The following is a 57,391-nucleotide window of genomic DNA, read 5'->3' as shown; positions in this document are numbered from 1 at the left end:
TCTTCGTGACGCTGTCGTTGACGTTGATGGCGCGGAACAGGAGCGTGCCCTTCTGGGACATCTCCTGGAGGCGGTGCACGCCCGTGGTCGTCTCTTCCGTGACGCCCATGATCTTGGCGCTCTTGCGGGAGTACCAGGTCGCGTCCTCGGCGAGCTTGGCCTTGATGGAGGCGTACAGCTCGCGCTCCTCCTCGCTCTGGGGGTTGGCGATGACGGACAGGTCCTTCTCCGCGCGCTTGCCCAGGTGCATGAGCAGCGTGGCGTCACCGCCGTCGTCGAGGATCATGTTCGGACCCTCGTGGTCGCTGCCGGCGGGGCCGAAGTCGAAGATGCGGTGGGTGAAGTCCCAGTACTCCTTGAGGGACTCGCCCTTGTGGGCGAACACCGGGGTGCCGGCCTCCACCAGCGCGGCGGCGGCGTGGTCCTGGGTGGAGAAGATGTTGCACGAGGCCCAGCGCACCTGCGCGCCCAGCGCCTGGAGCGTCTCCACCAGCACGGCCGTCTGGATGGTCATGTGCAGGGAGCCCGTGACGCGCGCGCCCTTGAGCGGCTGCTGCTTCGCGTACTCGTCGCGGATCGCCATGAGCGCGGGCATCTCGCTCTCGGCGATGCGGATCTCCTTGCGGCCCCAGCTGGCGAGCTTGAGGTCGGCGATGGCGTAGTCGTGATTCTGCTGCTTGGTAACCGCGGTCATGGTGTGGCTCCGGATCCAGGTGGCGCGCCGTGCTGGCAAGGAAGAGGCCGGGCCTGGACAGCAAGGCCGGCTCACCCTCGCAAGAAACGCGTACAGGTGAGCGCCGTTGGGTCATTCGGCTTCGAGCCTGGGGCCGGGAGGGCCTCGCAACGCTCCTCGAAGTCGCGGGGGAAACTACGGGAAGGCGCCCCGAATTTCAAAGGGAGATTGGCCTGCCCGGGAGGCACCGGGGTCGCACCGGGAGGTGCCCTGCCGGACAGACAGGGGAACGTGTCCCACGAGGTCCTGGGAATGCAGGCGGGCAGCCCTGACGCTTCGCGTTCCTCAACTCAGGAGCCACGATGTCCACCTTGCACCGTCCGCTGTGGGCGTTGGCCGCACTCGCCCTGCTTCCCTCCGCCTGCGCCCACCAGACTCCCACGCCGTCGTCCCAGCCGAAGGACATCGACTGGGACGTGCAGGAGTTCTACCGGCCGCCCTCTCCCCTGCCTTCACAGACGCCCGGCTACGTCATCGAGCATGAGCCGCTGGAAGGGCCCGCCGCGCTTGAGGAGGGCATCAACGAGCGCGTGCTCTACGTGTCGAACAGCGGCGGGCCCGGAGAGCCCCCCATCGCGGTGTCGGGCATCATCGCGCTGCCCAAGACGCCCCCCATCGACGGCGGCTGGCCCGTCGTCACCTGGGCGCACGGGACGCTGGGCATCGCGGACCAGTGCGCGCCTTCGCGGGACGTGCTGGGCGCCTCCGCGCACTGGTTCAACCAGGCCCCGCACCGGCTGCTCAACCAGTTCCTGAAGAAGGGCTGGGCCGTCGTCATGACGGACTACGAGGGCCTGGGGACGCCGGGGCGGCACCCGTACATGCTGGGCAAGTCCCAGGCTTACGGCGTGCTGGACATCGTGCGCGCCGCGCATGCGCTGCACGGCGCGAAGCTGTCGAAGAAGTTCGCCATCACCGGGCACTCGCAGGGGGGACAGGGCGCGCTGTTCGCCGCCGCGCAGGCCCCCCACCGGCTGAAGGTGGAGGAGGGACTGGAGCTGAAGGGGGTGATTGCCTACGCGCCGGCCTCCGCCATGCTGCCGTTGTTCTACGCGGCCACGGCGATTCCGAACAAGACGCCCGACTCCGCGTTCATGCCCCTGTTCCTGACCGGCGCCGTCGCGGGCAATCCCACGGACGTGGTGCTGGGGAACATCCTCCAGGCGGACACCCTGGCGCTGTACAACCGGGACATCGACACGCGCTGCCGCATCGAGCTGAGCCAGGAGGATTCCTGGGGCGGGCTGGTTCCCCTGGGCCATGTGCTGAAGCTCGTGCCCGCGACGGCGGGGTTGAACGTCCAGCTGGCCGCGATGGACCCCAGCACGCTGACCCTCGAGGTTCCCGTGCGGCTCGTCCAGGGCGCCCAGGACACGCGCGTCAGTCCAGTCCAGACGTGGCGGGTGAAGGGGGAGCTCGAGGGCAAGGGGGCCCGGGTGGACTACTTCGGGTGCCCGGTGGCGGATCACTTCGGCGTGCTGGGCGACGACATCCCCGGCAGCCTGGACTGGCTGGAGCAGCAGTTCACCGGCGCGCCTGGGGGCACCGTGATGAGCTCCTGCCAGCGCCTCCTCACCGAGCCTCCCGACCAGACGCCCTGAGGGCGCGACGAATAAACAAAGGCATGCGCGTAACAAAGACAGCCGTCCCCGCGCTGGGACGGCTCTCCAGCGCCCCCCATGGGCTGACGGAGGAGGCGGCCCGGGAGCGGCTCGCGCGCCACGGTCCCAACGTGCTGGAGCGCTCGCGGCCGGACAGCGGGTGGAGGCTCTGGTGGCGGCAGATCGACAGCCATCCCAGTGGCGCCCACCAAGTCAGCCAATCCATCAAAAAAACCAATTCACTCAAGTCTAGAAAAACACAAGTACAGATGGCATACCTCCTGATGCCCAGGTGGTTCGGCTTCGGGGGGTGCTTGTGCGATTGGTGGGAGCTGTCGCGTTATTGTTTTTTGTGGGAGGTTGTGCGACCACTCGCGTTGTCCACGTTGATGTTGGAGACGGTAGGCAGGTGGTTCACGAGTCCCTGGATGTGGATCCGGTCCAGGTGAATGAGGACGAGTTCAAGGCGACCCTCACGCAGCTCATCTTGGACATTCGAATGGACGTTGCCTTCCGCGAGACGGATGCGGCCGACCAGCAAGGGTGGGTGCGGTCCAGGGCCCTGCTCGCGTCAGCAAAGGGACTCGCGGCCCCTGGCTCGGGCAGCTCACCTGAATCGCTGTACGCGCGCATCTGCCCTGATGGGGACGACTGCTTGACCCTGGTGGGCGGGACGGGACTGACGTTCTCGCGCAAGGACCGGACGGTGATGGCGCTCTCGTTCGCTCTCGACACGGTGTGGGAGAGCGTCGAGGTCGAGGTCGGCAAGGTGCTGAATCCGGTCGCGCTCAAGGCCATGGTGACCTCGGCCGCCCTGACCGTGCTCCTCACGATGACACTGCCCGAGCCCGTCACCAAGGTGATCGCAGTCGCGTTGACGGCGGCGATGGTGGCCTACCTGGGCATCGTGCCGGTCTGGGATATTGGCCGGGGTTTCGTGCGACTGTGGGACGAAGCGGAAACAGCAACGAGCGTCATCGAGTTGCAGGACATCGGCCATCGCTTCGGCAAGGTGCTCGGAACAAACGGGACGCGTGTCCTGGTGTTGCTCGTCACTACGGCCTTGGGTGGAAAGAGTGCGATGGCGGCCCAGGGGCCCAGGCTCCCGGGCTTCTCCCAGGCTGCGTTCCGAGGACAAGCCGAGGCGGGATTCCAGCTCGGGGCGGCACTGAATGGCGGCGTGACTTCAATCGCGATGCCTGCTGCTGGAGTGCTGAATGTGGCATTGGCTCCGGGAGCGACCGCTGCCGTCGCGCTGTACTCGAACGGTATTCCGGGCGACGCAGAGGGGCCCGTTCATCACATCTGCACGAACAAGAATTCAATTTCCGCCGCGACCGGCCGTCCTTGGACGCCACGGTGCGAGGACGTCTTCAGGAAGGCAGGGATGACCCTCGAAGACGCTGCAAACAAGGTTCGGCTCGACGGACACGAAGGACCACATCCTGGCCAATATCACGAGAAGGTGGTGCTTCGATTAGAGCGAGCGGTGTCTCGATGCAGGTCCACGGAGTCATGCCGGTCCAGTTTGATGACGGAACTGGCCAAGATTGCCAACGAACTACTGACGCAGGGCTCTGATTTGCGCGGTCTTATCGTGAAGTAGGAGGGGTGGCATGGGGCGACACTTTTATTGGGTCGGCATCGCGGACGTGCCGCAATGGGTGATTAGAACGCCAGGACCGGCAATGGGAGGCACCTTCGATGAGCCCTGGATGTTCGGAGACGGTCGCATTCTTCCAAATCTTGGACCCATCAAGGCCGACGTTGCGCACCAGGGCAAGAAGCGCGCGTTCGTGCTTTCTGGGATTGAGCAAGCCCCCATTGCCAGTGAGCTTGTCGCGAATGTCTTCAGGACACTGGCTCCCGGTGACGTCCAGCTTCTTCCTGTATCGGTAGAGGGAGAGCCTGAACGGTACTTCGTCGTCAATGCGACCAAGGTGGTTGATTGCATCGACGAGGCACGGTGCCGGGAGGTGCAGCACTATGACGAGGACAACCCCTCCCCTGAATATGAAGGCGAGTACCGCTGGATCTACGGACTGCGAATCGACCCCGCGAAGACCGAGGGCGCGCATGTCTTTCGGCTGAAGAAGTTCAAGATGGCGTTCATCGTCTCGGAAGACATCAAGAACGCGCTCGAAGAAGCCGGAAACCTGGGTGTGTCGTTCGAGCGCGTGACGGGCCCCAGTACAGGACAGGCTGACCAGCGCACGTGACCACCGCACAGCTGCTCGCCTCCCGCTGACGGGCAGCCCTGTCCGTGGCCAGCTTCCCCAGGGGAGGCACGCCATGCAGGAGCCGTCACAGCCGAGGAAGCAGGCAGGGCTTCGCGCCCACGACGTGCCTTCCGTGCCCTGGCATGCGCTGCCCCCGGAGGCCGTGCTGGAGCGGCTCTCCAGCGACGCGCAGGGGCTGACGGAGGAGGCGGCCCGGGAACGGCTCGCGCGCCACGGCCCCAACGTGCTGGAGCGCTCGCGGCCGGACAGCGCGTGGAAGCTCCTGTGGCGGCAGATCGACAGCCCGCTCATCTGGGTCCTCATCGCTTCCGCGGGACTGGCCATCCTGCTGGGCAAGGTGACGGATGGGCTGGTGGTCGCCGCCGTCGTGGTCCTCAACACCTTCATCGGCTTCGTGCAGGAGTACCGCGCGGGCCGGGCCATCGAGGCCCTCAACCAGATGGTAGCGGAGACCGCGCACGTGCTTCGCGACGGGCACCCCGTGGCGAGGCCCGCCGCGGAGCTGGTTCCCGGCGACGTCGTGCAGCTTGCGTCAGGCGACCGCGTGCCCGCGGACCTGCGCCTCCTGCGCTCCCGCAACTTCCAGGTGGAGGAGGCCGCGCTCACTGGCGAATCCGTCCCCTCCAGCAAGCACGTCGCGGCCGTCGCGGAGGACGCGGAGCTGGGAGACCGGGCGAGCCTCGCCTTCGGCGGCACGCTGGTGACCTCCGGCACCACCACCGCGGTGGTGGTGGCCACGGGCAGCGCCACGGAGCTGGGCCGCATCTCCCATCTGATGGAGCAGACCACGGACCTGAGCACGCCCCTCACGCGGGAGCTGGCCCGGCTGGGCCGCGTCATCTCCGCCGGCATCGTCGTGCTGTCCGCCGTGCTGCTGGGGGTGGGCGTGTTCCGGGGCTATGCCTTCAGCGACGCCGTGCTGGTGGCCATCACCCTGGCGGTGGCCGCCATCCCGGAGGGCCTGCCCGCCATCGTCACCATCGCCCTGGCCATTGGCGTGCAACGCATGGCGGCCCGCCGCGCCGTCATCCGCAAGCTGCCCGCCGTGGAGACGCTGGGCAGCACCACCGTCATCTGCACCGACAAGACCGGAACCCTCACCCGCAACGAGATGACCGTGCAGGCGCTGTGGACCGGGCGCGGGCACTACGCGCTCACCGGCGTGGGCCACTCTCCCCTGGGCGAGCTGCTGCGGGAGGGGCGCCCCCTGGAAGTACCGCCCGACGACGTGCGCGCGCTGCTCGTCGCGGGCGTGCTCTGCAACGAGGCAGACCTCCAGCCCCGCGAGGGCCGCTGGGGGATGACCGGAGACCCCACGGAGGGTGCCCTGCTGTTCGCCGCGAAGAAGGCGGACCTGGGCGTGATGGAGGTGCGCGAGCGCCAGCCGCGCCTGGACGCCATCCCCTTCGAATCCGAGCACCAGTACATGGCCACGCTCCACGCGGGCGGCACGGAGGGGCGCGAGCTGCTCCTGAAGGGCGCCCCGGAAGTCGTCCTCCGCCGCTGCGGACCGGAGACGGACCGGGACGCCGTGCTGGCGCAGGTGGAGCGCATGGCGCGGCAGGGGCTGCGCGTGCTCGCCTTCGCGCGCAAGGGCATGCCCCTGGCCGAGTCGCTGCGGCCACAGGACGTGGAGGACGGCTTCAGGCTGCTGGGCTTGCAGGGGATGATCGACCCGCCCCGCGAGGAGGCCATGGCCTCCGTGAAGGCCTGCCACGCCGCCGGCATCCGCGTGAAGATGATGACCGGCGACCACCTGGGCACGGCGGAGGCCATTGGCCTTCAGCTGGGCATCCACTCCCCGGCACACCCCGGCATCACCGGCGCGCGGCTGGCCAGCCTGGGCGACGCGGAGCTGGCCCAGGCGGTGAAGGACACGAACGTGTTCGCGCGCCTGGCCCCCGAACACAAGCTGCGGCTGGTGCGCGCGCTCCAGACGCAGGGACACGTGGTGGCCATGACGGGCGACGGCGTCAACGACGCGCCCTCGCTCAAGCAGGCGGACATCGGCGTGGCCATGGGCATCACCGGCACGGCGGTGTCCCGCGAGGCCGCGGACCTGGTGCTGACGGACGACAACTTCGCCACCATCGTCGCCGCCGTCGAAGAGGGCCGCCGCGTCTACGACAACCTCGTCAAGTCGCTCGCCTTCGTGCTGCCCACCAACCTGGGGCTCGCCCTCATCCTCATGCTGGGCGTGACCTTCTTCCCCCTGCAGGAGTCCGGCGGCGTGCGCGAACCGCTGCTGGCCATGCGCCCCACGCAGCTGTTGTGGATCAACCTGGTGGCCACCGTCACGCTGGCGCTGCCCCTGGCCTTCGAGGCGAAGGAGCGCCACGTCATGCGCCGTAAGCCCCGCGCGCCGGACACGCCCGTCCTGAGCCGCTTCGTGGTGATGCGCACGGGGCTCGTCGCGGTGCTGATGGCGGCGGGCGCCATTGGCCTGTTCCTCTGGGAGTTCGAGCGCCAGGGCGGCACCCGCGCGGACCCCAGCGGGTGGGCCCTGGCCGAGGCGCGCACCATGGCCGTCAACACCGTGGTCAGCTTTCAAATCTTCTACCTGTGGCTGTGCCGCACGCTGACCGGCTCCACGCGCGAGGTGGGCTTCACCAGCAACCGCACCGTGTTCGTGGGCATCGCGGCGCTGGTGCTCCTGCAGGCGGCCTTCATGTACGTGCCCTTCTTCCAGCGCCTCTTCGGCTCCGCGCCGCTGTCGTTGGGGGACATCGCGCGTTCGGTGCTGGTGGGCGCCTGCGTGCTGCCCGTCGTGGGCCTGGAGAAGTGGCTGCGCTCGCGGCGGCAGGAGGCGGGCCGGAGCGTGGGCGCCACCTGAAGGCCGGACCTCCCCGCCGTGGGGCTCGCCGGGGACCGCTTGGCCCCGGAGCTGGGACCCGCGCTTCCTGTCACGCTTCAGGGGCGTGCGCGCACGTCCAGCTCCCGCAGCAGGGACGCGAAGTCGGAGAGGTGGCGGGCGGCGGTGAAGCGCGTGCGCACGTGCTCGTGGGCCTGGGCGCCCAGGCGGGCCGACAGCAGCGGGTCGTCCAGGAGCCTGCGCACCGCGGCGGCGAACTCCGGCAGGTCCGAGGGGTCCCGCACGAGCAGGCCATCCACCTCGTGCCGCACCTGGTCCTGGAGGCCGCCCACCGCGCTCGCCACCACGGGCCGCGCCTTCCACATGGCCTCCGTGACGGTGAGGCCGAAGCCCTCCTGCAGGCTCTTCTGCACCACCACCGCCGCCTGCCGCTGGAGCGCGTTGACGATGGCGGCGTTCTCCTCCGGGTCCACCATGGGCAGACACGCCAGGTGGACGCGCTGGCGCAAGAGGCGCGGCTGCTCGCGCCACTCCGCGATGACGGACTCGAACGTGGCCGCCCCTTCCGGATCATCCGCGACGGACGTCACCGAGGGGCCGGCGAGGACCAGCTCCGCGCGCAGGCCGGGCGACTCCCTCAGCAGCAGCGCGAAGCCCCGCAGCACGCCCACCGGATCCTTCAGCGAATCCCACCGCGACACCTGCACCACCAGCGGCACGTCCGGCGCGGGCGCGGAGCCCAGCCGCACGATGTCCGCCCCGCGCGACACCCGGGCCGGCACCCCGTCCATCCGGGTGAAGACGGGCGCGGGCAGCTCCGGCACCGGCCCCACGAGCCCGGTGTGGCCCAGGATGGCCCGGGCGACCTCCGGCGCCATGGGCTGGTTCTTCACCGCGAAGATGTCGATGGATGGCGGGATGACGACCGAGCGGTCCGCGAGCAGCGGCGGCACGTAGGCGGCCCGGGAGAAGACCGCGAGCCGCGCGGCGGCCAGCCCCGGCGCGAGGAAGGCCCACGCCCGCTCCACCTCCGCGTTGGGCGAGTCACGCCCGATGTGGCAACGCCAGGCCACCCGGGCCCCCACCGCGGCGAGCGCCGGGGCCAGCCCCGCGGTCTGCGGATCGTGCAGCAGGACCACGTCGCCCGGGCGCACCAGGACGAGCAGCTCCTCCGCGTTGTCGCGAAGCACCTCGTCGTAGCAGGCGCGCTCCGCGGACCCCAGCGGCGAGCCGTCCCCCCGCGAGCCATGCAGCGCGTGGTGCAGCCGCTTGGTGATGCGGAAGAAGTCGGGCGTGCCCTCCACCACCATCCAGCGCGTGTCCACGCCCGCCCCGCGCGCATAGGCGAGCAGCCGGGGCAGCATCTCCGCCACCCCGCCCCCCCGGGCCGTGGAGTTCACGTTCCAGAACGTGCGGCCCCCCATGCGGTCCCGGGCCTGCTCCGCGTGGGCCTGGAGCGACTCCCAATCCGCCGCCGTGAGCTCCGGTTGGAAGCACGACAGCGAGCCGGCCTGCACGTGGACCTCGAAGGGCTTCAGCATGGAGGCCATCACGGCAGCGCGGGGTGCTTGACCACCAGCACCGGACGGCGGCTCCGGGCCACCACCTCCTGGGCCACGGAGCCGAGCACCGCGCGGAACACGCCCGTCCGTCCATGGGAGCCCATGCAGATGATGTCCGCCGCGTGCCGCTCCGCCGCCTGGCAGAGCGCCTGCGCGGCCTGGACCCCTGACAGCACCTCCACCCGGACGGTGATGCCCCGCTGGGCCGCGTCGCGGGGAACCAGGGACTCGAGCTGGCGGCGCAGCCCGGCCTCGTCCCCCGCGTCGCCCAGGGTCACCGCGGGCCAGAAGTCCGCGTAGACGACCGGGAGGGGGGATTCGATGACGTGCGCCAGGATGAGCTCCCCGCCCCGGGGCAGGAGCGACAGGGCGTGGGGGATGGCCAGGTTCGCCAGCGGCGAGAAGTCCGTCGAGACGAGGACGCGCTGGATGGACGGGATGTCCGAGGGCACCGCGGCCTCCAGGGGGCCTTCGACCGGCACGCACGCGACCGCCGCCACCGGCGCGAGCTGGAGCGAGGGGAGCGAGACCGAACCGTGCCGCATGCGCTTGAACCCCCGGCGCTGGTGGGTGCCCAGGAGCAGCAGGTCCGCCTTCGCCTCCTCCGCGAGCGCGACGAGCGACTCCACCACGCTCCCATCGCCCATGGACAGCCGGAGCTCCGCCCAGGGCTCCCCGATGCGCGCGAGGCGCTCGCGCAGGTCCCGCTCCAGGAGGGCCTCGACGCCCGACGGCCCCTGGTTCGCGCGGTACAGCCCGAGCCGCCCGTACTCCGTGGCGGGGTTGTAGACGTGGGCGACCGTCAACTCGACGGGCCCCGCCCGGCGCAGCTCCGGCAGCCAGCGCAACGCGACCTCCGCGCTGTGGGAGAAGTCATCCCCCAAGGTGACCCGCAGGGGGCGCCGGCCTTCGCACCATTCCAGAAAGGGCCCGGCCAGGCGGACCATCAGGTAGGGGCAGTGCGCGGCCTGCGCGACGCGCGCCGGAACGCTGCCCAGCCGCCAGCGCTTCTCAGACCGCCAGCCCAGGGCCGACGTGATGATCATCCGCGCGTGGAGCTGCTCGGCGTGCGCGACGAGCGCCTCATCCGGCATGCCCAGCAGCACCCGCGGCTCCACGATCAAGCCCTCGCGGCGCAACGTGGCGGCTTCGTGTTCGAGCCGCGCTTCGAGGTCCGTGATGGCCCCTCCGTGCTGCTCGGCCGGCCAGTCCCGCCGGAGCATGCCGGGCTCCGCGGCGTGCACCAGCACCAGCGGCATGCCCATCTTCCTCGCGAGGGCGGCCGCGACGCGGACGGCTTCCCGGGCGTGCTCGGAGAAATCGGTTCCGACGATGATGGACATGGCATCCCCCCTGCGGGGCCTTGCACGCCGAGCTTCGCGAGGAGGGGCCCCTGTGCGGAAGGTTTGGGCGGGCCCTCGCGGGTGCAAGGGCCCTGGGGGAGGGGCAGGCGGGAGCTCCCCGAGCACAGGACCTCGCGCGAGCCCTCAGCCGGGCGTGGGAACCGCCTGGGCGGGCCCGTCTCCGGGGACTCCGGACACCGAGGGGAAGAGGAGCTCCAGGTGATACACGCCGTCCTCGCGGCGGGTGCGCACGGGCAGGCCGCTTTCGTGGAAGACGTCCAGCATGGCGGCGTTCGTCACCAGCACGTCCGCCTGGAAGCCGGGAACGCCCCGGGCCATGGCGGCCTCGCGGATGCGCCGCATCAGCACCGTGCCCACGCCCCGGCCCTGCCAGTCGTCGCGGACCACGAAGGCCACGTCCCCCAGGCGCGTGGTGGGGTCCACGAGGTAGTGCACCTCGCCCACCACCTCGTCCGTGCCCGGCGGGCACGCGACCAGGGCCATGGCCTGCTCGGAGTCCAGGTCCACCAGCCGTTGGATCTCCTCGTGCGGAAACGCCTTCCTGAAGCCCATGAAGCGCCGGTAGCAGCTCTCGTTCGACAGGCCGTACAGCAGGTCCTGCAGGGCGCGCTCGTCGGTGATGCGCGCCGGGCGGACGACCAGCGCGTCGCGGGACAGCGTGTGCTCCAGCCGCTCCTCCGCCCAGGGATAGCGCGCGCGGGGCACCACCTGATCCGGCAGCACCCAGCGGCGTCCCTTGGCCGCGGCCAGCAGCTCCCCGCGGAAGTCCGGGTGGGCGATGGCCACGAGCGCGAGCGCGCGCTCGCGGATGCTCTTGCCCCAGAGGTCCGCGACGCCGAACTCCGTCACCACGTGGTGGACGTCCCCCCGGCTCGTCACGACGCCGGTGTCGGGCGCCAGCGCCATCTGGATGCGGCTCACCGTGCCGCCCTTCGCGGTGGAGGGCAGCGCGATGATGGCCCGCCCGCCGGGGCTCTGGCTGGCCCCCCGGATGAAGTCCACCTGCCCGCCGATGCCGGAGTAGAAGCAGCCATCCAGCGTGTCCGCGGCCACCTGGCCGGTGAGGTCCACCGCCAGCGCCGCGTTGATGGCGACCATCCGCGCGTTGCGCGCCACCACCGCGGGGGCATTGGTCTCGTCGCTCGGGCGCATCTCGATGGCGGGGTGCTCATGCGCCCACGCGTAGAGCCGCTGGCTGCCCATGATGAACGACGTGACCAGCTTGCCCGCCATCAGGGTCTTCCTCCGGCCCGTGATGACGCCCGCCTCCACCAGCTTCATGACGCCGTCGGAGAGCATCTCCGTGTGGAGGCCCAGGTCGTGGTGGCTTCCCAGCTCCGCCAGCACCGCGTCCGGGATCCGCCCGATGCCGGACTGCACCGTGGCGCCGTCCGGAATGAGCCGGGCGATGTGCGCGCCAATCCGCCGGGAGGTCTCGTCCAGGGGCTCGGGGTGGAGCTCCAGCAGGGGCGCGTCCACCGGCACCAGGTGATGGATGCTGCGCACGTCCAGGAACGAGTCCCCGTGCGTGCGCGGCATGTTCGGGTTGACCTCCGCGATGATGAGCGAGGCCGCGTCCACCGCGGCGCGCACGATGTCCACGGACACGCCCAGGCTGACGTAGCCGTGGGCATCCGGCGGGCTCACCTGGATGAGCGCCACGTCGATGCGGATCCGCCGGCTCCGGATGAGCTCCGGGATTTCCGACAGGAACACCGGGATGAAGTCCGCCCGGCCCTCCTGCACGGCCTGCCGCACGTTGGGCCCGATGAAGAAGGCGACGTGGCGGAAGCGCCCGGCCTGCCCGGGCTCCGCGTACGGCGCGGGCCCCAGCGTCAGCAGGTGCACCACCTCGTTGTCCGCCAGGGAGGGCCCGCGCTCCACCAGGGCCCGCACCAGCGTCACCGGCTCCGCCGCCCCCGAACCGATGAGGATGCGCCTTCCTGGAAGGACGCCGCGCAAGGCCTCCTCGGCGGTCCTCACCCGGTCCGCGTAGCGCTGGCACCAGTCCTGTCGCGCGTGCATACCCCTCCTGGATAAGCACGGGGCGCACCGTGCGCGCGCCGCGAGCAGTAGAAGCGCCGGGCGCCGGGACCGTCGTCAGGATGCCTCGGGTGTCCCGGCGACATGCGTGCACGCGCGGGCCCGCCTCCCGCCAGTGGCGGCCTGCGCCCCGGACGCGCCGGGCCCAGCTTCAGGGGAGCGCGGATGCACAGGCCCGCTGGCGCCCCGCGGGACAAGGCCCCCCTTCCCTTCCGCGCCAGGAGCCTCGACCATGGACCCGTCCCTCGACACGGAGCCGCTTCCCACGGAGCCGGAGCCCCAGCGGACCCCGCTCTCCTCCATCCTCTGGTTCGACGCGCTGTCCCGGCAGGACGTGGCCCAGGCCGGCGGCAAGGGCGCCAACCTGGGCGAGCTGACCCGCGCCGGACTGCCCGTGCCCCACGGCTTCGTCATCACCGCCGCCGCCTTCCATTCCGCGATGGAGCCCGTGCGCGACCGGCTGCAAGCGCTGTGGAGCCGCGTGGATCCGGACGACCCCCGGTCGCTCGCCAGCCTCACGCAGGACCTGCGCGGCGTGGTGCTCCGGGCCCCGCTGCCGGACTGGCTGCGCATCGCCGTGCTCGCCGCGTACCACCAGTTGGAGGAGTGCCCCGCGGTGGCCGTGCGCTCGTCCGCCACCGCCGAGGACACCGCCACCACGTCCTTCGCGGGGATGCACGAGTCGTTCACCAACGTGGTGGGCGACGACGCGCTGCTCGACCGGCTGCGCGCGTGCTGGGCGTCCGCCTATGGCGAGCGCGTGGTGGCCTACCGCAAGGCGCAGGGGCTCACGGAGGAGCCGGAGATCGCCGTGGTGGTGCAGTCCATGGTGGACTCCGCGCGCTCGGGCGTCATGTTCACCGTGGACCCCGCCAGCGGCAACGCCCAACACCTCGTCATCGAAGGCGCCTTCGGCCTGGGAGAGGTCGTCGTGGGCGGCCAGGTGGAGCCCGACACCTACGTCGTGGACCGGATGGGGCCTCGCCTGCTGGAGACGCGCGTGGGCGTGAAGGCCTTCCAGCTGGTGCGCGACGGCGAGGGCCGCGAGAAGCGCGAGGTCCTCCCTCCGGAGCGCGCCCGGGCCCGGGTCCTCACGGACGCGGAGGTGCTGGAGCTGGCGCGGCTGGGGCTGCGCGTGGAGCGGCTCTACGGCGCGCCCCAGGACATCGAGTGGGCGGAGCAGGACGGGCGGTTCTACCTGGTCCAGTCGCGCCCGGTGACGACCGGGGGCGCGGCCCCCAGCGAGCCCGGCCCCGCGGCCTCCCGGGGACGGACGCTCGTGTCCGGGCTGGGCGCGTCCCCCGGCACCGTGTCCGGCCGCGTGCGCGTGTTGCGCGACGCCCGGGAGGGCTCGCGGCTGGAGGCCGGGGAAATCCTCGTGGCGCCCATGACGTCCCCGGACTGGGTGCCCACGCTGCGGCGCGCGGCGGCGGTCATCACCGACAGCGGCGGCATGACGTGCCACGCGGCCATCGTCAGCCGCGAGCTGCGCAAGCCCTGCGTGGTGGGCACGCGCACCGCCACGAAGGTCCTGCGCGACGGAGAGGAGATTACGGTGGATGGCGCCACCGGCACCGTGCTCGAGGGCCGCGCCCCAGGGGCCGTGTCCGGCGCCGCGCTGGGGTCGCGCGCAGGGGAAGGGGCCCCGCTCCAGCGCGAAGCCGCCGCGCCAGAGGCGTTGGGCACGCGGCTCTACGTGAACCTGGCCCTGCCGGGTCAGGCCGAGGAGGCGGCGGCGCTCCCGGTGGACGGCGTGGGATTGCTGAGGGCGGAGTTCATGCTCACCGAGGCCCTGGGCGGCGTGCACCCGCGAAAGCTCATCGCCGACGGCAGGAGCCGCGAGTTCGTCGAGCGCATGTCCGGCGCGCTGCTGTCCATCACCCGCGCCTTCCGGGGCCGCCCGGTGGTGTACCGGACCACGGACTTCCGCACGAACGAGTTCCGGGGGCTGGAGGGCGGAAGCGACTTCGAGGCCACCGAGGCCAACCCCATGATTGGCTTCCGGGGCTGCTACCGCTACCTGCGCGAGCCCGAGGTGTTCCGGCTGGAGCTGGAGGCGCTCGCCCGCGTGCGCGAGGAGACGCCCAACCTCCACCTGATGATTCCCTTCGTCCGGACGAAGTGGGAGCTGGAGGCGTGCCTGGAGGCCGTGGACGCAAGCCCGTTGGGACACCAGCGCGGGATGGAGCGCTGGGTGATGGCCGAGGTGCCCTCGGTCGTCTACCGCATCCCCGAGTACGCGCGGATGGGCATCACCGGCGTCTCCATCGGCTCCAATGACTTGACGCAGCTGATGCTCGGCGTGGACCGGGACTCGGAGCTGTGCGCGGAGCTCTTCGACGAGGAGGACGCGGCGGTGCTGGACGCCATCGTCCACATCATCCGGGCCTGCCACACGGCGGGCATCACGTCCTCCCTGTGCGGCCAGGCGCCCTCCAACCGCCCCGCCTTCGCGGAGCACCTGGTCCGCGCGGGCATCACCTCCGTGTCCGTGGACCCCGCGGCCGCCAGCGCCACCCGGAGGGCCGTCGCGGCGGCGGAGCGGCGGATGCTGCTGGGGGCCGCCCTGCGGGGGTAGGCGCGCGTCAGGCGTGCGCCCCGGCATGGGCCTCGGCGGCCCACTCCGACGGCAGCGTGAAGGAGAACGTGCTGCCCTCGCCGGGCGTGCTCTCCACGTGGACCTGTCCGCCGTGGGCCTCCACCAGCCCCTTCACGATGGCGAGCCCCAGCCCCGCGCCCTCCTTGCGCTTCGGCCCGGCCTGCCAGAAGCGCTCGAAGATTCGCGGCAGGTCCGCCGCCGCGATGCCGGGGCCCGTGTCCCGCACCTGGAAGCGGACCTGCCCCGCCTCCGGCTGGACGCTCAGGGTGATGCACCCGCCCTCGGGCGTGAACTTGAGCGCGTTGCCCAGGAGGTTGGAGAGGATCTGCGGCACCCGCTCCCGGTCCGCGAGCACGCGGGGCAGGCCTTGCGGCACGTGCGCCACGAGCCGCAGGGACCTGGACTCGGCGAGCGCGCGGTGCTGCTCCAGCGCCTCCTGGACGAGCGCCGCCACCTCCAGCGGCTCGCGCTCCACGGACAGGGTGCCCCCTTCCATCCGGGCCACGTCCAGCAGGTCCTGGATGAGCCGGTTCGCCCGCTGGACCGACTTCTGGAGGGCGTCCAGGTGCCTCCGGATGCCCGCGTCGGGGGGCAGCTTGCGCTCCAGCACCCCGGCGCTCAGCTGGATGACGTTGAGCGGGGCGCGCAGGTCGTGGGCCACGATGCGCAGCACCTCGTCCCGCACGCGGATGGCCTGTTCGGACGTTTCGAACAGGTGGGCATTGTCCAGGGCGAGCGCGGCGCGGCGGGCCAGCTCCTCGGCCTGGGCCAGCTCGCGCGCCCCGTAGCGGCGCCCGGAGCCAGACGTCGCCAGGATGAGGAGCCCCAGGTTGCGCTCGCGGCTGCGCAGCGCCAGCACGATGGCCGACCGGGGCGCCAGCAGGCGCACCTGCTCCCGGTGCGCGGCATCCCACGAGGCCGCCTCGAGCAGCTCGGGAGGGACCTCCGGCAGCAGCACCGGCCGCCCCGTGCGCAGCACGGCGGCGGTGAGGCTCGCCTCGCGGAGGGGCTCCCCCCGGAACGCCTCGCGCAGCTCCCGCAGCCGCGTGGCCGTCCGCGGGTCGTCCGCCGCGCTCTCCGCGCCATGGAGGTGCCCGTCGTCGTCCAGGCAGGCCACCACGCACCAGTCCGCCAGCGCCGGCACGGCGAGCGACGCCACCGTGCTCAACGTCGTCCGGGATGAAAGCGACGCCGCGAGCCGCGGGCCCACGCCCGCCAGGAAGCGCCACGCCTGCTCCAGTTGCTGTCGCTGCGTGATGTCCTGCATCTGCGAGATGAAGTGGATGGGCCTTCCCCGCGCGTCGCGCACCACCGCGCCCCGCACGATGAGGGTGACGCGCTGGCCGTCCTTGCGGACGTAGTGCTTCTCCCGTTGGAAGGAATCGATCTCGCCGCGCCGCATCCGGGCGGCGTTCTCCTGGTCCAGCGCCAGGTCCTCCGGCGCGGTGATGTCCTGGAACGACCGGCTGAGCATTTCTTCGCGGGAGTAGCCGACGATGTCGCAGAACGCCGCGTTCACATGGAGGTAGCGGCCGTCCAGGGCCATCAGCGCCATGCCCATGGGGGCGCCCTCGAACGAGGTCCGGAAGCGCTCCTCGCTCAGGCGCAGCACGTCCTCCGCCCTCCGCCGCGCGCTGATGTCGCGCAGGATGACGGTGAGCAGCCGCGTGCCCTCCACGTCCAGCTTGGAGATGCTCGCCTCCGCGGGGAACTCCTCCCCTCCCTTGCGGAGGCCGAGGATGGGCAGCCGCTCTCCCATGTGCCGGGACGTCACCGTGCCCCCGGCGAACGTCCGCACGTGCCGCGCGTGGAGGTCCCGGAGGCTCTCCGGCAAGAGGATGTCCAGCGGCTGCCCCAGGGCCTCCTGCGCGGAGTAGCCGAAGATGCGCTCGGCGCTGGCGTTGAACAGGAGGATGCGCTGCTCCGTGTCGATGGTGATGATGGCGTCCGCGGCATGGGCCACGATGCCGCCGAAGCGCGCCTCCGACAGCCGCAGCGACTGCTCCGCCCTCCGCCGGCTCGAGTCCAGCAGCGAGAGGGCGTTCGCGTTCCAGAGGGCCACGGCGAGGAACGCCACCATCGTCACGAGCACGAAGAGCGTGGCGCCCGCGGCGGTGCCGTAGAACCCCAGCCGCTCGCCCAGGAGCCGGGCCGCGCCCACCGCGGGCACCACGAGGACCGCGAGCAGCAGCCGCCGCACCGAGTGTCCCCCCAGGTCGTCCCGCAGCAGCGCGCCCATCAGCCCCCGCTCGGGATGGACGGAGAGGATGCCCGCCGACAGCAGCAGCAGGGCCAGCGACAGGGGAAGTCCCATCGGCGTGAAGGACTCCGTCGCGGTGCGCAGGGGCGCCAGGCCGAAGCGGTGCTCCTGGTACAGCCCCCCGATGAGCCCCCACGCCGCGAGCAGCGCGGTGCAGGTGGCCAGCCACCGCGCGGGGTGCCATCCCTGCCGCGTGCGCACATGCAGCATCCCGAGCGCCAGCCCCGTGAGCAGCAGCCCCCCGCCGCTTCCCACGGCATGCCGGACGAGCCCCCCGGCGCCCAGCAGGAAGGTCACCGCCGCCAGTCCCCACCCCAGCGCGCGCCGCCATCCACGCGCCGCCCCGGCATGAAGCAGCCAGAGCCCGCTGCCCGCCGACACGAGCCCCCAGGCATCACCGGCGGCCAGAAGCCCGCCGTCCTCCGGGCCCGGGGTGGCAAGCGACAGGGCCCAGCCGCGCAGCAGGAGCGCGCCCACCAGGACCGCGAACGCGCTCGCGACAGGCACGAGCAGCGCGAGCACCCGCGCGAACCCCGGCGGACCGCCAGGACGGGAAGGTGCGGGAGCGGAGGCCAGTGGGAGGCGCGTCATGGGGGCCCCGGGGCCATCTGGGGCCGGCCGGTCCGCCGGGGGGCCCGGGAGGACCGCCCGTCACCTTCGTCGCGGGGCCGCGCGAGCAGCAGCGGCACCAGCGCGACCGCGACGGCGACGGCGACCCGGGCCCAGTCGCGAACGTGGAGGGGATGGAGCCCCACGAGCGAGGCCAGCGCGGGCACCTGGAGGAGCAGCACGGAGAGGCCCAGCGTCAGGGCGCAGACCCAGCGCGCGGTGCGCGTCCGCAGCCGGGTGAGCACGGCCGCGAAGCTGGCGCTCGCGAGCGTGAGCGAGGCGACGGCCACCGCCCGCGCGCGCGCGATGTCCTGACCTTCCGCCAGGCTCCGGGCGTAGGCCCAGACGAGCCCGCACGCCATCAGCCCGCCCACGACGGTGAGCAGGGCCCACTGCCCCCCGGAGAAGAAGCGCGCGGCGGGCCGCATGCGCACGGGGGTGAGCCGTCCGGGCCGCGCGCCCGCCTGGAAGGCCAGCATCGCGGTGGGGTGGATGATGAGCTCCAGCCACACGATGTGGATGGGCAGGTACAGCAGCGGCTGGCCCCAGAGCGGCAGCAGCGCCGCCGTGCCGACCAGCGGGATGTGGATGAGCAGCAGGTAGAGGAAGCAGCGCTGGAGGTTGGAGAAGAGCTGCCGGCCCTCCGCGATGGCGCGAACCAGCGTGCCGAAGTCGTCGTTCAACAGCACGATGGAGGACGCCTCCCGCGCGCTCCGCGTCCCCCGCTCCCCCATGGCGATGCCCACGTCCGCGGCCTGGAGCGCCGGCACGTCGTTCACCCCGTCCCCCGTGGCGGCCACCACCTCGCCCTCCTTCCGGAGCGCCTTCACCAGCGCGTACTTCTGGGCGGGCACCGCGCGCGCCACCACGTCCACGGGCGGCACCGTGCCGGTGTCGGCCAGCCGTGCCTCCAGGGCATCTCCCGTGAGCACCTGGGGATGGCCGCCCCCCAGCCCCAGCCGCCGGGCGACCGCGAGCGCCGTCCGGGGATGGTCTCCCGTCACCATCACCGTGCGCAGCCCCGCGTCGCGGCATTCCCGGACCGCCTCCGCCACCCCGGCGCGCACCGGGTCCTCGCACGCCACGAGCCCCACGAAGTCGAAGCCGCGCTCCGGCTCGCCGCCATGCCAGTGCGCCGCGTCCAGCGTCCGGCTCGCGCAGGCGATGACCTTGTTGCCCTCCTGCGCGAGCGCCTCCACCCGCAGCTCCCACTCCCGCCGCGCCTCCGGGGCAAGCGCGCACAGGTCCAGCACCCGCTCCGGCGCGCCCTTCACCGCGGCGAGCAGCGCCCCGGGCCCCTGCCGCACCACCGACGTCTCGCGCTGACGCTCCTCGGTGAAGGGGAAGGTGGCCTCGCGGGCCGGACCGGGCAGCGACGGCAGGTCCCGCGCCCCCGCCTCCAGCAGCGCCACGTCCAGCGGGTCCCGGCCCTCCTCCCGCGAGGCCAGCACCGCGGTCCGCAGCAGCGCCTCCGGCGGAGTCCCGGGGGACGGAAGCAGCCGGGCCACGCGCAGGAGTCCTTCGGTCAGGGTGCCCGTCTTGTCCGAGCAGATGCACGTCACCCGGCCGATGTTCTCCACCGAGACCGCCTGCCGCACCAGCGCCTGCCTCCGGGCCAGGCGGTACACGCCCGCGCCCAGGAAGAACGTGAGGGCGACCGGGAACTCCTCCGGCAGCGCCGCCACGCCGAGCGTCGCCGCGCTCAGCAGCGCGTCCAGCCACCCGAAGCCCTGGCGCCAGCGGACGAGCGCCAGCACCGCGCACAGCGCGGCCGCCACGGCCAGCAGCACCGCCACCAGGTGCGCCACCGCGTGCTGGAGCGGCGTGCGGGCCCGGCGCTCCCGCCGCGCCGAGCGGACGATGCTCCCATAGAGGGTTTCCGGCCCCGTCAGGACGATGCGCACCCAGGCCGTTCCGGTGAGCAGCCGCGTCCCCGCGAGCCCCCAGTGCACCGCGTCCACCGCGGGCTCCGCGCCGGGCGGGAGGCGCTCCAGCGGCTGCTTGCGCACGGGCAGCGACTCACCGGTGAGCGAGGACTCCTCGGCCTGCAATCCCCTGCCCCGCACGATGAGGCCATCCGCCGGGAACTGGCTGCCCGCCTCCACGCGCGCCAGGTCCCCTGGCACCACCTCCTCCGCGGGCACGTCCTCTTCACGGCCGTCGCGCAGCACGAGGGCGCGCGCGGCCAGGCGGCTGCGCAGGCCCTCGGTGGAGGCCTGGGTCCGGTGGTGGAGGAAGACATCCATGCCCAGCAGCGGTGCGATGGCCAGCAGCATCACCGCCCCGTCCACGCGCTCGCCCAGGGCGAAGTAGAGGACGCTCGTGCCCACGAGGAACCAGAGCATCGGATCGCCCCCGGCTTCGCGCAGCGTCTGGAGCACGGAGCGGGGAGGCTGGCCTCGTACGTCATTGAGCCCATGACGCGCACGCCGCGCCTGCACCTCTTGCGCCTCCAAGCCGCGTGTTTCATCCCAGGGCTGGGGCAGGCGGTTGACCGGAACAACGACTCGCATGACGCCTCCGGGAGAAGCTGCGGTCCGGCGCGTGCGTCGGCAATGTGCCCCGCTCCGTTGAATGCGGATGAGCGCAGGCGTCCCGGCGCGCGCCGCGCCTCCTGCCCTGCCCGCGGATGGAGTCGCGGCGCGATGACTACCTTCAAGGCGAGCCTGTCCGGAGGACGCCATGACCATCGCCTGTGCCACCAACTTCTCGGATGCCTCCCGGCATGCCGCGGAAGCGGCAGCGCGCCTCGCCCAGCGGATGGGGGGGCCGCTGTGCCTGGTCCACGTGCTCTCCGGCAACGTGGTGCGGACCTTCGGCCAGTCCGTTTGCGACGCCGCCCAGGCGACGCTCCACGACGAGGCCCGGAGGCTGGAGGCGCTGGCCAGCGTGGCGGTGGAACCCGTCTTGCTGACGGGGGAGCTGGAGCAGGCCGTGAACGACCTGGTGCACAAGCGCGGCATCCGGCTGGTGGTGGCCTCGGCGCCGCGCGAGGACACGCCCTTCCGCGGGCTGGGCGGCCCCCTGGACCGGATGGCGCAGACGCTGGAGGTCCCCTTCCTCGTGTTCCGCGAAGGCTCCGCCCTGGAGGCCTGGACGCGCGGCGAGCACCCCCTGCGCGTGATGCTGGGCGTGGACCGCTCCCGACCCTTCGAGGTCGCGCGCGACTGGGTGAAGGCGCTGGCGGGGTACGGACCGCTGGAGGTGGTGGGCGGGCGGATCGTCTGGGTGGGAAGCGAGGCGGAGCGGCTGGGGCTGGTGCATCCGCACAGCTACAAGGACATGTCTCCCGAACTGCGTGAAGCGTTGGACCGGGAATCGGACGCGCTGCTGGAGCCGCTGCGCACGGCGGGCGTGCGGACGCGCACGCGGCTGGAGCCGGGGTTGGGCCGCATCGCGGACCACCTCATCGCCCTGGCGTCCGAGGAGCAGGTGGATCTGCTGGTGGTGGGCACGCACCAGCGCCGGGCGCTCGCGAAGTTGTGGAGCGTTTCGCAGGCCGCGCGGCGGCTGGCCCCCATGTCGGTGGCGAGCGTGCCGGTGCTCGCGGCCGAACAGGGGCTGGAGCAGGAGCCCCCCCGGGTGCGCACGGTCCTGGCGACCACGGACTTCCAGGAGGCCGGAGACCGCGCCATCGCCTACGCCTTCGCCATCACCCCGCCCGGAGGCACGGTGCACCTGCTGCACGTGGAACCCACGGAGGCGACCCCCGAGGAGCTCCAGGCGGCGCGGCACCAGTTGGAGCTGCGGGTGCCCCAAGCGGAGCAGGACGGGAAGCACAAGGTGGAGCTGTCGGTGCTGAAGGGGGACGACGTGGCCGGGGTCATCACCCAGGCCGCGGAGCGCTACTGCGTGGACCTGCTGTGCCTGGGCACGCACGGCCGCACCGGCGTGAGCCGCGCGGTGCTGGGTTCGGTGGCGCAGCAGGTGATGGCCCGCAGCGACCGGCCCGCGGTCACGGTGCGCATGCCGCGCGCCTGAAAACCAGAGGAGCGACCCCATGCGAGCAACCGTGTTCCGAGGCACCCAGAAGGTGGGCTTGGAGGAGGTGGAAAAGCCGAAGGCGGGCGCGGGCGAGGCCGTCATCCGGGTGACGCTCACCACCATCTGCGGCACCGACGTGCACATCCTGCGCGGGGAGTACCCGGTGAAGCCCGGCCTCACCGTGGGCCATGAGATGGTGGGCATCGTCGAGGAACTGGGGCCGGGAGTGACGGGCTACCAGGTGGGGCAGCGCGTGCTGGTGGGCGCCATCACCCCGTGCGGCCAGTGCCGGGGCTGCCTCTCCGGACATCCGTCCCAGTGCGGCCACGGCGAGGGGCTGGAGGCCATGGGCGGCTGGCGGCTGGGCAACACGATGAACGGCGCGCAGGCGGAGTACGTGCGCGTGCCCTTCGCGCAAGCGAACCTCGCGCCCATCCCGGACGAGCTGAAGGACGAACAGGTGCTGCTGCTGGCGGACATCGCGTCCACCGGCTTCAGCGGCGCGGAGTCCGGCGGCGTGAGGATTGGGGACGCGGTGGTGGTGTTCGCGCAGGGGCCCATTGGTCTGTGCGCCACCGTGGGGGCGCGGCTCATGGGGGCGTCGCTCGTCATTGGTGTGGACGGGGACGAGGCGCGTCTGGCCATGGCGCGGAAGCTGGGCGCGGACGTGGTGCTCGACGTCCGGAACCAGGACGTGGTGGCGGAGGTGAAGCGGCTCACCGGCGGCGGCGTGGACGTGGCCATCGAGGCGCTGGGCACGCAGCAGACCTTCGAGAACGCGCTGCGCTCGCTCAACCCCGGCGGCACGCTGTCCAGCCTGGGCGTGTACTCCGGGAAGCTGCAGCTGCCCTACGACGCCTTCGCCGCGGGACTGGGGGACCACCGCATCGTCACCACGCTCTGCCCGGGCGGCAAGGAGCGCATGCGGCGTTTGATGGAGGTGGTGCGCGCGAAGCGCGTGGACCTCACGCCGCTCTTCACGCACCGCTTCGCGCTCGAGGACATCCGCGACGCATATGAGCTGTTCAGCCAGCGCAAGGACGGCGTGCTGAAGGTCGCCATCCGGCCGTGAACAGGCCGGCACGCGCGGCGGTGCCTTACGGTGCCGCCGCGTAGCGCGCGAGGCTTCCGGGCAGCTTCGAGGCCAGTTCGTCCGGTCCGCTGAGCGTGAGGCCCAGGTCCTTCAGGAGGCCGTCCTCCACGCCGTAGATCCACCCGTGCACGGTGAGCGGCTGCCCGCGCTCCCACGCGTCCTGCACGATGGTCGTCTGACACACGTTCTGCACCTGCTCCAGGATGTTCAGTTCGCCCAGCCGGTCGTGCCGCTCGCGGGGAGACAGCGCTTCGGGCAACAGCCGCTCGTGCTTCGTGTGCACGTCCTGCACGTGGCGCAGCCAATTGTCCGCCAGCCCCACCCGCCTGCGCTCCAGCGCGGCGCTCACGCCGGAGCAGCCGTAGTGCCCGCAGACGATGACGTGGCGCACGCGCAGCAGGTCGATGGCGAATTGCAGCACCGACAGCGCGTTGAGGTCGGTGTGCACGACGACGTTGGCGATGTTGCGGTGGACGAACAGGTCGCCGGGCATCAGGTTGACGATCTGATTGGCCGGCACGCGGCTGTCGGAGCAGCCGATCCACAGGTACTCGGGCGACTGGTGGCCGGCCATCTTCCGGAAGAAGTCCGCGTCCTTCTCCACCATGGAGGCGGCCCACTGGCGGTTGTTCTGGAAGAGCGTCTCCAGCGTCGGGTCGCCCGGGTTCCGGTCGGTCATCCCCGGAGTCTAACGAGCCGCTGGCGCCCGCCGACGGCGTTTTCCCCACCCCCCGAGAATATGCGCGCGGCCCGGCGTACTCCGCCTGAAGGCGGCATTCGCCGCTGACCCGTTCAGGGGGACCTCCATGGTGCAACACCTGCTTCGCTTCCCGCGGCTTCTTCCCTTCGTGGCGGCCTCCGTCCTGGCCGCCTGTGGCGGTTCGGAGGACGACCCCGGTGACGGCCCCGGGCCTGACGGCACCTGCGTCCGGAACATCACCGGAGACCTGACCGCCGCCACGACCTGGGAGCCGGGGTCGCAGCAGTGCACCTACGCGGTGACAGGGGTGGTGGAGGTGAGCGGAGCCCTCACCCTGGCGCCGGGCACGGTGGTGCGCTTCGGGCCGGATGCGGGCCTGCGCATCATGCCGACGGGGTCCCTCAACGCGGTGGGCACGGAGGCCGCGCCCATCACCTTCACCGGGGCGACGGCCACGCCGGGCTCCTGGAAGGGGCTCGCGTTCAAGTCCAACAACCCCGCGAACGTGCTGGAGCACGTGATCATCTCCTACGCGGGCAGCGAGAGCGCCTTCTGCTGCGACTATTTCTACGGCCCCGGCGGCAGCCTGGATGCCCGCGCCGCGGTGGTGGTGGGCTCGCAGCTCCAGGACTCCGTCAGCCAGGTGCGCATCACGGACACCACGGTGGAGAAGAGCGGCACCCTGGGCCTCTTCGCCTTCAACAAGGCGCGGCTGCCGGGGTTCTCGCGCAACCTCTTCCGGGGCAACCTGGGGGCCCCTGTCACCGTGAGCCTGTCCATCGCGAGCGCCCTGGATGGGACGAGCATCTACTCCGGCAACAGCGCCACCAGCCCGGCGGCCAACGGCGACAACACCGTCCACCTGCTGGCGGCGCCGCAGGCGGACACCGCCACGGCGCAGACGCTGCACAAGCTGGACGTGCCCTATGGCGTCTCCACCGGCGTCCCGGACACGACCGTGGAGTACGCGGGCGCGCTCACCATCGAGCCGGGGGTGCGGCTCCAGTTCGAGGCGACGTCGGGCCTGCGCATCACGGAGACGGGCTCGCTGGTGGCGCGGGGCACGGCGGCGGACCCCATCGTGTTCACGGGCCGGACGGAGACGCCGGGCTACTGGAAGGGCATCTCCATCCGCTCCCTGAACGCGACCAACGTCATCGCCCACGCGCGGGTGAGCCACGGCGGTTCGGACCCCTTCTGCTGCGACGCCTTCACGAGCGCGGGCGATATCCAGGGCAACATCGTCCTGGGCGGCAACTCGGGCCGGGGCCGGCTCCAGCTCACCGACTCGCTCGTGTCCCAGGGCACGGGCTGGGGCGTGTTCGTCTTCAAGGACTCCACGTTCACCCAGAGCGCCAACACCTACGACGGCAACACCGGCACCGTGGGCTACGCGCCCCCCTGACGCCGCGCCTCCAACACGGCGTCAGGGGCCGCGCGCCGTTCCCGGTGGAGGGAGCGGCGCGCGGCGGCGGGTGCTACCGGGGTGCGAACGTGCCGTCGTGGAGAGAAGCCGTGGCATACCCGGAACCGTTGCTGAGAGACGCATCGCCCGCTTGCATGGACGTGGGCACCAGGAGCGGATAGCCCTCCGCGTCCGCGCCGATGATCATCCGCGGATGCAGTTCGAGCCGGACGCCATTCTCCAGGTTCTCCAGGAACAGATGCACCGCATAGGAGTAGCCCGGCCCCGAGGCCGAGACGGAGAACTCCATGGAGCGTCCCTGGAGCGCGGGGACGAACTGCTGCATCACCTCTTCAGGGACCGCGCCTCCCAGTTGGAAGGTCACGGGAGCGGTCTGGACCTGGACCTGCTTGGGATAGGACCCACTGCTCCGCGCCACCGTCGCAGACTCGTAGCTGATGACGAAGGGAATGCTCTTCCCGTTCAGGCCGTCAAAGATGCTCGGGGGCCTGCTCCCTGGCGGAGGAGAAGCTTCGAACTGAAGGGTTCCCGAAATCCAGCCGCCAGAGTCCACGCCGATGCCCACGTCCGCGGTGCCATCCTCCGGCACCTTGAACAGGAAGCGCACGGGACGAGACTCGCCCTCGCCCAGCGTGAACGTCATCGGGTTCGGCGACACCAGCGTGACAGGCACCGTGACGCCCGGCACGTCCGTGCGCTCCACGTGCCAGTCGCCGTTCATCTGGATGGAGTACGTCCCCGCGATAAGCGCCAGGCTCACCGACTCCGCGGACGTGTCCGTGATGGTCGCGTTCTGCGGCCCCGTGATGGCGAACGTCGCGCCCACCAGCTTGTAGCTGCGTCCCGCCGACGTGGACACCAGCGGCAGCTCCAGCAGGCCCTCGCCGTCACGAACCACCGGCGTGGACGGCTCGGAGACCTCACCACACGCGAGCGCCAGCAGCGCGAGCGCACCCACCCACCACTTCAACATCTGCATGGATTTCCCCCTCAGGAAGGCGCCGACGGTAGGACTTTGAACATTGCACGGTCAAGACACGACAGCCCGCACTCGCAATGACAATCACACCCGGCCGGCGTGTGCATCCTACGGTTCATGAGCGACACCCCTGACACCAAGACCGCCGACCTCTGTGACGCCCACGCAGGCACTGCGCACTTCCAGGTCGCCGAGCCTGGGTTCCTGGACTACGGCGGACGCCGCGGCTTCTTTGGCCCCATCAGCACCGTGCGCGCGCCGGAGGACAACTCCCTGGTGCGCAAGGCATTGGAGGAGCCCGGCCAGGGCCGCGTGCTGGTGGTGGATGGCGGAGGCAGCCGCCGCTGCGCGCTGGTGGGGGACGTGCTCGCGGCCCTGGGCCAGAAGAACGGCTGGGCGGGCGTGGTCGTGAACGGCTGCATCCGCGACGCGGAAGAAGTGGGCCGCACCGCCATCGGCGTGAAGGCGCTGGGCACCCACCCGCTCAAGAGCGGCAAGCGCAACGAGGGACAGCGCGACGTGGAGGTGCGCTTCGCCGGCGTCACCTTCATTCCCGGCCACCACCTCTACGCGGACGCGGACGGCATCGTCACTTCGGAGAAGCCGCTGCGCTGACCTTCGCCTTCCCCGCCCCCGGCCACACGGAGCGCAGCGTCCCCGCGATGGTGCGCAGCGCCTCCGCCCTGGGATGCCCCGGGCGCCACGCCAGCGCGAGCGTCCGGCCCGGACCCGGCGGCGCGAAGGGCCGCACCACCAGCTGCCCCTGCCGGTTCTCCATGCGCACCGCGAGCTGGGGCAACAGCGTGAGGCTGCCCGACGCCGTCACCATCTGCGCGAGCGTCGTCAGGCTGGTGGCGCGGAAGTCCACCTCGCGCGCGCCCACGCGCGTGCACAGCGCCAGCGTCTGGCTGCGGAAGCAGTGCCCGTCCTCCAGCAGCAGCACGTCCTCGTCGTCCAGGTCGCCAAGCCGCACCTGCTTCTTCTTCTCCAAGCGATGCCCCGGCGGCGCCGCGACGACGAAGGGGTCCTCCGCGATGACCGCGTGCTCCACCTGGCGCCCCAGGTCCGCGTCCATCGCGAGCAGCGCCGCGTCCAGCCGGCCCTCGTCCATGTCCCGCATCAGGAGCGCCGTCTTCTCCTCGCGCAGCCGCAGCTGGAGCTTCGGGTACTGATTCACCAGCGCGGGCACCACCTCCGGCAGCACGTAGGGCGCCACCGTGGGGATGGCGCCCAGGTGCAGCGGCCCCGCGAACGGGTCACCCATCCGCGCCGCCGCCTTGAGGATGTCCTCGGCCTCCGTGAGCACGCGCCGCGCCCGTGCCACCAGCTCCGTGCCCTGCGGTGTGAGCATCACCCGGCGCGCGTCCCGCTCGAACAGCTTCACGCCGAGCACCGACTCCAGCTGTTGGATCTGCGCGCTCAGGGCCGGCTGGGAGACATGACACCGCTCGGCCGCCCGCCGGAAGCCCAACGTCTCCGCCACCGCCACCAGGTACTCCAACTGCCGCAAGGTGATGTCGTTGAGCGAGGCCATGGTCCTCCCTGGAACCGATAACCCCTGCCTATCACTCCCATCCAAACGATGTCTTGGCCCAATCACCGGGACCTCTCTACCTTTCCCACCGTCGAAGTGCCCCTGAAGGCCTCACGCAAAGGAAAGCGTCCATGTCCCAGCGCCCCACCCTGACCACCGAAGCCGGCGCCCCGGTCTCCGACAACCAGCACTCGCAGACGGCCGGCGCCAATGGCCCGGTGCTGCTGCAGGACCACCACCTGCTGGAGAAGCTGGCCCGCTTCAACCGCGAGCGCATCCCGGAGCGCGTGGTGCACGCGGTGGGCTCCGGCGCCTACGGCACCTTCGAAGTCACGCAGGACATCTCCCGCTTCACCCGCATGAAGGTCTTCAGCGCGGTGGGCAAGAAGACGGAAGCCTTCCTGCGCTTCTCCACCGTGGCGGGCTCCAAGGGCGCGCCGGACACCGCCCGCGACCCGCGCGGCTTCGCGGTGCGCTTCTACACGGAGGACGGCAACTGGGACGTCGTGGGCAACAACACACCGGTGTTCTTCCTGCGCGACGGCATCAAGTTCCCGGACTTCATCCACTCGCAGAAGTATGACCCGTACACGAACTGCCAGGAGCCGGACAACGTCTGGGACTTCTTCTCCTACTCGCCGGAGGCCACGCACCAGTTCACCTGGCTCTTCGGTGACCGGGGCATCCCCGCGACGCTGCGGCACATGGATGGCTTTGGCTCGCACACCTTCCAGTGGGTGAACGCGACGGGCGAGCGCTTCTGGGTGAAGTTCCACTTCAAGACGGACCAGGGCATCCGCACCCTCACCACGCAGGAGGCGGAGGGGGTGGGAGGCAAGGACCCGCAGCACCACCAGCGCGACCTGTACCGCGCCATCGACCGGGGCGAGTTCCCCTCGTGGACGCTCAAGGTGCAGGTGATGCCGGAGGCGGACGCCGCGAACTACCGCTTCAACCCGTTCGACCTCACCAAGGTGTGGCCGTACAAGGACTACCCGCTGATGGAGGTGGGCAAGCTCACGCTGAACCGCAACCCGGAGAACTTCTTCGCGGAGGTGGAGCAGGCGGCCCTGGATCCGTCGCACTTCGTGCCCGGCATCGGCCCGTCCCCGGACCGGATGCTCCAGGCGCGCCTGTTCGCCTACGGCGACGCGCACCGCTACCGGCTGGGCATCAACAGCACGCAGCTGCCGGTGAATTCGCCCAAGGGCGTGAAGGGCGGCGCACGCAACTACGGCCGTGACGGCGCCATGCGCTTCGACGGCAACGGCGGGCGCGGCCCCAACTACGAACCCAACAGCTTCAACGGCCCCGCCCAGACGGACGAGACCCCAGGCACGGGCTACGCGGTGAACGGCCTGACGGGCACCTTCGTCCACGGCAAGCACGCCGAGGACACCGACTTCGTGCAGGCCGGCGCCCTCTACCGGCTGATGGACGAGGCGGCGAAGGCCCGGCTGGTGGAGAACATCGCTGGCAGCCTGGCGCAGGTGAGCCGGGAGGACATCATCCCCCGGGCCATTGCCCACTTCCGTGCCGCCGATGAAGACTACGGTTCGCGCATCGCCAACGCCGTGCAGCAGCTGCGCCGCTCGCGCTAAAGGAACGCCGCCCATGAGCTCCCCGAATGACCCCAAGAACGCGGGTCCTGCCCCGGATTCCGAAGAGGCCGCCCTCCTGGACTTCGTGAGGAGCGCCTTCACGCTGGTCCGCGCGGGTGACGCGGGGAAGCTGCGCGAGATGCTCGACGCCGGGCTTCCCGTGGGGGTTCGCAACGAGCGGGGGGATTCCCTCCTGATGCTGGCCAGCTACTACGGCCACGTGGAGGCGACCCGCCTGATGCTGGAGCGCGGGGCGGACCCGGAGCAGCCCAACGACGCCGGGCAGACGCCGCTGGCCGGCGCGGCCTTCAAGGGCCACGAGACCATCGCCACGGTGCTCCTGGACGCGGGCGCGGACGTGGACGGCGCGGGCCCGGATGGCCGCACGCCGCTGATGTTCGCGGCCATGTTCGACAAGCTGGAGCTGATGGAGCTGCTCATCCAGCGCGGTGCGAACGTGAAGGCCCGGGACGCGGACAAGCGCACCGCGCTGGACTACGCGCGATCGTCCGGCGCGGGGCGCGCGATCGCCCGGCTGGACCCGCCGAGGCCCTGAAGCCCCCTGGGGCGCCACGCGCTACGCGTTCGTGTGGCCCCAGGCGTTCTCGGACGGCTTGCCCCGGCCGTCCCCGCCTCGGGCCGTCTCCTCCACCAGCGAGGTGACGGCCTCCACGATGTGCCCGGCGTCGATGCCCGCGGCGTCCAGCAGCTCCGCGGGCTTGCCGGAGCCGGGCATCTTCGTCACCGCGAGGCGCACCACGGTGGGCAGCTGTTCGCGCTCGCCGGTGAAGGCCTCCAGCACCGCGTCCGCCAGGCCGCCTTCCGCCCAGTGGTCCTCCACCACGACGAGCCGGCCCTGCGTCTCGCGCGCGGCCTGGCGCAGCGTCTTCGCGTCCACCGGCTTCACGGAGTACAGGTCGATGACGCGCACCGCGACGCCCTGCTTCTTCAGCAGCTCGTACGCCTTGAGCGCTTCGTGCAGCGTGATGCCGGCGCCCACCACCGTCGCCACGTCGTTGCCGGACTGGCGCACCACCTTGCTGCCGCCAATGGGGAAGTCCTCCGTCGCGGGGTAGAGCACCGGCGTCTTCTCACGGGTGCTGCGCAGGTAGGTGATGCCCTGGCGGTCGGCCAGTTGCGCCAGCAGCTTCGCGGTCTGGTTGGGGTCGCTCGGGTAGACGACCGTGCTGCCGCCCACCGCGCGCATCATCGCCAGGTCCTCCAGCGCCATCTGCGACGGCCCGTCCTCGCCAATGGACACGCCCGCGTGGCTGCCGCACAGGTGCACCGTGGCGTTGGAGATGGCCGCCATGCGGACCTGGTCGTACGCGCGGGACAGGAAGGCCGCGAAGGTGCTGACGAAGGCCTTCTTGCCCAGCACCGTCATGCCCACCGCGCTGGACACCATGTTCTGCTCCGCGATGAACATCTCGAAGTAGCGCTTCGGGTGCGCCTTCTGGAACTCGTTCGAGTACGTGGAGTTGGACACCTCCGCGTCCAGCGCCACCACCTCCGGCCGCGCGTTGCCCAGCGCCAGGAGCGCGTCGCCATACGCCTTGCGCGTGGCCTCCTTCTGGCCGACCTCGTACGTGGGCAGCTGGAGCGGCGCGGCCTTGTCCTGCACGGGGGGCTTCACCGCCTCCGGCTTCTTCATCTGGATGCGGATGTTGCGCTCCCCGCCCAGCTCGCGGATGGCGTCCTTCGCCTTGTCCTCCGGCAGCGGCTTGCCGTGCCAGCCGTCCTGGTTGGCGATGAGCGAGGAGCCGTGCCCCTTCTCCGTCTTGCAGATGAGGCAGGTGGGCTGCCCCTTCTTCGCCTGCGCTTCGGCGAACGCGCGGTCGATGGCGCCCAGGTCATGACCATCCAGCGTGACGGCGTTCCACCCGAAGGCGCGGACGCGGGCCGCGTAGGCCTCCAGGTTCCAGCCCAGCTCCGTCTCGCGGCTCTGGCCCAGCCGGTTCACGTCGATGATGGCGCACAGGTTGTCCAACCCGTAGTGGCCAGCCTTGTCGAACGCCTCCCAGACGGAGCCCTCCGCCGTCTCGCTGTCGCCCATCAGCACGTAGGTGCGGAAGGGCAGCCCATCCAGGCGCGCGCAGAGCGCCATGCCTACGCCCACGGCCAGTCCCTGCCCGAGCGAGCCGGTGGCCACATCCACGAGCGGCAGCACATGCGGGTTCGGGTGGCCTTCCAGCCGGCTGCCGAACTTGCGCAGCGTCAGCAATTCCCGGTCGTCGATGGCGCCCGCCGCCTTGAAGGCGGAGTAGAGGACCGGGCAGGCGTGGCCCTTGGAGAGCACGAAGCGGTCGTTGTTGGGGGCCTTCGGCTGCTGGAAGTCGAAGCGCAGGTACTTCTGGAACAGCACGGCCATGATGTCCGCCGCGGACATGGAAGAGCTGGGGTGGCCCGAGCCCGCCGCCGTGGTGCAGCGGATGCTGTCGATGCGCAGCTGCGCCGCGAGGTCCGCCAAGGTATCCGCCATCGTTTCGCTCCGGGGTTGGGGGACAGGGGTGTGCCCCCGGTAGTGTGTTGACTGACCCGGCTTGCGAGAAGCGTTGCCCCCCGCTGGTCCTGTTCGCAGGCAGAATCCGCGAGTGCCTGCCCGCCCGGCCGGACGTGGAGGACGGGCCGTGCGCATTTTCAAGGAACGCCATCTGGGAGCCTCGCGCCCCCGCCGGGAGAATCCATGAATCCGCTGCGACAGCTCGCCGAGTTCGGCCAATCCGTCTGGGTGGACAACCTCCAGCGCAGCTACATCACGAAGGGCACGCTGAAGAAGTTCATCGAGGAGGACGGGCTCAAGGGGCTCACCTCCAACCCGACCATCTTCCAGAAGGCCGTGTCGGGCAGCGACGACTACCAGGACCTCTTCGACGCGGCGAAGGGCAAGGGCATCAACGGCAACGACCTCTACGAGCAGCTGGCCGTGCGCGACGTGCAGGGCGCCGCGGACCTCCTCAAGACGGTCTACGACGCCACCAAGGGACAGGACGGCTACGCGTCGCTGGAGGTGTCCCCCCACCTGGCGCTGGACACGAAGGGCACGCTGGAGGAGGCGCGGCGGCTGTGGAAGACGCTGGCCCGGCCCAACGTGATGATCAAGGTTCCGGGCACCGTGCCGGGCACCCCGGCCTTCGAGCAGCTCACCTCCGAGGGCATCAACGTCAACGTGACGCTGCTCTTCAGCCAGGAGCGCTACAAGCAGATCGCCGAGGCCTACGTCTCCGGCCTGGAGAAGTTCGCCGCGTCCGGCGGGGACGTGAGCCGCGTGGCGAGCGTGGCGTCGTTCTTCGTCAGCCGCATCGACGCCATCGTGGACAAGGAGATGGAGAAGAAGCGGAAGGCGGGCGCCACGCCCGAGCAGCTGAAGGCGATGGAGGGATTGAGCGGCAAGGTGGCCATCGCCAACGCGAAGCTCGCCTACCGCACCTTCAAGGAGGTCTTCGGGAGCGCGCGCTGGAAGGCGCTCGCGGCGAAGGGCGCCAAGGTGCAGCGCGTGCTCTGGGCGAGCACCAGCACCAAGAGCCCGAACCTGCGCGACGTGCTCTACGTGGAGGAGCTCATCGGCCGCGACACGGTGAACACCATGCCGCCCGCCACCATCGACGCGTTCCGGGACCACGGCAAGGTGCGCCCCAGCCTGGAGGAGGACCTGCCGGCGGCGGAGGCGACGATGCGCCAGCTGGAGGCGGCCGGCATCTCCATGAAGACCGTCACCGACGAGCTGGCCACCGACGGCATCCGCCTGTTCACGGACTCCTTCGACCAGCTGCTCTCCGCGGTGGGCGACAAGCTGAAGAAGACCTGAGACAGGGAGCCCGGGCTCGCGCCGCTAACGCCCTCCACGAGCCCGGGGCACCTGGAGGCGCGCGGGGACGGCGGAGGCCTCCGGAGCCGGATGCGCCTCCAGCCAGCGGGCCACGCTCGCGGCTTCGGGCTCGCGCGTGGCGCGGACGAAGCGTGCGCGGGCCGCTTCGGCTTCCTGTCTCGCGGGCTGCCGTTCCCCGGCCTCCCACAACGCTTTCGCGAGCGCGAAGCCTGACTCCGCCAGCGTCCCCTCCGGCATCGACGGGTACCCCACCGCCAGCCGCAGCGGCGCGATGGCGTCCTTCGCGCGGCCCAGGCCCAGCAGCGCCTGGCCCACGCCGTCCTGGCTGTACTGGAAGGTCTCGTCTCCCGGCGGCGCCACCTGCTGTTTCGTCGCGAGCGCCTCCTCGTAGACGCGCAGCGCATCGTCGTAGCGGCCCAGCGCCAGCAGGCACATCCCCACCTCGTCCAGCCCTTCCGCCACCGGCAACGTGCGCGCTCCCAGCAGCGCCTTGCGGATCTCCACGGCGGCGCGCGCGTGCGGCAGGGCCCGGGCCGGCTCCGCCGCCTCGCGCAGGGCCCAGGCGAGGGCGTCGTGCCGGCGCGCGGTGTCCGGGTGCAGCGGGCCCACCGAGGCCTCCGTCAGCGCCAGCGCGCGCTCCAGCAACGCCACGCCGCGCCCGGTGTCCTTCATCCGGATCGCCAGGCCGCCCTGGAGGAAGGTGATGCGCGCGCGCAGCGGGTGGCCTTCCGGCAACGCCGCCTCCGCCCGCGTCCGCGCTTCCTCGAACAGGGCGCTCGCGCGGGAGAAGTCATTCCTCGCGACCGCGAGGTTGCCTTGATTGATCCGCACCTCCGCTTCCAGCACGGCGTCGCCGCCCATGCGCCGCAGCGTCGCGTCCGCGAGCCCGCTCCAGACCTCCGCCTGGTCGAAGTGCCGCTGCCCCTCCTCCACGTAGAGCAACCGGTTGAGGACGGTGACCTTCAGCCGGTCCGCGCGCCCCGCCTCCGCGTCGAAGGCCGCCTGCCGCAGCGCGATGGCCGCCCCCGCGGAGTCACCCAGTTGCTCGCGCATCCAGCCCTGCTGGAGCTGGAGCCGGGCCATCAGCGGCGCGTACCCCGTGGCCCGCACGGCCTCCACGAGCGGCTCCAGTCGCGTCCGGGCCAGGGGAAGGCGTCCGCCATCCACCAGCACCTTCACCTCCGACAGCCCCGCCTCCAGACGCTCCACCTCGGCGCGCTCCGCGGGCGACTCCGGCAGCCGCTGCTGCTCGCCCAGCTTCGCCACGTCCGCGCACTCGTCCAGCGCGGGGAGCGCGTTCACCAGCGACAGGGACTTCTCCACCAGGGGGACGTCCGCGGTGGACAGCAGCGCCACCACCGCGCGGGCGTCCTCGCGCCGCCGCTCCAGACACACCACGCGCTCGACCCGCAGGGCCTCCGGCTGGGTGCCCTCCACGAGCGTGGCCCTGCACGCCTCCGCGTGCTGCTGGCTCCAGCCCCGCGCGTACGCATCCAGCGCGTCCGCCACACGCCCGGCCATGTCCGCACCCAACGGACTGCCCGTGGCGGTGAAGGCACGCATCACCTGCTCCCGCTGCGGTGCGCCCCACACCCGCGCCATGAGCGCGTCCGCGCCCTCGCACACGCGCGACTGTTGATAGAGCACGCCGCCGCCCATCAGGAGACCTCCCGCCAAGAGGGCCGCGCCGCCCCACGCGCGGCGCCGGGCCCTGCGCTTCGGCTCCTGCCCCAGCGCGTCCAGCAGCTCCGCGAGCGTCGGGAAGCGCTCCGCCGGGCGCAGCGCCAGCCCGCGCATCACGGCCCGGCCCACCCACGCGGGCACCCGCGAGTCGCGCGGGGGCTCCAGGAGGCGGGGAGCGTTCGGGCCCTCCAGGTCGGCGGGCGTCCGCAGCGCCTGCATGCGCGCGACGTCGAAGGGGCGCTGGCCGTAGAGCGCGGCGTACAGCGCGGCACAGAAGCTGAACTGATCCGTGCTCGCGTCCGGGACCGCGCCCAGCACCTGCTCCGGGGACATGTAGTTCGGCGTGCCCATCACCGCGCCGGTGACGGTGATGGGCGCATCCAGCATGCGCCGTTCCAAGGCCAGCGCGTCCGCTTCCGGCCCGGCGGGGTCCGCGTCGTCGCCGGAGGGCAGCCCCACCTGGCGCGCGAGCCCGAAGTCCGTCACGCAGACGCGGCCCCGGCGGTCCCTCAGCACGTTGGCCGGCTTGAAGTCGCGGTGCACCAGCCCCGCCGCGTGCGCGGCCACGAGCCCCCGGCCCGCGCCCAGGTACGCCTCCAGCACCTCGCGCCACGAGCGGGGGGCTTCCTTCAGCCACTGCCCCAGCGTGCCCCCATCGAGCAGCTCCATCGCCAGGAAGACCTGGGCGCCCCAGATGCCCACGTCGAACACCGGGATGACGTTCGGGTGCGAAATGCGCGCCATCGCCTGCGCTTCGCGCAAGAGCCGCGCCCGTCCCAGCTCCGGATCCGCGTGGCTGTCCGAGCGAAGCAGCTTCAGCGCCACCTTCCGGTCCAGGTCCGGATCATAGGCCGCGTACACCACGCCCATGCCCCCCGCGCCCAGCGGACGCAGGAGCAGGTAGCGCCCCACCTGGACGGACGGGGACGGCCCTGGCCGGGGCTGCCGGTCCGACTCATTCGTCGCGGGCACGGCCTCCGCCGGAGTTCGCGGCAGCAGGCGCGTCGCCTCGCCGTCAGGACGGCGCGCGGGAAGCGTGTCGTCGCGCTCGTCTCCGGCTGGGGTCTTCATGGTGGGCGCCATCCTATTGGCCCCCGCGATGCCATCACCATGCCCCCCACAACCGGGCTGGTACCTTCTTCGATAATAGTGGGACCGCCGTCCGCGGTTTCCTCCCCCGAGCGCAAGGGTTGTTCATGAACGTCACCCGTCCCCAGAATCTCCCTGTCTCCCTGCCCCCCGAGCAGGCTGCCGCGCCGCAAGGCAATGCTCAGGTCCAGGGCCCCCACGCCCCCGAGCCGGTCCAGGAGGCGGAGCAGGCCACCGGGTTCCCGCAGGACCGCTTCGAGGAGTCGCCGGAGGTGGCGGGACAATGGGCCGCCCAGGCCGCGGGGGCCGGACAGCCCCTGGGCGCGCGTCCCCTGGAGCTGTCCCAGATGGAGCAGGTGCCCTCGCTCACGGACGCGAAGTCCCCGGGCGCGAAGGGCTGGCTCCAGGAGACGCCGGTCCTGAAGCAGACGGACGCCACCAATTGCGGTGCGACGGCCGCCGCGATGCTGGTGCGCGCCAATGGTGGCGGCCAGGGGCAGACGGATGCCCAGCTCGTCCAGTCACTGGAGTCCCGCTACTCCGACAGCAAGGGCACGACGCCGGATCAAATGGGCCAGATGCTCGCGGGCCAGGGCTTCGAGGTCACGCGCGGCGCCTCCAACTTCGACCGCGACGCGCTGAACGCCGCGCTCGGCTCGGGCAAGAAGGCCGTGGCCCTGGTGGACTCCAACCTCATCCAGCCCGGCGCATCCGGCAACACGCCGGCCGGCAGCGCGCACTGGGTGGAGATCGACGGCAAGAACGCGCAGGGCCAGTATCAGATCCATGATCCAGCCTCCGGATCCAAGTACGACGTGGAGCTCCAGCACCTCACCCAGGCGATGAACTCCGGCTGGGATTCGTTCAATGGCGGCGGGATGCTCATCGTCAATCCCCAGGGCGGTGACGCGGGCGCGCTCGCCGCCGCGAACGCGAATCACTCCGCCACGCTGGGGGACTCCTCCGGCATCGGCTCCAAGAACAACTCCTTCGGCTCGCGCGAGTCCGGTTCGTAGTCCCCGCGAGCAGAACGCGAAAAGGCCCCGCGTGCATCGCACGCGGGGCCCTGTGCTTCACGCCCGTCCGCTTCTTCAGATGTTCGGAATGTCGGAGGCGAAGCGCTGGTGGTCGGTCAGCGAGGACGGGTTGGACTGGAATGCCTCCAGGAAGAGGCGCGCGTTGTTCGTCAGGCTGCGCTCGAAGGCGAACGCGTCGTCGCCCTTCACGTTCGGGTTGTCGCTGATGCGCTGGCCGGGGTGCTCGAAGTTGGTGCGGCCGCCGCGCACGTGGTGCAGGTAGTTGTTGGCCCCCACCGCGCGCATCGCATCCAGCGCGTTGCGCACGTTGAGGTCGATGGCTTCCGGGCTGCTGCCGTTGAGCTTCTGGAGGTCATCCGGCAGGTGCTTGCCGTAGGTTTGCAGCAGGTCCTTGTTCAGGTTGAAGGGGCCGTAGTTCGTCGCGTCGCCGCTCTTGTTGAAGTCCGTGCCGCCCTCCTGCATCACCTGCGCGACCAGCAGCGCCGCCTCCTCGGGGGCGGCGCCCGACTTGATGGCCGAATCCCAGACGTTCTTCTTCCAGAAGCCCAGCGGCTGCCCGTTGTATTGCTTGTCATCCGCGTACGAGAGCGCCGGGTAGTCCTTGGACGCGTCATGCGAGCTGGCCGGCACGAGCGCGTCCGCGCCGAGCGGGTCGGAGCCCGCGCCCTCGGGACGGGTCGTCGGCGTGGGGGGCAGCGACTGCGTCCGCGCCGACGGCGAGGACTCGAAGCTGTCCGTGTAGAACATCTTGTTGCGCAGGGCCGCCGCGGATGCGCCCTCGGAGGGCTGCGTCCGGGTCTGCGGCGCAGGCTGCGTCCGCGTGGACGGCTTCAGCAGCGAGGCGAGGAACGAGGACGGGTTGGAACGGGAGGAGGCGGAGGAGATCATGGCGTGCTCGGGGTCGTAGGGGCCGTGAATGGCCGGTACGCCTTCCCTAAGCAGGAGTGGTGCCAGTCCCCGCGCGCCCGGTCGCGCCGGGCCTTCCGAGGGAGACGCCACCCGGCGGGGCACGCGGGTGGGTGACTCGAGTCACCCGGTGGCGGTCCCGGTGGGTGACGGGAGTCACCCGGCGTCTTCTTCGTCCGCCCCGGGCTTGCCGTCGCTGAGCTCCAGGCCGTGCTTGCGCATCAGCTTGCGCAGGTACACCCGGTCGATGCCGGCCTCCCGGGCGGCGCGGTTGAAGCGGCCCTCGCAGCGCTTGAGGAGGCTCTTGAGGTAGTCGCGCTCGAAGCCCTCGACCAGCTGCTCCTTCGCCTCCTTGAAGGGCCGGGCCAGGTCCAGCCCGCCCGCGCGGGAGGCGGCACGGCCGGGGACCCCCGGGTCGATGTCGGGCAGGGACTCCTCGCCCAGGCTCACCACGCGATCCACCACGTTGCGCAGCTCGCGAACGTTGCCCGGCCAGGGGTACTGGACGAGCAGGGCGCGCGTCTGGTCCGACAGGGTGCTGGGCGGCTTGCCCAGGCGCTCCAGCACGGTGTCGATGAGCATCGGGATGTCCTCCGGACGCTCGCGCAGCGGCGGCAGCACGACGCGCAGCACGGCCAGCCGGTGGAAGAGGTCCCGGCGGAACTTCTCCGCCTTCACCGCGGCCTCCAGGTCCACGTGGGTGGCGGCCACCACGCGCACGTCCAGCTCCCGGTAGTCGTTGCCGCCCACCCGCTTCACCTGCCGGCGCTCCAGCACGCGCAACAGGCGCGGCTGCAGCTCCAGGGGCAGCTCGCCCACCTCGTCCAGGAAGACGGTGCCGCCATGGGCGCGCTCGAAGGCGCCGGCCCGGTCCGCCTGGGCTCCGGTGAAGGCCCCCTTCACGTGGCCGAACAGCTCCGACTCGATGAGCGACGGGGTGATGCCCGCCAGGTCCACCACCACGAAGGGCTTCTTCGCGCGCGGGCTCTCGTGGTGCAGCCCTTCCGCGCACAGCTCCTTGCCGGTGCCCGTCTCGCCCTGGATGAGCACGTCCGCGTCACCGGGCGCCATGCGCTCCAGGAACGTGAAGACCTCCCGCATCCGGCGGCTGGTTCCCACCAGGGCCCCGAAGCGGTCGCGCGATGACAGCAGCAACGAGCGCTCGCGGGTGTCTTCGGGCATCACCTTGAGCCGGGTCTCCCCCAGGGTGAGCACGGCGCCGGGCCGCACCTCCAGCTCGGAGAAGCGCAGGCCTTCACAGAAGGACCCGTTGTACGAGCCCAGGTCCTTGGCGACGACCCGGTCCGCCTCCACCTCCAGCCGCAGGTGGTGGCGCGACACCGTGCCGTCCTCGAGCACGATGTCGCAGTCCGCGCTCTTGCCCAGCAGGTAGGAGCCCACGGGCAGCGGGTGGTTCCTGCCGGCCCCGGGCCCCGACAACACCCACAGCTTCAGCCGGACCTTGCCCCCAGGCTTCGCCGGAAGGGTCCGGGTCCTGTCGGGGGACTGCGCCTCCCGACCCGCCGGCCTGTCATCCCGTGTCGACACCACGGCGACGCTATCACGTGCGCCATGGCCTGGCCGGGGCCGGGACGCCGTTGGCATCACGGGGCGTCGCGCGGGGAGCCCCGGGTGATAGTCATGGCCCCCTGCGCGCCGCTCCCGGTGCGCCGCTCCAGGAGACACCTCGCATGGCCCCGGTCGCACTCGTCACGGGCACCTCCACCGGCATCGGCCTGAGCACGGCCGTCCACCTGGCACGCCAGGGCTTCGAGGTCGTCGCCACCCTGCGCGACAGCACCCGCGCGGACGCACTCCGGGCCCGGGCGGACCAGGAGGGCGTGAAGCTCCACATCCGCACACTGGACGTGACCAGCGACGCCTCCACCCAGGCGTGTCTCCGCGACGTCCTCCAGGCGCACGGCCGCATCGACCTGCTGGTGAACAACGCGGGCGCGGGCTACCTGGCCACGCTGGAGCAGACCTCCGAGGAGGCCCTGCGGCGCACGATGGAGGTCAACTTCTTCGGCGTGTGGCGCGTCACCCAGGCGGTGTTGCCGGTCATGCGTGAGCAGGGTTCCGGGCGCATCATCTCCCTGAGCAGCATTGGAGGCCTGGTGGGCCAGCCCTTCAACGACGCGTACTGCGCGGCGAAGTTCGCGGTGGAGGGCTTCATGGAGAGCCTGGCCCCCGTGGCGGCGCGGCTGGGCATCCACGTCTCACTGGTGGAGCCGGGGCCGGTGCACACGGAGTTCGTCAACAATGTGCGCGCGACGGGCAACGGCACCCAGGGCAACGGACCGGCCGTGTACGGCGAACTGCTGGGCCGGTACATGCAGGGCTCCGCGGCGACCTACGCGAGCCTGGGACAGACCCCGGACGACATCGCGCGCATCATCTGCGAGGCCGCGGCCTCCCCAGCGCCGCACCTGCGCTACATCACGTCCGACGCCATGCGCGCCCTGTTCTCCCTCAAGGCCGGGGACGCGACCGGAGACACGCTGCGCGCCCGCATCGCGACGCGCCTGGACTGACGCGCGCCAGCCCCGCGAAGGGCCCTCCGGGAGGCGGTGAAGACACTCCCACCACCTTGCGGTGCCCGTTGGAAGACAATGCCTTGCACCCCACCCTTCCGGCCGCTTCGGGCCGGAAGGAGAAAGACATGGGTGTAAGGAATTGGGGTGTCGTGGCATGGCTGGGATTGGCGGCGTGTGGAGGCGGCCCGGAAGAGGAGGCTGTCTCCACCGCCCTGGAGGCGCTGGACTCGCGCGAGGTGGAGGCCCTGGCATGCCCCGCCGGGGTGGCGTCGCGGGTGAAGGTCGTCCTTCCGCCGGAGGCCCATCCGTTCTCCTCCATGAACGGACTCACCGACGTCCAGGGCACCCTCTACTTCGCCACCCACCGGCCCGACACCGGTCCCGCGCTGTGGCGCAGCAATGGCACGCAGGCGGGCACCGTGCCGGTGAGGACGTTTCCCCTGGAGTATGACGGGCCGTCGGCTCCGGTGGCGGTGGGCTCACGGCTCTTCTTCCATGTGTACGCGCCGGACACCGGGACGGAGCTCTGGCTCAGCGACGGGACGGCCAGCGGGACACGGCTCGTGGAGGACATCACGCCGGGGCCTGACTCCTCCTCGCTGACGAACGCCGCCGAGGTCAACGGCCGGCTCGTGTTCTTCCGCCACCTCCCGGAGGCGCCCACGGAGCTGTGGCGTTCGGACGGGACCGCGGCGGGCACCCTGCGGGTGCGGGTGGTCAGCGGTGCCGAAGGGGTCTACTTCGGCGGAACCGCGAAGGTGGGCAACGCGCTGCTCTTCTTCCGCCGCGAAGCCTCGGGCCTCCACCTGTGGCGCACCGACGGCATGCTGGCGGGCACCGTGTCCGTGAAGCAGGTGGGGGGCACGTCGGTGGCCCTGGGGCAGGTGACGCAGGCGGGGAACCTGGGCCTGTTCATCATCCGGAACGGCGTCAACCACCAGGTCTGGAAGACAGACGGCACCGCCGCGGGGACCGTCCTGCTGGATGCGTTCGGCCGCTCCGTGAACATCCTGGGCGTGCTGGGGTCCCGGGTCTACCTGGCATCGGTGGAGCCGAACTCGAGGCAGATGCGCATCCAGAGCCTCCTCCTCTCCGGGGGCGGCAAGGCCTCCGTGGCCACCCTGCCGAAGTACAGCGCGGACGCCTCCCCCTACCTGGGGAACACAGCCACCTCCGCGGGGAGCATCTACTTCGCCGTGGGCCAGGGCGGAGACGGCCCCGCGCCCCTGGCCGTGGAGCTGTGGGCCACCGACGGCACGGCCGGGGGGACCCGGAAGCTCTTCCAGTCGCTGTCGCGCCACGACGAGTACGCCTCGCCTGTGTTCGCCACGGGCGGGGGCCTGGTGCTCTTCAGCGGCTCGCCCGACGGTGACTACCTGGACGGCTGGTTCACCCGGGGCACGGTGGCGACGACCGGGCGGTTCGCGGCCACCGGGCCGGGGACACCGCTCTCCTGGCCGGATGATTTCGCCCGCGTGGGCAACCGCGTCTACTTCAGCGCCTTCGACGATACGGAGAGGCAGCAGCTCTGGTCCCTGCCGGCATCCTTCACCTGCCCGCCGGGGCTGAGCGAAGCGCGGTAGGCAATGCCAGACACCCTCCGCCCACCGGCACGCTTCCGGTGGGCGGGGGCCTTGCGGGCCCTATTGATAGGTGTCCAGGTAGGCGCGGTGGCTGTTGGAGAACTCGAAGCTGGTGAACTTGTCCCAGTTGATGGACCAGGTCATCAGCCCCTTGAAGCCCGGGTAGCCGCCGGCCTGGCGCAGCACGTAGGTGCCGCCGAAGGACTGGCCCTTCATCAGGTAGTCCAGCGCCTTCTGCACGTTGGCCACCGTCGTGTAGCCGCCGCCCGCGGCCTGCGGCGAGGACGGCAGGCCGATGACGACCTGGTCCGGCCGGAGCGCGGGGAAGACGGCGCTCGCGTTGCCGCCCACGGGGAAGCCCTGGAGCAGCATCTCCGCCATGGCCACGTGGAAGTCCGGCGTGCTCTGCGCGTAGGCGCGGCCGTCCAGGGCCGTCACGGTGCCGGTGTTGTAGTGCTGCACGTGCAGGTACGTCAGCCGGTCGCGCAGCGCGTGGATGACGGGGAGGTAGGCGCCCCACGGGCCGCCGTAGGCCGCGTAGCCGCCCTGCACGTAGGCGGTCTCCGGCGCCATGGTGAGCAGGAAGCCCGCGCCGTTGTCATTGAGCAGCTGCCGGGTGCCGGCGATGAGGTTCTGGATGCGCGGCGTGGTGGGGTTGCGGAAGTCGGTGTCCCCGCCGTTGAGCGCCAGGGACGCGCCCTCCAGGTCCAGGTCCAGCCCGTCAAAGCCATACGTGTTGATGAGCCCCTGCATGCTGGTGACGAAGGCCTGCCGCGCCGCCGCGTCGTCCAGGTGGATGGTGCCGTTGGCGCCGCCCAGCGAGATGAGCACCTTGCGGCCCTGCGCCTTGAGCGTGGCGATGTCCGCTTTGAACTCGGCCACGGTGGCGTTGTACGGCGTGAAGCCCATGGTGCCCGACGGCGCGCCCGCCACCGGCTCCGCGAAGGCGACCTGGATGACGTTGAACCTGGAGGAGATGTCGCGCAGCCGGATGTTGGTGGAGCCGTTGTCGAAGTTGTGCCAGTAGCCGACCAGCACCTTGCTGCCCGCCGGTGCGGTGTTGCCCGTCGTCACGGCGACGCTGTTGCTCGCCGAGGAGCGGTTGCCGGCCGCGTCGCGCGCCTTCGCGGTGAACGTATAGGAGGTGTTGGCGGCGAGGCCCGTGACGGTGGCGCTGGTCGTGGTGCTGGTGGCCGCCGCGCTGGTGCCGCCGTTGACGAAGATTTCGTAGCCGGTGACGCCCACGTTGTCGGTGGACGCGTTGAACGCCAGGGACACGCTGGAGGCCGTCACGCCAGTGGAGCGCAGCGAGCCGGGCGCCGTGGGGGCCTGCGTGTCGGGCGCGGGGCGCGTGGGCGTGGTGGTGCTGAACGCGGCGCTGGCCGCGGAACGGTTGCCCGCCGCATCGCGCGCCTTCACGGTGAACGTGTAGGTCGTGTTCGCGGCGAGCCCCGTGACGGTGGCGCTCGCGCTGGTGGAGGTGACGGCGGGAGAGGCGCCGTTGTTGACGAAGACCTCGTAGCCGGTGACGCCCACGTTGTCGGTGGACGCGCTCCAGGTCAGCGACACGCTGTCATACGTCTTGGAGGGCGAGGTGAGTCCGGAGGGGACGGAGGGGGCCTGCGTGTCGGCGGGCGGGTTGCCGGTGCGCTCCAGCCACAGGGCGAGCACGTTGGGCGGCTCCCAGCCTACCAGTGAAGTATGGGCCTGCCGGCAGTCGTAGCCCTTGCCACCATAAGAAGCGATGTCGCCCACGGCATACGCGACACCCGGGGCCCAGGCCCCCCGGTCCGCGGCCAGGGCCAGGGTGGGCAGGAGCAGCAGGAGCACGGCGAGGGCCGCGCGGGACGAAGCACGAGGGGGATGCATGGGGGGAAAGCCTCCCGGAAAGGGGTCCGGGGACAGAGAGGGCGGGACCCGGGAAAGCGGGTCAAACCGGCCGAAGGATTCTTTCCCGCGTCTCAGCAAGGTTGGTCAGCGAACGGAGGAGCAGGCACCCGGGTTCTGCTCATCCAGGCCCTGGAGCAGCGAACTAGAGTCGTCGCATGAAGTTTCTAGGTGAATTGGACGAGGCCTCGCTTGGGCGGACGCAGCGGTGCAACCGCCGCCTCACCGACCGGAACCGGCTACAGGCCATCCGGGATACCCAGCTGATGGACACGCCCCAGGAGGAGGCCTTTGACCGCCTCGCGCGTCTGGCGGCGCAGCTGCTCGACGTGCCCCTGACCATCATGTCTTTGGTGGACGCGGACCGGCAGTTCTTCAAGGCGGACTTCGGCCTGCCCTCTCCCTTCAAGGAGACCCGGACGCTGCCCATCGACGCGTCGCTGTGCCGCTACACGCTCGAGGGGGAGCCCATCATCTCCTCGAACGCGCCCGCCGACCCGTTCCTGAAGTTCCATCCGTCGACCGGTCCCTGGGGAATCGTCGCCCTCATCGTGCTGCCGTTGATCAACCCGGACGGGCACGTGCTGGGGACCTTCTGCTGCATCCAGCCCACGGTGCGCGAGTGGTCCTCGCGGGACCTCACGGTGATGAAGGAACTGACGGAGTCCATCATGACGGAGATCAACCTCCGTGATCAGGTCCAGAAGCTGAAGGCCGAGCAGAACCTCCGGGAGACCTTCGTCGCGGCGCTCACCCACGACCTGCGCACGCCCCTGACGGCGTCGAAGCTGAGCGTGCAGCTGTTGGGAAGGCGCCACGCGGACCTGCCGAGCGTCCAGACCTCGGTGGCAAGGGTGAGCGCGAGCCTCGACCGCGCGGAGCGCATGATCCAGAACCTGCTGGACGCAAGCCGCATCAAGGCCGGCAAGCGGGTGGCGCTGGAGCTGGTGGAGTGCGACCTGCACGCGGTCACGGCCCAGGCCCTGGACGAGCTCGCGGCGGTCTATCCGGAGCGCTTCGTCCTGAAGGCGGAGGGCCTGTTCCAGATGAAGGCGGATCCGCTCGGGCTGCGCCGCATCGTGGAGAACCTGGCCTCCAACGCGGCGAAGTACGGCGCCCCAGGCACGCCCATTGAAGTGCGGCTCGAGCGGAACGGGAGCCAGGTGATGCTCCAGGTGCGCAACCAGGGCACGCCCATCGCCGCGGACGAACTGCAGACCATCTTCGAGCCGTTCCATCGCACCCGGTCCGCGACGGAGAGCGCGGAGAAGGGATGGGGGCTGGGCCTGCCCCTGGTGAGGGGGCTCGCGGAGTCGCACGGAGGCAAGGCCACCGTGACGAGCTCCGCCGAAGAGGGGACCTGCTTCACCATCACCCTTCCGCTGGACGCGACCTCGCAGCAGCGGCTTTCGGCCTGAGGGGGCCGGAGCGCGGAAGCAGATCCTGGACTTCGCCAGCGAGTGCCTGGACGGGCTGGCACGCTGAAGCCCCTGTCCTCTCCACGGGACAGGGGGATGGGTCGCGGTTGCTTGCGTGCCGTCCGCTCCAGCGGCCGCCGGGCGACAGGAAGCGTGCGCGCACCGCACGTGTGCCTTGCAGCCCGGCTGTGGGTGCACTAGCCATCGGGGGACGAGGGCCGACGGCGCCGACCGCTCGGGTCCTCCGAGGATGACTTTATGGCCCAGCGCCGCCCGACCCGACCTTCCGCGTCCCCCGATTCGTCCAAGTCCCGCAGCGCCGCTGGCAAGGCCGCCGCGAAGCCCGGAGGCCGTCCCGCCGGGGGCAAGGCCCCCGCCACGGCGAAGAAGGCCGGGGTCGCGAAGCCGGCGTTGCAGGCCCTGAAGACCGCGGCTTCGAAGCTGAAGCAGGCCGCCAAGGCGGTGAAGGGCGCGGCGGCAAAGAAGCTGGTGGCGAAGGCTCCGGCCGCCAAGGCAAAGCCTGTCACGAAGCCCACCGCGAAGGCCGCACCGGCGCTGAAGGCTTCCGCCGCGAAGCCGGGTGCAAAGGCTTCGAAGACTCCTGCGGCGAAGTCTGGAGCACAGACGCTGAAGACGCCGACCACGAAGCCGGGGGCACAGGCTCCGAAGACGCCTGTGGCGAAGTCCGCCTCGCAGGCTCCAAAGGCTCCCGTCGCGAAGTCGGCAGCACAGCCTTCGAAGACTCCTGCGGCGAAGTCCGCCGCGCCGACTCCGAAGACGCCCGTCACGAAGTCCGCTGCGTCGGCGCCGAAGACTCCTCCTCCGGAGGCTTCGAAGGCGCCTACCCCGAAGGCATCGAAGGCACCTGCCGCGAAGCCCGCATCGAGTGCGGCGCAGGCTCCTGCTCCGGCGTCCGAAGAGCCCAAGCAGACGCCAAAGGCTTCCGAATCGAAGGCCTCCGGAGGGTCCTCCCCGGCTCCTGCGGCGGAGCCCGGAACGACCAAGAAGAGCCCGAAGGCTTCCGCAGCCAAGACCTCCGGACGGGCCTCCCCGGCTCCTGTGGCGGAGCCTGCCTCGACCGAGCAGAGCCCCAAGGCCGCTACACCGAAGTCCTCCGACAAAGCGCCTGCGGCGGAGTCTGCCTCGACCGAGCAGAGCCCCAAGGCCGCTGCACCAAAGTCCTCCGACGAAGCGTCTGCGACGGAGCCGGCGTCGACCGAGGAGAGCTCCAAGGCCTCCGCATCGACGCCCCCTGCGCAGTCCCCACAAGCCCCTGAGCCGACCACGGCAGGCGCGGAGACAGCCGAGCTGAAGACGGGCGCCAGCGAGGCCCCTTCGAAGCGCGCGGGGAAGGCGCCCAAGGGTGCAGCCGCGAAGAAGACCCCTGCGGAAGGCACGCCCGCATCCGCGCCGCAGGAGACTCCGGCGCCTTCTCCTTCGGAGAGCACCGCGGAATCCGCCACGCCCGCGCCCCAGGCGGAGACGGGCTCCACCGACGCCGCTCCTGCGAGCACCGGGGAAGGAACGCCTCCTGCCACGGAGACGGCCTCCACCGAAGCTCCCTCGCGCAAGGCCTCGGGCCGCGCCGCGAAGCGGAAGACCTCCGAAGCCGAAGCCGCTCCCGCCGAAGCGCCGGAAGAGGCGCCCACCCCTCCCGCCAGCGAGGAGCCTTCATCGAAGTCGAAGCGCGGGGCCAAGGCCGCGGCCAGCACCACCGAGGAGCCCGCCCCCGCGCCCTCCGCACCGGCGAAGCCCGCGCGCACCGCCGAACCCCAGTACCTCATCCTCACCGGCGGCTCGCCCTTCCTGCGCGCCATCGGCTCCGTGCGCCGCCCGGAGGGCGAACCCCTGCCGGGCTTCGGCAACCTCGCCGTGACCAAGATGTCCGCGGCCCCACTGCCCACCGAACCGGGCCAGTACGAGTTCCGCTTCCAGGCCAGCAACGGCACCGGCGACTTCAAGCTCGCCCAGCGCAGCGAGACCGGCGCCCCCCGCAACGTGCGCGACTTCGCGATGGCGTCCTCGGGCGGCTTCCAGCTCTACCGGTTCAGCATCCCCTGAGCGCGCGCCTCAGGGCAGGAACCGCGACATCAGCGTGAGCCCCGGCGCCTCCAGGGGCACGCGCCCCCGCAGCGCGGCGAACAGCGACCAGCCGTGGTCCGCGAGGAGCACCACGGCCGCGTCCGCCGCGACGCTGAGCCCCATGAAGCCCACGTAGCCGCCCATCACCGACGAGCGCCACACCACGTCCTTCCCGCGCACCTTGGACACGTTCCATCCCAGGCCGCGCTGGATGGGCCCGGCCTTCACCCGGGGCGCCTGCATCCGGAACAAGGGCCTCGTGAAGGACGTCTCCCCCCGCCCCAGGTTCGTCTCCAGGAAGCGCATCACGTCCCCCACCGTGGAGTGCAGCGCGCCTCCGCCGGGGAGCGCCGGGAAGGTCCAGGGCGGCACCGGCTTTCCGCGCGCGGTGTGGCCCTGCAACAGGCGCGGGGCCAGCTCCTCCGTGACGCGCGCCGTGGTGTCCACGAGCCCCATGGGCTTGCAGAGCACGTCCCGCATCAGGTGCCCGTAGTTCAGCGCCATGCGCCGGGACAGCGCGTGACCGAGCACGCCCATGCCCAGGAAGGACTCCGAGGACGGGCGCGGCGGCGGCTGCCGGGGGTGGTAGTCGCGGAGGAACTCGCCGAACAGGCTCGCGGAGTAGCCCCCGAACGGGTCATCCGGATTCCGGGGCGCCGCGGCCAGGTTCGGCGGCAGGTGCGGCAGCCCGGAGGTGTGCGTCGCCAGCTGCTCCAGCGTGATGCTCCGCGCGACCTCGTCGTTCAGCAGCCCCGAGGGAATCAGGTTCGAGAGGGGCTCTTCGAGCCTCACGTTGCCCTGCTCCACCATCACCGCCAGCAACGCCGCGGTGAAGACCTCCGTGAGCGACCCCAGGGAGAAGAGCGCATCCGTGGCCGGAGGCGTGCCCTTGCCTCGCAGTCCTTCGACGTGCAGCGCCCCTTGCCACGTCATCGCCGCGCACACGGAGGCCGTCGGGTAGCCACGCAGGTAGGGCCGCAGCTCCGCGTGGAGAAGGTCGGAAGGGTTCGACATGGGGTGGCGCTTTACGGGGCCACCGCCCGGTGAAGCAAGCCTTCCGGAGAGGTGAACGACGGCGGCGTCCCAGGCCTTCCGCCCGGGTTGGACCCGCGCGACCTCTTCGCCGCGCTGCTCGACCTGCGCCAGCCCGCACGGTGGGGAGGCAGGCTCGGGCCAGGGGAAGGCCGGTGCTAGCGTGCGCGGGCATGAAGGACTCCGCCCGTGCCCGCAGAGCGCTGCGCCACCGCATCGCCGCCCTCCTCCTCGTGGGACTCACCGCGTGCGGCGGCTGTCAGAAGACGGACGCCGAACGCGCCGCGAAGGAGCGCGCGGAGATTGATCAGCGTCTCCGCGACTCGGTCGCGCTCGTGCCCTACCGCGCGCTCAAGCTCACCGTGCGCGCGGACGGTGACCCTCGGGCCCCGGAAGAGGTGGCCCTGCTCTGGAAGGCCCTGGCCGAAACGCGCGCGCTGCCCGACAAGCCCCTGACGGACGAAGCGACGCGCGCGGCGGCCCGCACGTACCTGGACCTGGGCATCGCCTTCTACAAGGCACGCAAGACGCTCCAGACGCGCGACGAGGATGAGTTCCCCCTGCTGTGGTCCCGGTGGGCCTCGGCCTCGACCCCGCCCCTGCCGTCCTACGACGCGGGGCAGGAGCACGCCTTCCTCGCCGCCATCCTGCTGGCGCTGGACGCCGCGGAGAAGTCCGACCGCATCCCCGCAACGGAGCTCGTCTTCTACGAACTGTCGCGCGCCACGCCCACCCCCGCCTGGCCCGCGCCCCTGCGCGCCGCGGTGCAGGCCAGCCGGGGCGTCTCGTTCTGCCAGGCGGGCTACCACTACGCCGCCGAAGAGGAACTGACCGCCTTCCTCACCGAGGCGGAGCGCCTTCCGCCGGAAGACTTCCCCACCCTCAAGCAAAGCACGCCCGCGCAGTCTCGCGAGGCGGCGCTCGCGGCCGGGCACTTCCTGCGCGCATGGAACCGCATGGGCCTGAAGCGCGAGCGCGCCGCCGAGGACGACATCGAACAGGGACTGCGCTCGCTCCAGACGCTGGGCGTGGAGAACGAGCTGACGTGGTGGGGCTGGGCCTTCATCCACACCCGGCGCGGACGCTACGAGGAGGCCGCGGCGTCGCTCGACAAGCTCGCGGCCAGCCCCTACCTGGAGGAGACAGAGCGGCGCGAGGTGCATGACAGCGCGGAGGCCCTGCGCAAGCACGGGGACAGCCTGCCGCTGTTCCAGCAGACCCGCGCGACGCTGCTCCTGGGCCGGACGTTGCTCGCGCGCGCGGGAGGCCTGGAGCACGTGCTCACCGTGCTGCTGGGCCCGGAGCGGGCGAAGCAGCTCTACGCCCCGCTGGTCTGGATGGACCGCGTGCGACAGCACACGGCGAAGCTCTCCCCGGAGCAGGTGGCCCAGGGCGCGGGCGAGACGCTCGACCGCGCCCGCGAGGTGGGCAACCGCGGCTGGAAGGCCCTCCAGGAGCGCCTGGACAAGACCACCGCCCAGGACAGCCCTCCCTAAGACCGGACCTGGATGAACGACTCTTCCGGTATATTTCGTTTTGCAGTGACTTCCCGGAGGTGTCTGTCATGAAGCGTTTCCTGTTCGTTGCAATGGCGGTGCTGGGCCTGCAGACGGCGGCGTGTGGTGGACCGATGGAGGAGCAGGAAGCCCTCCAGCCCCAGGAAGGGTCCGAGGTCACGGCCATGGCCGTCTGCACGGCGTCGTGTCCTGGCGGGACGACGGTGTCCTGCACGGGCAACCACTGCGAGGCCGTGGAGGGCCAGGCCGTGATGTGTGACGGCCAGTGGAAGAACTGTCCCCCGGTGGTGGTGGGGACCGTGTCCTTCTTCTGCGAGGCGAGCAACTCGCTCCTGAGCTGCACGGGCATCAACGCCCACACGCTCCAGCCGCTGAGCTCCAAGGTGTGTGGCGGCGTGTCGTGCAACGGCGTGGACACCTATTGCCCGGCCTTCACCGACGCGCGCGAGTGCTTCTGACAGGCCATCCCTGAAGTCACGGAGCCGCCGCTTCCCCCAACGCCTTCACGGGGTAGTGCCCCGGCGAGGCGCGGAAGCGGCGCTCCAACCCGCCGGGCTCGAGCACGCCCCGCTCGAACAGCCCCAGCAGGAAGGCCTCGTACGTGCCGCCGCGTGAAGGGCCCGCGCGCTTCAACTCCTCGTAGAGCACGAAGGCCAGGACGTGCAGGCCGTCGTCATGGTCGCGGAAGAACTCCGCGCCCGTGAGTGGCCGGCCCTCGCGGTCGCGCAGCAGGCCCTCCCGCTCGCTGACATAGACGTCGATGGCCTCCGCGCAGTCCTCCTCCGTCAGTCCGCGCGCCGTGGTGTAGCCGAACGCGGGGTCATGCTCGCGCACGAGCCGCTGGAAGTAGGGGTCCGCCTCCAGCGCTGACAGCTTCGCCTCCAGCACGCCCTCCCGCGCGAACGGCGGGTGCAGCAACTCATGCACCGCCGTCTTCACGGTGACGTCCGCCGGATACGTCGCGTCCGTGAGGAAGTTCCACCCCGTCACCCGGATGCCGTGCGGCTTCGCGAACTTCAGGACGTGCGCGCTCAACGCCGCCACCTGGAGGTCCCGGCCCAACACCGCTTCGTCCCAGCCCACCACGTCGTACGGCGCCGCCTTCTCCGCCAGCCCCGCGATGGCCTGCGCCACCTGCGGCAGGTACTCCGCCCGCCAGATGCGTGGGAACTCCACGCGCTTCAGGAACGCCAGCAGGACGCCCAGGTCCCGCCGCACGTCCTCCATCTCCGCGAAGCCGTCCTCCCGCCCGTAGGACGTGGCCAGGAAGTCCGCGCGCATCCGGCCCCACGCGGCGTCGTCCGCCACCGTTGTCTCCAGTTCGTCCAGCGTGGTGGCTCCCGTGACGGAGAAGACGAGCGTCAGGAACGGCCCCACCATCTTCCCGCCCTGCTTCGCCATCCGCCCGGTGAGGTGCGCGAGCGCGGCCTGCTCCGGCGCTCCCAGCAGCACGGAGAAGCGCTGGAACTCCCCGGGATAGAAGCGCGTGTAGAACGCGTCTCCCCGCAGCAGGTTCAACAGGCACAGCGCGTCGTACGCCTCGGACGGGCGCAGCACCCAGTGCGTGCGCCCGGAGTCCACGCGGTGCACGGCCGGTTCCGGAGCGGCGGGAACAGGCCGGGAACCCGCGCAGGCGGTCCACATCAGCGCCGCGAAGAGGGCCACGGCGCGGCGGAAGGAATGCGATTCCAGGGTCATACCCGGGAGATAGGGCCGCCCGCACGCCGCTGTCTTGGATGAAACCTACCCCGTGGAACCGGATGCACGTCCCGCCAGCCGCCGGTACTCCGCCGGGGTGAGGTGCAGGCGGCGGCGGAACTCGCGCGTCAGGTGGCTCTGGTCGCAATAGCCCGCGTCGAGCGCGATGTCGCCCAGCGGCCGCTCCGTCTCGCGCAGCGCCCGGCCCGCCCGCTCCAGCCGGGAGCGCCGCAGGTACTCCGCCGGGCTGCACCGGTAGGCCTGACGGAAGGCCCTCCCCAACCGCAGCGGGCTCACCCCCGCCTCCCGCGCCAACGCCGCGAGCGTGGGCGGTGGGCCTCGCACCGCGTCCAGCAGCTCCCGGACGCGTCCCAGCCACGCCGGAGGACCGGAGGCCCTCGCCGGTGCCGACGCTCGCACCGCCTCCGCCAGCAGCTCCAGCGACAGCCCTTCGATGGCCAGCGCCGCCACGTCATCCGCGCGCCGGAACTCCTGGTACACGCGCGCCCCCAGCGTGGCCAGCCGCACCGACGACAGGTCCACCCGCGGATCCAACCCCGCGACGAGCGCGCTCCGCGACCGCCAGAACGCCTCCGAGAAGTCGATGTTGAAGGTGCGCGTGCGCACGTCCCGGATGCGCTGGGCATGCTCCAGCCCGGGCGCCTGGTAGGCGACCGAGCGGGCCAGGCACTCCCGCGCGCGGCCCTCCACCACGTCCGTGAAGCCCCCTTCCAGCGTGAGCCGGAAGCCCGCGTGCCGGTGGAAGTGCGACGGCAACCGGGCACCCGGCGCGTACGTGCTCTCCGTGAGGACGAGCCCCGCCACCTCCACGCGATGGAGCGGCGTGCCCAGATAACGGCCGAAGTCGAGGACGGGTGCGGAGGCCACACCCCCTTTTGCATCGGTCCCGGGTCTCATTGCATCCCCGGACGTCGATTCCGCTTCCGAACGCCAGACGGGCAGGCGGCAGCGCTCCGGGGATGTTGGCCGTGGGCGCCGCAAGTCCCCACCTTCCATCCAACGCCTTTCCAACGAAGGAGCCGCACCCGATGAAAGCCATCTGCTGGCATGGCCACGGCGACGTCCGTTACGAGTCCGCCCCCGACCCGAAGATCGAGGACCCTCGCGACGCCATCATCCGGGTCACCCGCACCGCCATCTGCGGCTCCGACCTGCACCTGCTGGACGGCTACATGCCGACCATGAAGAGCGGGGACGTCCTGGGCCACGAGTTCATGGGCGAGGTGATGGAGACCGGCTCCGGCGTCACCAGGCTCAAGAAGGGCGACCGGGTCATCGTCCCCTTCAACATCGCGTGCGGCGAGTGCTACTTCTGTCAGAAGACCCTCTTCTCCCTCTGTGACCGCTCCAACCGCAACGCGGAGATGGCCGCGAAGGTGATGGGCTATTCGCCCTCCGGCCTCTTCGGCTACTCGCACATGCTGGGCGGCTTCTCCGGCGGCCAGGCGGAGTACGTGCGCGTACCGTACGCGGACGTGGGCCCGCTCAAGATTCCGGAGGGCCTCACCGAGGACCAGGTGCTCTTCCTCACCGACATCTTCCCCACCGGCTACATGGCGGCGGAGCACTGCGAGATGGAGAAGGGCGACACCGTGGCGGTGTGGGGCTGCGGCCCGGTGGGCCAGTTCGCCATCCAGAGCGCGTGGATGCTCGGCGCGGGCCGGGTCATCGCCATCGACCACGTGCCGGAGCGCCTGGCGCTCGCGAAGTCCTGGGGCAAGGCGGAGACCCTCGACTTCCTGAAGCAGGACGTCTACGAGACCCTCAAGGAGATGACCCGCGGCCGGGGGCCGGACCGCTGCATCGACTCCGTGGGCGCCGAGGCCCACGGCACCGGCAGCCTGGACGCCGTCATCGACAAGGCGAAGGCCGCGGTGAAGCTGGCCACGGACCGGCCGCACGCGCTGCGCCAGGCCATCCACTGCTGCCGCAAGGGCGGCACCATCTCCGTGCCCGGCGTCTACGTGGGCTTCCTGGACAAGATGCCCTTCGGCGCCTTCGTCAACAAGGGCCTGACCATGAAGTCCGGCCAGACGCACACGCACCGCTACACCCGGCCGCTGCTGGAGAAGATCCAATCCGGCGCCATCGACCCGACGCGCCTCATCACCCACCGCGCCCGGCTGGCCGACGCCCCGTCCCTCTACAAGAAGTTCCGCGACAAGGAAGACGGCTGCATCAAGGTCGTGATGACGCCGTAGTCCCTTCCCACACCCCTGGAAACGCGAACGGGCCCGGAAGCTTCCTTCCGGGCCCGTCGTTGCGTTCAGGCCTGCCCCGTCAGCCGGTAGTACGCGTGCGGGCGGCTCCAGCGGATGAAGGCACGCGCCAGCGGGTTCATGCCCCACTGGATGGGCACCGGATCCACGACGAAGCCCAGCTCGTCCTTGAACTGCTCCAGCTGGGCCGCCTCGCGGGCGTGCAATCCGCCCACCAGCGTCCGGGCGCCCAGCCGGCGGCAGACCTGCGAGAACTCGTAGATGAGGCCGGTGGAGATGTTGGTCGGCAGCGCCCACGTCGCGTAGTAGGCGCTGAAGCCATACGCGACGCCGTCCACGATGTAGCCGTCCAGGTAGCCGCCCAGCTTGTCGTCCACCAGCCCCGCCAGCACGCACCAGTGGTCCGACGCGAAGTACTGCCGCAGGCCCTTGAGGTACTCGTCCAGCGTGGGGATCTTCTTGTGCTGCGTGCGCGTCAGCGCGTCCCGCACCACCGCATAGCCCTGCTCCAGCAGCAGCGACGGTCCCGTGAGCTGGACGATGCGCACCGTCCGCTGGGCCTTGCGCAGCTTGCTGCGCCGGTTGGAATTCAGGCGGCTGGTGTCGTAGGTGTCCAGGTCTTTCAGCTGCACCACGGGGACCTTGCCCGTGGCGGCGTTCGCCGTCTCCGGCGTCAGCGCCGCGCGGTAGCCCCAGGACAGCGGCGTGGGCGGCGTGGCTTCATCCGGCGTCAGCCGCGCCAGCAGGTGCACGGGCTGGAAGAAGCCGGGCGCTCCCGACTGCTCCCAGTAGTGCCCCCGGTGGGAGATGACGCGAACGCCCTCTTCTCGCCGGCGCTCGGCGAGCTCCCGCTCCGTCAGACACGTGAAGCGGGCCTCCGCGACATCGCGGAGCTGGGGAAGTGACAGGACCATGGAAACCCCTCTACCAACGGCACAGGAACGTCAGGAACGGGGCGCGCGGTAGGCGGGAAAGAACTCCTCGCCCGCGTGCCCCTGGGACAGCCGCGCGTACGCCTCGGGATCGCAGATGAGGTCGTGCGTGTAGAACCGGGATATCGCGTTGGCGAAGCCACGCTTGAACCGCTCGATGCCGTCCCCTGGCCGGACGCCGCCGCCCAGGTGGACGGAGGCCTCCAGCTTCTCCGCCAGCTCCACCATCACCGGGAACTCGTTCTTCGCGGGCGAGTGCAGCAGGTACGCGTCCGCCGTGCCGCCAATGAAGTTGTGCAAGAGCCCGTCGCTCAGCACCACCAGCGCGGAGGAGGCCACCGCGCCGTCCGGCGCGCGCGTCGTCACCAGCCACGCGAAGGGGCAGGTGAAGACCTCCTCGAACCACGCGTCGCTGAAGTAGTACCGGTCCCCGGCCTGGTTGCGGTCCATGGTCTGCCGGTAGATGGCCTTGAGCGCCTCGCGCTGCTCCGGCGTGGAGTCCTTCACCGGCACGACCCCGCTGACGTAGCCGCGCCGGGCGTTGCGGCGGATGTCCGCGCCGTGGTCGCTGCGGAACCTCACCGGCAGCTTTGGATCGATGAGGCACACCTCCGTGCGCAGCCGGCCGTCCGCGAAACAGTACGGCCCTCCAATGCGGTCGCGCAGGAAGATGCTGACCAGCTCCGTGCCACGCCAGTCGATGGCGCCCGCCGGCAGCTCGGAGAGCCCGTTCAGCTCCGCCCCCGGAAACCCATACGGAGACACCGCGTCCCGGTAGTGCGTTCCCTCGATGGGCCGCACGATGAGCGGCACCCGCAGGGCCCGGCCCGCGCCGTCCTCCACGATGAGGCTGTGCGTCGCCCCTTCCGCGCGCAGGTGCTGTTCGGAGCGGAAGTAGTCAGACGAAATGGCTCGCTGGCCTCCGTCGGGGACGAGGATGGCTCTCCAAGGCGTCGCCGGATTCATGATGGGGGTGCCTCCCTGGGCGCAAGCACGAAGGCCGGACGGCCCTCCGAAAACAGGCAGAGGGTATGGGCATTGGACCTGGGTCCGTCATCGCCCCCCGGGGAGCACTCGGGTGTCTTGATTCCAGCGCTTCGCTCTTTTCCAGCCCCCCAGGGCAGGGCATGTGTCACCTCGCCAGCGGGGCGTAACGGCTTCCAGACATTTGGCATTGTTCGGGGCTTACGCTTGCAGGCTTCATCCGGAAGATTCCCCGCCCTATGAAACACGCCCTGCTATTGGCCGCGGTGTTTTGCATGAGCGCATGCGCCTGGGGCCCAGGAATGCACATGGACGAGGATGCCTTCCGGGAGCGCTACGCGGGCATGGCGGACGCCGGCACTGACGGCGCCTATGAAATCGTCCCCATCGACGCGTCCCTCCTCAGCCACCAGTTGGAGGCGCGCCGGAACGCGCGGCCCGCGCCGCTGGTGGACCCCTTGGCCCAGGTGGCCACGGACTATGACTACCGGGTGACGCCGCACGACGTGCTGAGCGTCATCGTCTGGGACCACCCGGAGCTCACCATCCCCGCCGGCGAGTTCCGCCCCGCGGAGGCCACCGGCCACCCCGTGGCGGCGGACGGGACCGTGTTCTACCCGCACGTGGGCAATATCCCCGTGGCGGGCAAGACGCTGCGGGAGATCCGCGAGCTGCTCACCCAGCGGCTGGCGAGCGTCATCGAGAAGCCCCAGCTGGACGTGCGCGTGGTGGGCTTCCGGGGGCAGAAGGTCCAGGTGACAGGCGAGGTGGTGGCGCCGGGCACCCTGCCCGTCACCGACGTGCCCCTGCGCGTGCAGGATGCCATCGCCCAGGCGAAGGGCTTCTCCACGGAGGCGGACCTGCGCACCGTCACCCTCAGCCGGGGCGGCGCCACCTTCACGCTCGACCTGCAGGCCCTCTACGAACAGGGGGACGTGAGCCAGAACTGGCTCCTCCAGGACGGCGACATCGTCAACGTGGCGGACCGCAACCGCAACAAGGTCTTCGTGCTGGGGGAGGTCCGCAAACCCTCCTCGCGCCTGATGGTGAAGGGGCGGATGACGCTGGCGGAGGCCATTGGCGACAGCGAGGGCTTCGACCCGCTCACGTCCAACCCGGGCCGCGTGTATGTCATCCGCGGCAGCTTCGACCGCCCGTCCATCTTCAAGCTGGACGCGAAATCACCGGACGCACTGCTCCTGGCGACGCAGTTCCAATTACAACCACGCGACGTCATCTTCGTCTCCGCGCACGACTTGACGCGGTGGAACCGCATCATCCAGCAAATCCAGCCAACAGTTCAGCTGCTCTGGCAGGCAGTGGATATCGGAGACAGAACCATCATCATCGACAACCCATGACAAGCACCCCCCAACGCGTGACGCCGCCCCGCCCCGGCCCCGGCACGCAGGATGATGAGCTTGGATTGGGCAGATACCTGGCCATCCTGGGAGAGCGCCGCGGCACCATCGCGGCGGCCGTGGCCCTGGCCCTGGCCCTGGGCGGCATGTATCTCCTCACCACGGCGCCGGTGTACCGGGCCAATGCCATCCTGCGAATCGAGCAGAAGGGCAGCAGCCTGGGCCAGCTGGACGAGCTGATTCCAGACGCGCCCAGCATGGCGGCCACGGAGATGGAGGTCCTGGGCTCCCGGGCCCTGCTGGGGCGCGTGGCGGACGCGCTGCACCTGGGCGTGAGCGCGGAGCCCCGGTACTTCCCCGGGGTGGGCGCGGCTTACGCCCGGGCGCACGAGGGGCCGGAGCTGGCGGCGGTGCCGTGGGGGGGCGGGGCCTCGTA

At 71.2% G+C, this 57,391-nt stretch carries 43 protein-coding genes and 1 riboswitch (1 of these 44 cut by a window edge); of the genes, 23 read left to right on the top strand and 20 right to left on the bottom strand.

Features of this window, described 5'->3' with window-relative positions; translation table 11 throughout:
- On the bottom strand, nt 1-694 hold the 5' end (the start) of the coding sequence (gene ahcY, locus D7X32_RS13005; protein WP_120602853.1) for an adenosylhomocysteinase. 737 nt of this gene lie to the left of the window's left edge; the window shows 694 of its 1,431 coding nt (coding positions 1-694); it begins with the start codon at nt 692-694; its stop codon lies off the left edge, out of view.
- Nucleotides 695-785: 91 nt separating this feature from the next.
- Nucleotides 786-858, bottom strand: a riboswitch (S-adenosyl-L-homocysteine riboswitch).
- Between the two features lie 177 nt (nt 859-1,035).
- Here ahcY and D7X32_RS13000 point away from each other — a divergent pair.
- From D7X32_RS13000 to D7X32_RS12980, 5 genes are all read left to right on the top strand, one after another.
- The gene (locus D7X32_RS13000) at nt 1,036-2,334 is read left to right on the top strand and encodes an alpha/beta hydrolase family protein (RefSeq protein ID WP_120602852.1); all 1,299 of its coding nucleotides are present in this window, start codon (nt 1,036-1,038) and stop codon (nt 2,332-2,334) included.
- Nucleotides 2,335-2,357: 23 nt separating this feature from the next.
- Nucleotides 2,358-2,783, top strand: a complete 426-nt coding sequence (locus D7X32_RS47825) for a cation-transporting P-type ATPase (RefSeq protein ID WP_120602851.1) — start codon at nt 2,358-2,360, stop codon at nt 2,781-2,783.
- On the top strand, nt 2,678-3,940 hold the full coding sequence (locus D7X32_RS12990) for an AHH domain-containing protein (RefSeq protein ID WP_439328998.1): 1,263 nt from the start codon (nt 2,678-2,680) through the stop codon (nt 3,938-3,940). Before D7X32_RS47825 ends, D7X32_RS12990 begins: the two co-directional genes overlap by 106 nt.
- Before the next feature lie 10 nt (nt 3,941-3,950).
- Complete coding sequence (locus tag D7X32_RS12985) at nt 3,951-4,553, top strand: imm11 family protein (RefSeq protein ID WP_171449206.1); 603 nt, start codon at nt 3,951-3,953, stop codon at nt 4,551-4,553.
- Between the two features lie 73 nt (nt 4,554-4,626).
- Nucleotides 4,627-7,407 (top strand): cation-translocating P-type ATPase, encoded by a 2,781-nt coding sequence (locus tag D7X32_RS12980; RefSeq protein WP_120602849.1) that lies wholly within the window; start codon nt 4,627-4,629, stop codon nt 7,405-7,407.
- A gap of 77 nt (nt 7,408-7,484) precedes the next feature.
- Here the strand turns inward: D7X32_RS12980 and D7X32_RS12975 are convergent, their stop codons facing one another.
- The 3 genes from D7X32_RS12975 to D7X32_RS12965 form a co-directional block, all read right to left on the bottom strand.
- Nucleotides 7,485-8,927 (bottom strand): glycosyltransferase, encoded by a 1,443-nt coding sequence (locus D7X32_RS12975; RefSeq protein WP_120602857.1) that lies wholly within the window; start codon nt 8,925-8,927, stop codon nt 7,485-7,487.
- 8 nt (nt 8,928-8,935) lie between these two features.
- Nucleotides 8,936-10,291, bottom strand: coding sequence for a universal stress protein (locus D7X32_RS12970; protein ID WP_120602848.1), 1,356 nt, complete (start codon nt 10,289-10,291; stop codon nt 8,936-8,938).
- Between the two features lie 144 nt (nt 10,292-10,435).
- Nucleotides 10,436-12,337 carry a bifunctional acetyl-CoA hydrolase/transferase family protein/GNAT family N-acetyltransferase gene (locus D7X32_RS12965; RefSeq protein ID WP_120602847.1) on the bottom strand — a complete coding sequence of 634 codons (1,902 nt, stop codon included), beginning with the start codon at nt 12,335-12,337 and terminating at the stop codon, nt 10,436-10,438.
- 250 nt (nt 12,338-12,587) lie between these two features.
- On the opposite strand from D7X32_RS12965, the gene ppsA reads away from it, so the two are divergent.
- Complete coding sequence (gene ppsA, locus D7X32_RS12960) at nt 12,588-14,933, top strand: phosphoenolpyruvate synthase (RefSeq protein ID WP_120602846.1); 2,346 nt, start codon at nt 12,588-12,590, stop codon at nt 14,931-14,933.
- A 7-nt stretch (nt 14,934-14,940) separates the two neighbouring features.
- Here the strand turns inward: ppsA and D7X32_RS12955 are convergent, their stop codons facing one another.
- Nucleotides 14,941-17,805 (bottom strand): sensor histidine kinase, encoded by a 2,865-nt coding sequence (locus D7X32_RS12955; RefSeq protein WP_120602845.1) that lies wholly within the window; start codon nt 17,803-17,805, stop codon nt 14,941-14,943.
- Nucleotides 17,802-20,336, bottom strand: a complete 2,535-nt coding sequence (locus D7X32_RS12950) for a cation-translocating P-type ATPase (protein ID WP_120602844.1) — start codon at nt 20,334-20,336, stop codon at nt 17,802-17,804. The genes D7X32_RS12955 and D7X32_RS12950 overlap by 4 nt, the downstream gene beginning before the upstream one ends.
- 169 nt (nt 20,337-20,505) lie before the next feature.
- Here D7X32_RS12950 and D7X32_RS12945 point away from each other — a divergent pair, with 169 nt between their 5' ends.
- The gene (locus D7X32_RS12945) at nt 20,506-21,804 is read left to right on the top strand and encodes a universal stress protein (protein WP_120602843.1); all 1,299 of its coding nucleotides are present in this window, start codon (nt 20,506-20,508) and stop codon (nt 21,802-21,804) included.
- 19 nt (nt 21,805-21,823) lie between these two features.
- On the top strand, nt 21,824-22,879 hold the full coding sequence (locus D7X32_RS12940) for a zinc-binding dehydrogenase (protein ID WP_120602842.1): 1,056 nt from the start codon (nt 21,824-21,826) through the stop codon (nt 22,877-22,879).
- A gap of 25 nt (nt 22,880-22,904) precedes the next feature.
- On the opposite strand, the gene can is transcribed toward D7X32_RS12940, so the two are convergent.
- A complete protein-coding gene (gene can / locus D7X32_RS12935; RefSeq protein WP_120602841.1) occupies nt 22,905-23,579 on the bottom strand; it encodes a carbonate dehydratase in 675 nt (224 codons plus the stop codon).
- A gap of 127 nt (nt 23,580-23,706) precedes the next feature.
- On the opposite strand from can, the gene D7X32_RS12930 reads away from it, so the two are divergent.
- Nucleotides 23,707-25,005 carry a hypothetical protein gene (locus D7X32_RS12930; protein ID WP_120602840.1) on the top strand — a complete coding sequence of 433 codons (1,299 nt, stop codon included), beginning with the start codon at nt 23,707-23,709 and terminating at the stop codon, nt 25,003-25,005.
- A 73-nt stretch (nt 25,006-25,078) separates the two neighbouring features.
- On the opposite strand, the gene D7X32_RS12925 is transcribed toward D7X32_RS12930, so the two are convergent.
- Nucleotides 25,079-26,005, bottom strand: a complete 927-nt coding sequence (locus tag D7X32_RS12925; RefSeq protein ID WP_147450131.1) for a hypothetical protein — start codon at nt 26,003-26,005, stop codon at nt 25,079-25,081.
- 117 nt (nt 26,006-26,122) lie between these two features.
- Here D7X32_RS12925 and rraA point away from each other — a divergent pair, with 117 nt between their 5' ends.
- Nucleotides 26,123-26,620, top strand: a complete 498-nt coding sequence (gene rraA / locus D7X32_RS12920) for a ribonuclease E activity regulator RraA (RefSeq protein ID WP_120602838.1) — start codon at nt 26,123-26,125, stop codon at nt 26,618-26,620.
- Here the strand turns inward: rraA and D7X32_RS12915 are convergent.
- The gene (locus tag D7X32_RS12915; protein ID WP_120602837.1) at nt 26,595-27,539 is read right to left on the bottom strand and encodes a LysR substrate-binding domain-containing protein; all 945 of its coding nucleotides are present in this window, start codon (nt 27,537-27,539) and stop codon (nt 26,595-26,597) included. The two genes, rraA and D7X32_RS12915, sit on opposite strands and share 26 nt — an antisense overlap.
- A 131-nt stretch (nt 27,540-27,670) precedes the next feature.
- On the opposite strand from D7X32_RS12915, the gene D7X32_RS12910 reads away from it, so the two are divergent.
- Entirely contained in the window at nt 27,671-29,140 is a 1,470-nt protein-coding gene (locus tag D7X32_RS12910; RefSeq protein WP_120602836.1) for a catalase, read from the top strand.
- Nucleotides 29,141-29,153: 13 nt separating this feature from the next.
- Nucleotides 29,154-29,696, top strand: coding sequence for an ankyrin repeat domain-containing protein (locus D7X32_RS12905; protein WP_120602835.1), 543 nt, complete (start codon nt 29,154-29,156; stop codon nt 29,694-29,696).
- Between the two features lie 21 nt (nt 29,697-29,717).
- On the opposite strand, the gene D7X32_RS12900 is transcribed toward D7X32_RS12905, so the two are convergent.
- Entirely contained in the window at nt 29,718-31,622 is a 1,905-nt protein-coding gene (locus tag D7X32_RS12900) for a transketolase (RefSeq protein WP_120602834.1), read from the bottom strand.
- Nucleotides 31,623-31,826: 204 nt separating this feature from the next.
- On the opposite strand from D7X32_RS12900, the gene tal reads away from it, so the two are divergent.
- Entirely contained in the window at nt 31,827-32,948 is a 1,122-nt protein-coding gene (gene tal / locus D7X32_RS12895; RefSeq protein WP_120602833.1) for a transaldolase, read from the top strand.
- A gap of 24 nt (nt 32,949-32,972) precedes the next feature.
- Here tal and D7X32_RS12890 read toward each other — a convergent pair whose 3' ends face one another.
- Entirely contained in the window at nt 32,973-35,723 is a 2,751-nt protein-coding gene (locus D7X32_RS12890; protein ID WP_158625668.1) for a serine/threonine-protein kinase, read from the bottom strand.
- Nucleotides 35,724-35,848: 125 nt separating this feature from the next.
- On the opposite strand from D7X32_RS12890, the gene D7X32_RS12885 reads away from it, so the two are divergent.
- Complete coding sequence (locus D7X32_RS12885) at nt 35,849-36,757, top strand: C39 family peptidase (protein WP_147450130.1); 909 nt, start codon at nt 35,849-35,851, stop codon at nt 36,755-36,757.
- A 75-nt stretch (nt 36,758-36,832) separates the two neighbouring features.
- Here D7X32_RS12885 and D7X32_RS12880 read toward each other — a convergent pair whose 3' ends face one another.
- Both D7X32_RS12880 and D7X32_RS12875 read right to left on the bottom strand, forming a co-directional pair.
- The gene (locus D7X32_RS12880; RefSeq protein WP_120602830.1) at nt 36,833-37,666 is read right to left on the bottom strand and encodes a hypothetical protein; all 834 of its coding nucleotides are present in this window, start codon (nt 37,664-37,666) and stop codon (nt 36,833-36,835) included.
- Between the two features lie 174 nt (nt 37,667-37,840).
- Complete coding sequence (locus D7X32_RS12875; RefSeq protein WP_120602829.1) at nt 37,841-39,289, bottom strand: sigma 54-interacting transcriptional regulator; 1,449 nt, start codon at nt 39,287-39,289, stop codon at nt 37,841-37,843.
- 86 nt (nt 39,290-39,375) lie between these two features.
- Here D7X32_RS12875 and D7X32_RS12870 point away from each other — a divergent pair, with 86 nt between their 5' ends.
- Both D7X32_RS12870 and D7X32_RS12865 read left to right on the top strand, forming a co-directional pair.
- Nucleotides 39,376-40,218, top strand: coding sequence for an SDR family oxidoreductase (locus D7X32_RS12870; protein ID WP_120602828.1), 843 nt, complete (start codon nt 39,376-39,378; stop codon nt 40,216-40,218).
- A 128-nt stretch (nt 40,219-40,346) separates the two neighbouring features.
- Nucleotides 40,347-41,804 carry a hypothetical protein gene (locus D7X32_RS12865; RefSeq protein WP_120602827.1) on the top strand — a complete coding sequence of 486 codons (1,458 nt, stop codon included), beginning with the start codon at nt 40,347-40,349 and terminating at the stop codon, nt 41,802-41,804.
- 60 nt (nt 41,805-41,864) lie between these two features.
- Here the strand turns inward: D7X32_RS12865 and D7X32_RS12860 are convergent, their stop codons facing one another.
- Nucleotides 41,865-43,673 carry a fibronectin type III domain-containing protein gene (locus D7X32_RS12860; protein WP_120602826.1) on the bottom strand — a complete coding sequence of 603 codons (1,809 nt, stop codon included), beginning with the start codon at nt 43,671-43,673 and terminating at the stop codon, nt 41,865-41,867.
- Nucleotides 43,674-43,849: 176 nt separating this feature from the next.
- On the opposite strand from D7X32_RS12860, the gene D7X32_RS12855 reads away from it, so the two are divergent.
- On the top strand, nt 43,850-45,109 hold the full coding sequence (locus D7X32_RS12855) for a GAF domain-containing sensor histidine kinase (RefSeq protein WP_120602825.1): 1,260 nt from the start codon (nt 43,850-43,852) through the stop codon (nt 45,107-45,109).
- A 197-nt stretch (nt 45,110-45,306) separates the two neighbouring features.
- Here D7X32_RS12855 and D7X32_RS12850 read toward each other — a convergent pair whose 3' ends face one another.
- Nucleotides 45,307-46,140: a hypothetical protein gene (locus D7X32_RS12850; protein WP_120602824.1), complete on the bottom strand. Its 834-nt coding sequence runs from the start codon at nt 46,138-46,140 to the stop codon at nt 45,307-45,309.
- 28 nt (nt 46,141-46,168) lie between these two features.
- Between D7X32_RS12850 and D7X32_RS12845 the strand changes: the two genes are divergently transcribed.
- Entirely contained in the window at nt 46,169-47,170 is a 1,002-nt protein-coding gene (locus D7X32_RS12845; RefSeq protein WP_120602823.1) for a hypothetical protein, read from the top strand.
- A gap of 9 nt (nt 47,171-47,179) precedes the next feature.
- On the opposite strand, the gene D7X32_RS12840 is transcribed toward D7X32_RS12845, so the two are convergent.
- A complete protein-coding gene (locus D7X32_RS12840) occupies nt 47,180-48,205 on the bottom strand; it encodes a serine hydrolase domain-containing protein (RefSeq protein ID WP_120602822.1) in 1,026 nt (341 codons plus the stop codon).
- A 191-nt stretch (nt 48,206-48,396) separates the two neighbouring features.
- Here D7X32_RS12840 and D7X32_RS12835 point away from each other — a divergent pair, with 191 nt between their 5' ends.
- Complete coding sequence (locus D7X32_RS12835; protein WP_171449170.1) at nt 48,397-49,719, top strand: hypothetical protein; 1,323 nt, start codon at nt 48,397-48,399, stop codon at nt 49,717-49,719.
- 68 nt (nt 49,720-49,787) lie between these two features.
- On the top strand, nt 49,788-50,198 hold the full coding sequence (locus D7X32_RS12830) for a hypothetical protein (RefSeq protein ID WP_147450129.1): 411 nt from the start codon (nt 49,788-49,790) through the stop codon (nt 50,196-50,198).
- A gap of 16 nt (nt 50,199-50,214) precedes the next feature.
- On the opposite strand, the gene D7X32_RS12825 is transcribed toward D7X32_RS12830, so the two are convergent.
- A complete protein-coding gene (locus tag D7X32_RS12825) occupies nt 50,215-51,438 on the bottom strand; it encodes a hypothetical protein (protein WP_120602820.1) in 1,224 nt (407 codons plus the stop codon).
- 45 nt (nt 51,439-51,483) lie between these two features.
- The gene (locus D7X32_RS12820; protein ID WP_244238982.1) at nt 51,484-52,326 is read right to left on the bottom strand and encodes a helix-turn-helix transcriptional regulator; all 843 of its coding nucleotides are present in this window, start codon (nt 52,324-52,326) and stop codon (nt 51,484-51,486) included.
- A 161-nt stretch (nt 52,327-52,487) separates the two neighbouring features.
- On the opposite strand from D7X32_RS12820, the gene D7X32_RS12815 reads away from it, so the two are divergent.
- The gene (locus D7X32_RS12815) at nt 52,488-53,660 is read left to right on the top strand and encodes a zinc-dependent alcohol dehydrogenase (protein ID WP_120602818.1); all 1,173 of its coding nucleotides are present in this window, start codon (nt 52,488-52,490) and stop codon (nt 53,658-53,660) included.
- Nucleotides 53,661-53,725: 65 nt separating this feature from the next.
- On the opposite strand, the gene D7X32_RS12810 is transcribed toward D7X32_RS12815, so the two are convergent.
- Nucleotides 53,726-54,592: a hypothetical protein gene (locus tag D7X32_RS12810; protein WP_120602817.1), complete on the bottom strand. Its 867-nt coding sequence runs from the start codon at nt 54,590-54,592 to the stop codon at nt 53,726-53,728.
- Between the two features lie 30 nt (nt 54,593-54,622).
- Entirely contained in the window at nt 54,623-55,576 is a 954-nt protein-coding gene (locus tag D7X32_RS12805) for a GNAT family N-acetyltransferase (protein WP_120602816.1), read from the bottom strand.
- A gap of 257 nt (nt 55,577-55,833) precedes the next feature.
- On the opposite strand from D7X32_RS12805, the gene D7X32_RS12800 reads away from it, so the two are divergent.
- The gene (locus tag D7X32_RS12800) at nt 55,834-56,955 is read left to right on the top strand and encodes a polysaccharide export protein (protein ID WP_120602815.1); all 1,122 of its coding nucleotides are present in this window, start codon (nt 55,834-55,836) and stop codon (nt 56,953-56,955) included.
- 65 nt (nt 56,956-57,020) lie between these two features.
- Nucleotides 57,021-57,391 (top strand): Wzz/FepE/Etk N-terminal domain-containing protein (locus D7X32_RS12795; RefSeq protein ID WP_244238981.1); only part of this gene is annotated, 371 nt, incomplete at its 3' end.

The organism is Corallococcus carmarthensis, assembly GCF_003611695.1.
Taxonomy (GTDB): domain Bacteria; phylum Myxococcota; class Myxococcia; order Myxococcales; family Myxococcaceae; genus Corallococcus; species Corallococcus carmarthensis.
Note: the sequence above shows the minus strand (reverse complement) of the source record. Positions and strands in the feature narration are given on the sequence as shown.

Excerpts from the sequence above, each read along its gene's own strand:
- D7X32_RS12910 (WP_120602836.1), top strand. The coding sequence starts at position 27,671 with ATGTCCCAGCGCCCCACCCTGACCACCGAAGCCGGCGCCCCGGTCTCC.
- D7X32_RS12840 (WP_120602822.1), bottom strand. The coding sequence starts at position 48,205 with ATGTCGAACCCTTCCGACCTTCTCCACGCGGAGCTGCGGCCCTACCTG.
- D7X32_RS12975 (WP_120602857.1), bottom strand. The coding sequence starts at position 8,927 with ATGCTGAAGCCCTTCGAGGTCCACGTGCAGGCCGGCTCGCTGTCGTGC.
- D7X32_RS12905 (WP_120602835.1), top strand. The coding sequence starts at position 29,154 with ATGAGCTCCCCGAATGACCCCAAGAACGCGGGTCCTGCCCCGGATTCC.
- D7X32_RS12815 (WP_120602818.1), top strand. The coding sequence starts at position 52,488 with ATGAAAGCCATCTGCTGGCATGGCCACGGCGACGTCCGTTACGAGTCC.
- D7X32_RS12965 (WP_120602847.1), bottom strand. The coding sequence starts at position 12,337 with ATGCACGCGCGACAGGACTGGTGCCAGCGCTACGCGGACCGGGTGAGG.
- D7X32_RS12865 (WP_120602827.1), top strand. The coding sequence starts at position 40,347 with ATGGGTGTAAGGAATTGGGGTGTCGTGGCATGGCTGGGATTGGCGGCG.
- D7X32_RS12970 (WP_120602848.1), bottom strand. The coding sequence starts at position 10,291 with ATGTCCATCATCGTCGGAACCGATTTCTCCGAGCACGCCCGGGAAGCC.
- D7X32_RS12985 (WP_171449206.1), top strand. The coding sequence starts at position 3,951 with ATGGGGCGACACTTTTATTGGGTCGGCATCGCGGACGTGCCGCAATGG.
- can (WP_120602841.1), bottom strand. The coding sequence starts at position 23,579 with ATGACCGACCGGAACCCGGGCGACCCGACGCTGGAGACGCTCTTCCAG.
- D7X32_RS12805 (WP_120602816.1), bottom strand. The coding sequence starts at position 55,576 with ATGAATCCGGCGACGCCTTGGAGAGCCATCCTCGTCCCCGACGGAGGC.
- D7X32_RS12800 (WP_120602815.1), top strand. The coding sequence starts at position 55,834 with ATGAAACACGCCCTGCTATTGGCCGCGGTGTTTTGCATGAGCGCATGC.
- D7X32_RS12900 (WP_120602834.1), bottom strand. The coding sequence starts at position 31,622 with ATGGCGGATACCTTGGCGGACCTCGCGGCGCAGCTGCGCATCGACAGC.
- D7X32_RS12945 (WP_120602843.1), top strand. The coding sequence starts at position 20,506 with ATGACCATCGCCTGTGCCACCAACTTCTCGGATGCCTCCCGGCATGCC.
- D7X32_RS12860 (WP_120602826.1), bottom strand. The coding sequence starts at position 43,673 with ATGCATCCCCCTCGTGCTTCGTCCCGCGCGGCCCTCGCCGTGCTCCTG.
- D7X32_RS47825 (WP_120602851.1), top strand. The coding sequence starts at position 2,358 with ATGCGCGTAACAAAGACAGCCGTCCCCGCGCTGGGACGGCTCTCCAGC.
- D7X32_RS12810 (WP_120602817.1), bottom strand. The coding sequence starts at position 54,592 with ATGGTCCTGTCACTTCCCCAGCTCCGCGATGTCGCGGAGGCCCGCTTC.
- D7X32_RS12830 (WP_147450129.1), top strand. The coding sequence starts at position 49,788 with ATGAAGCGTTTCCTGTTCGTTGCAATGGCGGTGCTGGGCCTGCAGACG.
- D7X32_RS12890 (WP_158625668.1), bottom strand. The coding sequence starts at position 35,723 with ATGAAGACCCCAGCCGGAGACGAGCGCGACGACACGCTTCCCGCGCGC.
- D7X32_RS12825 (WP_120602820.1), bottom strand. The coding sequence starts at position 51,438 with ATGACCCTGGAATCGCATTCCTTCCGCCGCGCCGTGGCCCTCTTCGCG.
- ppsA (WP_120602846.1), top strand. The coding sequence starts at position 12,588 with ATGGACCCGTCCCTCGACACGGAGCCGCTTCCCACGGAGCCGGAGCCC.
- D7X32_RS12980 (WP_120602849.1), top strand. The coding sequence starts at position 4,627 with ATGCAGGAGCCGTCACAGCCGAGGAAGCAGGCAGGGCTTCGCGCCCAC.
- D7X32_RS12855 (WP_120602825.1), top strand. The coding sequence starts at position 43,850 with ATGAAGTTTCTAGGTGAATTGGACGAGGCCTCGCTTGGGCGGACGCAG.
- tal (WP_120602833.1), top strand. The coding sequence starts at position 31,827 with ATGAATCCGCTGCGACAGCTCGCCGAGTTCGGCCAATCCGTCTGGGTG.
- D7X32_RS12835 (WP_171449170.1), top strand. The coding sequence starts at position 48,397 with ATGAAGGACTCCGCCCGTGCCCGCAGAGCGCTGCGCCACCGCATCGCC.
- D7X32_RS12930 (WP_120602840.1), top strand. The coding sequence starts at position 23,707 with ATGGTGCAACACCTGCTTCGCTTCCCGCGGCTTCTTCCCTTCGTGGCG.
- D7X32_RS12940 (WP_120602842.1), top strand. The coding sequence starts at position 21,824 with ATGCGAGCAACCGTGTTCCGAGGCACCCAGAAGGTGGGCTTGGAGGAG.
- D7X32_RS13000 (WP_120602852.1), top strand. The coding sequence starts at position 1,036 with ATGTCCACCTTGCACCGTCCGCTGTGGGCGTTGGCCGCACTCGCCCTG.
- D7X32_RS12955 (WP_120602845.1), bottom strand. The coding sequence starts at position 17,805 with ATGACGCGCCTCCCACTGGCCTCCGCTCCCGCACCTTCCCGTCCTGGC.
- D7X32_RS12915 (WP_120602837.1), bottom strand. The coding sequence starts at position 27,539 with ATGGCCTCGCTCAACGACATCACCTTGCGGCAGTTGGAGTACCTGGTG.
- D7X32_RS12870 (WP_120602828.1), top strand. The coding sequence starts at position 39,376 with ATGGCCCCGGTCGCACTCGTCACGGGCACCTCCACCGGCATCGGCCTG.
- D7X32_RS12880 (WP_120602830.1), bottom strand. The coding sequence starts at position 37,666 with ATGATCTCCTCCGCCTCCTCCCGTTCCAACCCGTCCTCGTTCCTCGCC.
- D7X32_RS12875 (WP_120602829.1), bottom strand. The coding sequence starts at position 39,289 with ATGCCAACGGCGTCCCGGCCCCGGCCAGGCCATGGCGCACGTGATAGC.
- D7X32_RS12885 (WP_147450130.1), top strand. The coding sequence starts at position 35,849 with ATGAACGTCACCCGTCCCCAGAATCTCCCTGTCTCCCTGCCCCCCGAG.
- D7X32_RS12950 (WP_120602844.1), bottom strand. The coding sequence starts at position 20,336 with ATGCGAGTCGTTGTTCCGGTCAACCGCCTGCCCCAGCCCTGGGATGAA.
- rraA (WP_120602838.1), top strand. The coding sequence starts at position 26,123 with ATGAGCGACACCCCTGACACCAAGACCGCCGACCTCTGTGACGCCCAC.
- D7X32_RS12925 (WP_147450131.1), bottom strand. The coding sequence starts at position 26,005 with ATGCAGATGTTGAAGTGGTGGGTGGGTGCGCTCGCGCTGCTGGCGCTC.